This is a genomic window from Amycolatopsis alkalitolerans (assembly GCF_006152065.1).
In the GTDB taxonomy this organism is placed as follows: domain Bacteria; phylum Actinomycetota; class Actinomycetes; order Mycobacteriales; family Pseudonocardiaceae; genus Amycolatopsis_E; species Amycolatopsis_E alkalitolerans.
This window is the reverse complement of record NZ_VDFW01000022.1, coordinates 1-57033: the sequence shown is the minus strand read 5'-3', so window position 1 is coordinate 57033 and position 57033 is coordinate 1. Positions and strand designations below refer to the sequence as shown.

Annotated in this window: 53 protein-coding genes and 2 pseudogenes (1 of these 55 only partly in view); 30 read left to right on the top strand and 25 right to left on the bottom strand. The window is 70.3% G+C overall.

The window, feature by feature from the left end:
* Positions 1–1287: the 3' portion of a 4-hydroxy-3-methylbut-2-enyl diphosphate reductase gene (gene ispH, locus FG385_RS23095; RefSeq protein WP_139098865.1), read on the top strand. 183 nt of this gene lie to the left of the window's left edge; 1287 of the gene's 1470 nt are visible here — the last part of the coding sequence; the start codon falls outside the window, past its left edge; its stop codon occupies positions 1285–1287.
* Positions 1288–1290: 3 nt separating this feature from the next.
* Positions 1291–2295: an adenosyl-hopene transferase HpnH gene (gene hpnH / locus FG385_RS23090; protein WP_139098864.1), complete on the top strand. Its 1005-nt coding sequence runs from the start codon at positions 1291–1293 to the stop codon at positions 2293–2295.
* A 71-nt stretch (positions 2296–2366) separates the two neighbouring features.
* Here the strand turns inward: hpnH and FG385_RS23085 are convergent, their stop codons facing one another.
* A complete protein-coding gene (locus FG385_RS23085; protein WP_139098863.1) occupies positions 2367–3338 on the bottom strand; it encodes a quinone oxidoreductase family protein in 972 nt (323 codons plus the stop codon).
* A 49-nt stretch (positions 3339–3387) separates the two neighbouring features.
* On the opposite strand from FG385_RS23085, the gene FG385_RS23080 reads away from it, so the two are divergent.
* Complete coding sequence (locus FG385_RS23080) at positions 3388–3687, top strand: hypothetical protein (RefSeq protein WP_235022743.1); 300 nt, start codon at positions 3388–3390, stop codon at positions 3685–3687.
* Positions 3688–3816: 129 nt separating this feature from the next.
* On the opposite strand, the gene FG385_RS23075 is transcribed toward FG385_RS23080, so the two are convergent.
* From FG385_RS23075 to mptB, 5 genes are all read right to left on the bottom strand, one after another.
* Entirely contained in the window at positions 3817–4749 is a 933-nt protein-coding gene (locus FG385_RS23075; RefSeq protein ID WP_139098861.1) for an acyl-CoA desaturase, read from the bottom strand.
* Between the two features lie 140 nt (positions 4750–4889).
* Positions 4890–5864 (bottom strand): COX15/CtaA family protein, encoded by a 975-nt coding sequence (locus FG385_RS23070; protein ID WP_139098860.1) that lies wholly within the window; start codon positions 5862–5864, stop codon positions 4890–4892.
* 55 nt (positions 5865–5919) lie between these two features.
* Entirely contained in the window at positions 5920–6705 is a 786-nt protein-coding gene (locus FG385_RS23065; protein WP_139098859.1) for an ABC transporter permease, read from the bottom strand.
* Positions 6702–7628 (bottom strand): ABC transporter ATP-binding protein, encoded by a 927-nt coding sequence (locus tag FG385_RS23060; RefSeq protein ID WP_139098858.1) that lies wholly within the window; start codon positions 7626–7628, stop codon positions 6702–6704. The genes FG385_RS23065 and FG385_RS23060 overlap by 4 nt, the downstream gene beginning before the upstream one ends.
* 24 nt (positions 7629–7652) lie before the next feature.
* Positions 7653–9260 (bottom strand): polyprenol phosphomannose-dependent alpha 1,6 mannosyltransferase MptB, encoded by a 1608-nt coding sequence (gene mptB, locus FG385_RS23055; protein ID WP_200834617.1) that lies wholly within the window; start codon positions 9258–9260, stop codon positions 7653–7655.
* Between the two features lie 219 nt (positions 9261–9479).
* On the opposite strand from mptB, the gene FG385_RS23050 reads away from it, so the two are divergent.
* The 8 genes from FG385_RS23050 (at position 9480) to FG385_RS23015 (ending at position 16384) form a co-directional block, all read left to right on the top strand.
* A complete protein-coding gene (locus tag FG385_RS23050; RefSeq protein ID WP_235022748.1) occupies positions 9480–10184 on the top strand; it encodes a helix-turn-helix transcriptional regulator in 705 nt (234 codons plus the stop codon).
* The gene (sufB, locus tag FG385_RS23045) at positions 10181–11629 is read left to right on the top strand and encodes a Fe-S cluster assembly protein SufB (protein ID WP_139098856.1); all 1449 of its coding nucleotides are present in this window, start codon (positions 10181–10183) and stop codon (positions 11627–11629) included. The genes FG385_RS23050 and sufB overlap by 4 nt, the downstream gene beginning before the upstream one ends.
* Positions 11629–12795 (top strand): Fe-S cluster assembly protein SufD, encoded by a 1167-nt coding sequence (sufD, locus tag FG385_RS23040; RefSeq protein WP_139098855.1) that lies wholly within the window; start codon positions 11629–11631, stop codon positions 12793–12795. Before sufB ends, sufD begins: the two co-directional genes overlap by 1 nt.
* Positions 12796–12823: 28 nt before the next feature.
* On the top strand, positions 12824–13594 hold the full coding sequence (gene sufC, locus FG385_RS23035; RefSeq protein WP_139098854.1) for a Fe-S cluster assembly ATPase SufC: 771 nt from the start codon (positions 12824–12826) through the stop codon (positions 13592–13594).
* Between the two features lie 37 nt (positions 13595–13631).
* Positions 13632–14915, top strand: a complete 1284-nt coding sequence (locus FG385_RS23030) for a cysteine desulfurase (RefSeq protein ID WP_139098853.1) — start codon at positions 13632–13634, stop codon at positions 14913–14915.
* Entirely contained in the window at positions 14915–15355 is a 441-nt protein-coding gene (sufU, locus tag FG385_RS23025; protein ID WP_139098852.1) for a Fe-S cluster assembly sulfur transfer protein SufU, read from the top strand. Before FG385_RS23030 ends, sufU begins: the two co-directional genes overlap by 1 nt.
* On the top strand, positions 15352–15735 hold the full coding sequence (locus FG385_RS23020) for a metal-sulfur cluster assembly factor (RefSeq protein WP_139098851.1): 384 nt from the start codon (positions 15352–15354) through the stop codon (positions 15733–15735). Before sufU ends, FG385_RS23020 begins: the two co-directional genes overlap by 4 nt.
* Positions 15736–15877: 142 nt before the next feature.
* Entirely contained in the window at positions 15878–16384 is a 507-nt protein-coding gene (locus FG385_RS23015; RefSeq protein WP_139098916.1) for a snapalysin family zinc-dependent metalloprotease, read from the top strand.
* Positions 16385–16464: 80 nt separating this feature from the next.
* Here FG385_RS23015 and FG385_RS23010 read toward each other — a convergent pair whose 3' ends face one another.
* Positions 16465–18177 (bottom strand): GGDEF domain-containing protein, encoded by a 1713-nt coding sequence (locus FG385_RS23010; RefSeq protein WP_139098850.1) that lies wholly within the window; start codon positions 18175–18177, stop codon positions 16465–16467.
* Positions 18178–18312: 135 nt separating this feature from the next.
* Between FG385_RS23010 and FG385_RS23005 the strand changes: the two genes are divergently transcribed.
* The 4 genes and pseudogenes from FG385_RS23005 to FG385_RS22995 all read left to right on the top strand — a co-directional run bounded on the left by FG385_RS23005 (position 18313) and on the right by FG385_RS22995 (position 22085).
* A complete protein-coding gene (locus FG385_RS23005; protein ID WP_139098849.1) occupies positions 18313–19869 on the top strand; it encodes a deoxyguanosinetriphosphate triphosphohydrolase family protein in 1557 nt (518 codons plus the stop codon).
* 157 nt (positions 19870–20026) lie between these two features.
* Positions 20027–20575, top strand: a pseudogene (locus tag FG385_RS35680) (ATP-binding cassette domain-containing protein); the annotation flags it as partial.
* 75 nt (positions 20576–20650) lie between these two features.
* Positions 20651–21625 (top strand): ABC-F family ATP-binding cassette domain-containing protein, encoded by a 975-nt coding sequence (locus tag FG385_RS35675; RefSeq protein ID WP_407645533.1) that lies wholly within the window; start codon positions 20651–20653, stop codon positions 21623–21625.
* A gap of 250 nt (positions 21626–21875) precedes the next feature.
* A complete protein-coding gene (locus tag FG385_RS22995; RefSeq protein WP_005437638.1) occupies positions 21876–22085 on the top strand; it encodes a helix-turn-helix domain-containing protein in 210 nt (69 codons plus the stop codon).
* Here FG385_RS22995 and FG385_RS22990 read toward each other — a convergent pair.
* Positions 22063–23361 (bottom strand): hypothetical protein, encoded by a 1299-nt coding sequence (locus tag FG385_RS22990; protein WP_139098847.1) that lies wholly within the window; start codon positions 23359–23361, stop codon positions 22063–22065. The two genes, FG385_RS22995 and FG385_RS22990, sit on opposite strands and share 23 nt — an antisense overlap.
* Positions 23362–23601: 240 nt before the next feature.
* Here FG385_RS22990 and FG385_RS22985 point away from each other — a divergent pair, with 240 nt between their 5' ends.
* Positions 23602–25467 carry an ABC transporter ATP-binding protein gene (locus FG385_RS22985; RefSeq protein ID WP_139098846.1) on the top strand — a complete coding sequence of 622 codons (1866 nt, stop codon included), beginning with the start codon at positions 23602–23604 and terminating at the stop codon, positions 25465–25467.
* Here FG385_RS22985 and FG385_RS22980 read toward each other — a convergent pair.
* From FG385_RS22980 to FG385_RS22970, 3 genes are read right to left on the bottom strand one after another with little or no spacing between them, the layout of a single operon-like run.
* Positions 25442–25936, bottom strand: coding sequence for a nitroreductase family deazaflavin-dependent oxidoreductase (locus tag FG385_RS22980; protein WP_139098845.1), 495 nt, complete (start codon positions 25934–25936; stop codon positions 25442–25444). The genes FG385_RS22985 and FG385_RS22980 overlap by 26 nt on opposite strands.
* Positions 25933–26514: a TetR/AcrR family transcriptional regulator gene (locus FG385_RS22975; protein WP_139098844.1), complete on the bottom strand. Its 582-nt coding sequence runs from the start codon at positions 26512–26514 to the stop codon at positions 25933–25935. The genes FG385_RS22980 and FG385_RS22975 overlap by 4 nt, the downstream gene beginning before the upstream one ends.
* Positions 26515–26568: 54 nt before the next feature.
* On the bottom strand, positions 26569–27270 hold the full coding sequence (locus FG385_RS22970; protein WP_139098843.1) for a sugar isomerase domain-containing protein: 702 nt from the start codon (positions 27268–27270) through the stop codon (positions 26569–26571).
* Positions 27271–27289: 19 nt separating this feature from the next.
* Between FG385_RS22970 and FG385_RS22965 the strand changes: the two genes are divergently transcribed.
* From FG385_RS22965 to FG385_RS22955, 3 genes are all read left to right on the top strand, one after another.
* On the top strand, positions 27290–27979 hold the full coding sequence (locus FG385_RS22965) for an alpha/beta hydrolase (RefSeq protein WP_139098842.1): 690 nt from the start codon (positions 27290–27292) through the stop codon (positions 27977–27979).
* Between the two features lie 99 nt (positions 27980–28078).
* A complete protein-coding gene (locus FG385_RS22960; RefSeq protein WP_139098841.1) occupies positions 28079–29242 on the top strand; it encodes an LCP family protein in 1164 nt (387 codons plus the stop codon).
* 48 nt (positions 29243–29290) lie between these two features.
* A complete protein-coding gene (locus FG385_RS22955) occupies positions 29291–29830 on the top strand; it encodes a GNAT family N-acetyltransferase (protein WP_139098840.1) in 540 nt (179 codons plus the stop codon).
* A 39-nt stretch (positions 29831–29869) separates the two neighbouring features.
* Here the strand turns inward: FG385_RS22955 and FG385_RS22950 are convergent, their stop codons facing one another.
* From FG385_RS22950 to FG385_RS22935, 4 genes are all read right to left on the bottom strand, one after another.
* Positions 29870–31717: an EAL domain-containing protein gene (locus FG385_RS22950; RefSeq protein ID WP_235022742.1), complete on the bottom strand. Its 1848-nt coding sequence runs from the start codon at positions 31715–31717 to the stop codon at positions 29870–29872.
* Positions 31718–31915: 198 nt separating this feature from the next.
* Complete coding sequence (locus FG385_RS22945) at positions 31916–33367, bottom strand: cytochrome P450 (protein WP_200834621.1); 1452 nt, start codon at positions 33365–33367, stop codon at positions 31916–31918.
* Positions 33368–33534: 167 nt separating this feature from the next.
* Entirely contained in the window at positions 33535–34572 is a 1038-nt protein-coding gene (locus tag FG385_RS22940; RefSeq protein WP_139098839.1) for a ribonucleotide-diphosphate reductase subunit beta, read from the bottom strand.
* Positions 34554–37298, bottom strand: coding sequence for a ribonucleoside-diphosphate reductase subunit alpha (locus FG385_RS22935; RefSeq protein WP_139098838.1), 2745 nt, complete (start codon positions 37296–37298; stop codon positions 34554–34556). The genes FG385_RS22940 and FG385_RS22935 overlap by 19 nt, the downstream gene beginning before the upstream one ends.
* Positions 37299–37513: 215 nt before the next feature.
* Between FG385_RS22935 and FG385_RS22930 the strand changes: the two genes are divergently transcribed.
* The 8 genes from FG385_RS22930 (at position 37514) to FG385_RS22895 (ending at position 46703) form a co-directional block, all read left to right on the top strand.
* Positions 37514–38296 carry a TIGR03084 family metal-binding protein gene (locus tag FG385_RS22930; protein ID WP_139098837.1) on the top strand — a complete coding sequence of 261 codons (783 nt, stop codon included), beginning with the start codon at positions 37514–37516 and terminating at the stop codon, positions 38294–38296.
* Positions 38293–39963 (top strand): acyclic terpene utilization AtuA family protein, encoded by a 1671-nt coding sequence (locus tag FG385_RS22925; RefSeq protein ID WP_139098836.1) that lies wholly within the window; start codon positions 38293–38295, stop codon positions 39961–39963. The genes FG385_RS22930 and FG385_RS22925 overlap by 4 nt, the downstream gene beginning before the upstream one ends.
* Positions 39960–41081, top strand: coding sequence for an acyl-CoA dehydrogenase family protein (locus tag FG385_RS22920; protein WP_235022741.1), 1122 nt, complete (start codon positions 39960–39962; stop codon positions 41079–41081). Before FG385_RS22925 ends, FG385_RS22920 begins: the two co-directional genes overlap by 4 nt.
* On the top strand, positions 41078–42676 hold the full coding sequence (locus FG385_RS22915) for an acyl-CoA carboxylase subunit beta (protein WP_200834613.1): 1599 nt from the start codon (positions 41078–41080) through the stop codon (positions 42674–42676). The genes FG385_RS22920 and FG385_RS22915 overlap by 4 nt, the downstream gene beginning before the upstream one ends.
* Before the next feature lie 5 nt (positions 42677–42681).
* A complete protein-coding gene (locus FG385_RS22910; RefSeq protein WP_139098835.1) occupies positions 42682–44553 on the top strand; it encodes an ATP-binding protein in 1872 nt (623 codons plus the stop codon).
* Between the two features lie 64 nt (positions 44554–44617).
* The gene (locus FG385_RS22905) at positions 44618–45775 is read left to right on the top strand and encodes an acyl-CoA dehydrogenase family protein (protein ID WP_139098834.1); all 1158 of its coding nucleotides are present in this window, start codon (positions 44618–44620) and stop codon (positions 45773–45775) included.
* A 1-nt stretch (position 45776) separates the two neighbouring features.
* Positions 45777–46397 carry a TetR/AcrR family transcriptional regulator gene (locus tag FG385_RS22900; protein ID WP_139098833.1) on the top strand — a complete coding sequence of 207 codons (621 nt, stop codon included), beginning with the start codon at positions 45777–45779 and terminating at the stop codon, positions 46395–46397.
* A 105-nt stretch (positions 46398–46502) separates the two neighbouring features.
* Positions 46503–46703, top strand: a complete 201-nt coding sequence (locus FG385_RS22895; RefSeq protein WP_139098911.1) for a hypothetical protein — start codon at positions 46503–46505, stop codon at positions 46701–46703.
* Here FG385_RS22895 and FG385_RS35005 read toward each other — a convergent pair.
* From FG385_RS35005 to FG385_RS22870, 6 genes are all read right to left on the bottom strand, one after another.
* Positions 46687–47298: a hypothetical protein gene (locus FG385_RS35005; RefSeq protein WP_235022740.1), complete on the bottom strand. Its 612-nt coding sequence runs from the start codon at positions 47296–47298 to the stop codon at positions 46687–46689. The genes FG385_RS22895 and FG385_RS35005 overlap by 17 nt on opposite strands.
* On the bottom strand, positions 47298–48071 hold the full coding sequence (locus tag FG385_RS35000; RefSeq protein WP_235022739.1) for a purine-cytosine permease family protein: 774 nt from the start codon (positions 48069–48071) through the stop codon (positions 47298–47300). Before FG385_RS35000 ends, FG385_RS35005 begins: the two co-directional genes overlap by 1 nt.
* A 34-nt stretch (positions 48072–48105) precedes the next feature.
* On the bottom strand, positions 48106–49050 hold the full coding sequence (locus tag FG385_RS22885; RefSeq protein ID WP_139098832.1) for an isopenicillin N synthase family dioxygenase: 945 nt from the start codon (positions 49048–49050) through the stop codon (positions 48106–48108).
* Between the two features lie 10 nt (positions 49051–49060).
* On the bottom strand, positions 49061–49513 hold the full coding sequence (locus FG385_RS22880) for a nucleoside deaminase (RefSeq protein WP_139098831.1): 453 nt from the start codon (positions 49511–49513) through the stop codon (positions 49061–49063).
* Positions 49514–49522: 9 nt separating this feature from the next.
* Positions 49523–50608 carry an epoxide hydrolase family protein gene (locus FG385_RS22875; protein ID WP_139098830.1) on the bottom strand — a complete coding sequence of 362 codons (1086 nt, stop codon included), beginning with the start codon at positions 50606–50608 and terminating at the stop codon, positions 49523–49525.
* A gap of 101 nt (positions 50609–50709) precedes the next feature.
* Positions 50710–51321, bottom strand: a complete 612-nt coding sequence (locus FG385_RS22870; protein WP_139098829.1) for a TetR/AcrR family transcriptional regulator — start codon at positions 51319–51321, stop codon at positions 50710–50712.
* A 77-nt stretch (positions 51322–51398) separates the two neighbouring features.
* On the opposite strand from FG385_RS22870, the gene FG385_RS22865 reads away from it, so the two are divergent.
* Positions 51399–52151: an SDR family oxidoreductase gene (locus tag FG385_RS22865; protein ID WP_139098828.1), complete on the top strand. Its 753-nt coding sequence runs from the start codon at positions 51399–51401 to the stop codon at positions 52149–52151.
* Positions 52148–52723 (top strand): annotated as a pseudogene (locus FG385_RS22860) (SDR family oxidoreductase); the annotation flags it as partial. The gene FG385_RS22865 and the pseudogene FG385_RS22860, both read left to right, overlap by 4 nt.
* Before the next feature lie 55 nt (positions 52724–52778).
* Here the strand turns inward: FG385_RS22860 and FG385_RS22855 are convergent.
* From FG385_RS22855 to FG385_RS22840, 4 genes are read right to left on the bottom strand one after another with little or no spacing between them, the layout of a single operon-like run.
* The gene (locus tag FG385_RS22855; protein ID WP_235022738.1) at positions 52779–54590 is read right to left on the bottom strand and encodes a sodium/solute symporter; all 1812 of its coding nucleotides are present in this window, start codon (positions 54588–54590) and stop codon (positions 52779–52781) included.
* Entirely contained in the window at positions 54587–54937 is a 351-nt protein-coding gene (locus tag FG385_RS22850) for a hypothetical protein (RefSeq protein WP_139098826.1), read from the bottom strand. Before FG385_RS22850 ends, FG385_RS22855 begins: the two co-directional genes overlap by 4 nt.
* Complete coding sequence (locus FG385_RS22845) at positions 54934–55683, bottom strand: LytR/AlgR family response regulator transcription factor (protein ID WP_139098825.1); 750 nt, start codon at positions 55681–55683, stop codon at positions 54934–54936. The genes FG385_RS22850 and FG385_RS22845 overlap by 4 nt, the downstream gene beginning before the upstream one ends.
* A complete protein-coding gene (locus FG385_RS22840; RefSeq protein WP_139098824.1) occupies positions 55680–56708 on the bottom strand; it encodes a sensor histidine kinase in 1029 nt (342 codons plus the stop codon). The genes FG385_RS22845 and FG385_RS22840 overlap by 4 nt, the downstream gene beginning before the upstream one ends.
* A 151-nt stretch (positions 56709–56859) precedes the next feature.
* Between FG385_RS22840 and FG385_RS35465 the strand changes: the two genes are divergently transcribed.
* On the top strand, positions 56860–57033 hold a 174-nt coding region (locus tag FG385_RS35465; protein WP_139098823.1), incomplete at its 3' end, for an acetyl-coenzyme A synthetase N-terminal domain-containing protein.

Below are 57033 nucleotides of genomic sequence, written 5' to 3'. Positions count from 1 at the left end.
GACCTGGTGGTGGCCACCGAGATCGACGGGCCGGACGGCCCGGTGCCGCTGAAGTCCGCGCCGCTGCTCGCGGCGGCACTGCGGCGGCTCGGCCTGACCGTCCACACCGGACCGGTGGCCTCGTCGGACGCGCTAGTGGACGGGGCCGAGCGGAACCGGTTCGCCGCGCGGGGCGCCCTCGCGGTGGACATGGAGTCCGCCCAGTTCGCCGCTGTGCCAGGGCCGCTTGCCGTGGTCCGGGCCATTGTGGACACTCGGGACCATCCGCTGTGGCGGCCGGGTACCCTGCGCCGGGGGATCACCGGGCTGCGGTCACTGCGGGCGGCCGCGCCGGCCCTGCGGGAATGGTGCTCGGCGGTGGACCAGGGTGAGATTCTGCTCGCCAGCCCGCGCTCGTTCTGCGCCGGGGTGGACAGGGCGATCGAGATCGTCGAACGTGCGCTGGAGCGCTACGGCGCGCCGGTGTACGTGCGGCGTCAGATCGTCCACAATGCCCACGTCGTGCGCCGTCTCGAACGGATGGGCGCGGTGTTCGTGCGGGAGGTCGACGAGGTGCCGGCCGGGGCCACCACGGTGCTCGCCGCGCACGGGGTCGCGCCCGCCGTGCGACAGGAAGCGGCGGCGAAGGACCTGCGGGTGATCGACGCGACCTGCCCGCTGGTCACCAAGGTGCACAACGAGGTCCGCCGGTACTCCTCGCGCGGGGACACGGTGCTGCTCATCGGGCATGCCGACCACGAAGAGGTCGAGGGCACCGTCGGCGAGGCGCCGGGGCAGGTGCTCGTCGTGGAGGACGCCTCGGCGGCCGCGCACGTGCAGGTGGCCGACCCGGAGAAGGTCGCGTACGCGATGCAGACGACGCTCGCGGTCGACGAGGCCGACGAGATCGCTTCCGTGCTGCGCGGGCGGTTCCCGGCGATGGCCGCGCCGCGCCGGGACGACATCTGTTACGCGACGACGAACCGCCAGCGGGCCGTGCGGGCGGTCGCCGAAAAGGCCGACGTGGTGCTGGTGGTCGGCTCGGCGAACTCGTCGAACTCGAAGCGGCTGGTGGAGGTGTCGCGGCGGCACGGGGCCCCCGCGCACCTGATCGATGACGTGTCCGAAGTGGACATGCGCTGGCTCGCCGGCGCGCGGCGGATCGGGATCACCGCGGGTGCTTCCGCGCCGCCGCATCTGGTGGAGGAACTGACTCAGTGCCTGGCCGGGCTCGGCCGTACCTCGGTGCGGGACAGCCAGGTCGCCGATGAAGACGTCCGTTTCACGTTACCTCGGGAGGTTGGGTAGATCATGGCAATGCCGTTGCGCCAGTCGATCCGGCTCGGCGCGTACCTGGCGAAGCAGAAGCTGAAGCGCCAGGACAAGTACGCGATCCTGGTCGAGCTGGAGCCACTGTTCGCGTGCAACCTCAAATGCGGTGGCTGCGGCAAGATCCAGCAGCCGGCGCACCTGCTCAAGCAGCGGATGCCGGTGCAGCAGGCCGTCGGCGCCGTCGAGGAGAGCGGCGCGCCGATGGTGTCCATCGCCGGTGGCGAGCCGCTGATGCACCCGCAGATGGACGAGATCACGCGGATCCTGCTGGACCGGGGCAAGATCGTGTTCCTGTGCACGAACGCGTTGCTGCTGCCGAAGCACATCCACAAGTTCAAGCCGCACCGCAACTTCGCGTGGATGGTGCACATCGACGGCCTCGAGGAGAAACACGACGCCTCGGTGCGCAAGGAGGGTGGGTTCTCCGCCGCCGTCGACGCGATCAAGATGGCGAAGGACGCCGGTTTCCGGGTGATGACGAACACCACGTTCTTCAACACCGACACCCCGCAGGACGTCATCGACGTGCTCGACTACCTCAACGACGTGGTCAAGGTCGACAACATGCAGCTCTCGCCGGGCTACGCGTACGAGAAGGCGCCCGACCAGGAACACTTCCTCGGCGTGCAGCAGACCCGTGAGCTGTTCTCGAAGGCGTTCGGGGACGGGCGCCGCAAGAAGTGGCGGCTGAACCACTCGCCGCTGTTCCTCGACTTCATCGAGGGCAAGCGGGACTTCGAGTGCACCCCGTGGGGCATCCCGTCGTACTCGCTGCTGGGCTGGCAGCGGCCGTGCTACCTGCTCGACGACGGCTACGCCAAGACGTGGCGCGAGCTGATCGAGGAAACCGACTGGGACAAGTTCGGCCGGGGCAAGGACCCGCGCTGCGCCAACTGCATGGCGCACTGCGGTTACGAGCCCACCGCGGTCATCGCCACGACCAGTTCGCTGTCGCAGACCATCCGGGCCGCCGTCGGCGCCTGACCCGGCTTGCCCGATGCCGTGAGGGACCCCCTCATGCCCTTTTCGGCCGTGAAGGGGTCCCTCACGGCACTTCACGGCACCAGCAGCAGCTTGCCGGTGGTGCGCCTGCCCTGCAGGTCCTCGTGGGCCTGGCGGGCCTCGGCGAGCGGGTACCGGTGCCCGATCCGGACGGTCAGCGCACCGTCCACAACGGACTGGAACAGCTCGCCGGCGCGCCAGATCAGCTCGTCGCGGGTGCGGACATAGTGGACACTCGTCGGCCGGGTCAGGAACAGCGAGCCACCCGCGTTGAGCCGCTGCGGGTCGACCGGCGGCACCGGGCCGCTGGCGGCGCCGAACAGCACCAGCATGCCGCGTATCCGCAGGCTGGCGAGGCTGCCGTCGAAGGTGTTCTTCCCGACGCCGTCGTACACCACGGCGACGCCTTCGCCGCCGGTCAGCCGCCGGGTCTCCTCGGCGAAGTCCACCTGGTCGTAGCGGATCACCTCGTCCGCCCCGGCCTCGCGGGCGAGCTTCTCCTTCTCTCCGGTCGACACCGTCGCGATGACGCGGCCGCCGCGGGACTTCACCAGCTGCGTCAGCAGGAGCCCGGTCCCTCCGGCCGCGGCGTGCACGAGAACGTCGTCGCCTTCTTTGACTTCGTAGGTCGAGCGACTCAGGTAATGCGCGGTGACTCCCTGCAGCAGCAAGGCGGCCGCGACCTCGTCGGGGACTCCGTCCGGGACCGGCACCGCGATCCGTTCCGGCACCCGCACTCGCACGGCGTAACTGCCCAGCTGGCCCTGCCAGGCGACGCGGTCGCCCGGCTTGAATTCGGTCACGCCCTCGCCGACCGCGGCGACCGTGCCCGCACCCTCCAGGCCAGGCGTCAGCGGCAGGTCCATCGGGTAGAGCCCGCTGCGATGATAGGTGTCGATGTAGTTCACGCCCGCGGCCGCGACGTCCACGAGCAGTTCACCCGGACCCGGATCGCCGACCTCGAGCTCGGTGAGTTCCAGTACCTCGGGGCCGCCGGTTCGCCGGATCTGTACTGCCGTGGGCATTTTTCCTCCTGCCGCTCGTGTCCTGCCCTCTCACTCTAGGATGGCCGGCGTGACTGAAGAGACCGACCGGACCCAGGAACCGACCGCCCGCCAGCTCGCGGCGGCGCGCGGGTTCGTCGCCGGGCACGGCAAGCCAGCCAAGGCCGTGGTGGAGAGCATCGGGCGGGCCGGGGCGCGGGTCGTCCTCGTCGGCGCGGACGGCGCGCTGGGCGACGTGATCGTGCCCAGCGCCGCCACCGGCGCCGCCCTCGTCGAGGCGGTCGAGCACCTCGAACCGGCCGAGTGGGACGCCGCGACCGTGGCCGCCGTCAAGATCGGCGCGGAGCACCGCCGCCGCATGGCCTGCTGACCCACCCACGCCGAGTTCGACGTTCGGGACGCCGAGTTCGACATTCCGGGTGCGCCAGCCGGTCAGCGGGGTCCTGCGCCAACCGGGCCGCGCCGACAGCTCATCGTTCCGCCATCGGCCATACGGCGCTCAGGCGCTGACGCGCTTGGCCGCGAGACGGTCCGGCTTGGGCCAGCGGACGTCCCGCGCCCAGCGCACCTTCTCGAAGAACCAGATCACCCGCGCCGACACGTCGAGCTGACCGCGCAGCACCCCGTGCCGGGCGCAGGTCGGGTCGGCGTGGTGCGAGTTGTGCCAGGACTCGCCCATCGACAAGATGGCCAGCGGCCAGAAGTTTGCCGCCTTGTCGCGGCTGGCGAAGGGCCGGTCGCCGATCATGTGGCAGATCGAGTTCACCGACCAGGTCACGTGGTGCAGGAACGCGATGCGCACCAGCCCGGCCCAGAAGAACGCCGTCACCGCGCCCCACCACGACCAGCTGAGCAGCCCGCCGAGCACCGCGGGCAGGGTCAGGCTGAGGGTGATCCACAGCCAGAAGTACCGGTTGACCACGCGCAGGTCGGCGTCGGCGACCAGATCCGGGGCGAACCGGTCGTAGTTGGTGACCTCCCGCCGGAACATCCAGCCCATATGCGCATGCCAGAACCCGCGCAGCAGCGCGACCGGCGAGGTGCCGAACAGCCACGGCGAATGCGGATCGCCCTCACGGTCGGCGAACGCGTGGTGGCGGCGGTGGCTCGCGACCCAGAAGATCACCGAGCCCTGCACGGCCATGCTGCCGGCGATCGCGAGCGCCACCCGCAGCGGCCGGGCCGCCTTGAACGCGCCGTGCGTGAAGTAGCGGTGGTACCCGACGGTCACCCCGAGCGTGCCCAGCACGTAGAACACCGCGGCCAGCGTCAGGTCGATCCAGTTCAGCCCCCAGCCCCACGCGATCGGCAGCGCGGCGACCAGCGCGACGAAGGGGACCAGCAGGAACGTCTTGAGCACGATCATCTGGCCGGTGGACCGGCTGTGGGAGACCAGGGGCTTCGCGCCGGGGCGGATGTCGGTGGCACTCATCGCGGGCTAAAGACCTCACTCCGGTTCCGGGGGCGGAAAACGGACAATCCGTCCTCTGGTGGTGCCGAGCCTAGTGCCCGGTTCTGGCGGGCGGGCCGCCGCGGCGTTACGCAGGGATGACCTCTCGTGGTCGAGTGGCCTCAACCCGCAGCCGTGAGTTCTCCCGCCTGTTCCTGGGAGTTCTCGTGCGAGACGAAAGCGCCCCGGTCACGCGCCTCGCACCATAGCGCGGCGGTGGAGATGATCACCAGCGCTGAGCCGAGGACGTGCAGCGAAACGAGCGCCTCGGGAACGCCCAGCGCGTACTGCACGACGCCGAGGATGCCCTGCGCGACCGCGACCAGCCACACCAGGCCGTACCGGCGCCACAGCCGTTTCGGCGCGCCCGCGCGCAGCAGTGTCAGCCCGATGACGGCGAGCACCAGCAGGTACACCACGAGAATCCCGCTGTGGACGCGGGCGAGCATCTCGATCGGGGCGTCGAGGCGGTGGGTGTTCGGGTCGCCGCCGTGGGGGCCCGCGCCGGTGACGGTCGTGCCGGCGATGAGGATCCCCCACATAGCGACGATGAGCACGACCAGCAAGGTGCGGGCGATCGGCGGCACGCGCCAGCGCGGCTGCCCGTCACCTTCGAGGAACCCGTGCAGCAGCAGGACCGCCAGCCAGATCAGCGGGGTGGACACGAGGAAGTGGATCGCGACGGTCCACCACTCCAGCTTCGCGAGCACGGTCATCCCGCCGACGACCGCCTGCAGCACGACGCCGCTGGGCAGCGTCCAGGCCAGCGCGAGAAGCCGCTTGCCGGGACGGTCGAGGTGCACGCGCCAGGCCGTGATCAGCGCGATCACGGAGACGAGGATGACGAGCCCGATCAGCATCCGGTTGCTGAACTCGACCCACTGGTGCAGCCCGTGCAGTTCGTCGTGCGCGACGGGCACCATGCTGCCGGGCTGGCACTCCGGCCAGGTGGCGCAGCCGAGGCCGGAGCCGGTGACCCGCACGACCGAACCGGTGACGCCGATCCCGGCCTGCGCGACGATGGCGGCGATCCCTACGGCCTTCTGCACGCTGCGCGAAGGATAGGGCAACCGGGCGACGAGCGAGTTCAGAACCACGGACCGAGGATAGGCCCGGGACTTTGGTCCTTTGACTACCGGGGCCCGCCGGTCCTCAGACCAACCGGGTGGTGCGCGTCGCGACGCCGCCCGCGGCCAGGCCCCATACGACCAGCACGACGACCGGTTCCCAGGCCAGGGTGCCGTGCACCAGCGCCTGGCGCAGGCCTTCGGCGAGCGCGCCGGACGGCAGCAGTTCGACGATCGCGGCGGCCCCGGCGGGCAGCGTGGACGGGGCGAGCAGGATGCCGCCCGCGAGCAGGAGCACGAACCACACGATGTTGGCCAGCGCCAGTACCACCTCGGCCCGCAGCGAACCGCCGAGCAGCACGCCCAGCGCGCCGAAACTCAGCGTGCCCAGTACGAGCAGGCCCACGGCCTCGGCGATGCCGGCGCCGGAGGGGGACCAGCCCATGATCGCGGCGACGACGCCGAGGATGACGACCTGCACCACCACCACGACGAACGCCGCGACGATCCGGCCCGCGACCAGCAGCCAGCGCGGGAGCGCGGTCGCGGACAGGCGCTTGAGCACGCCGTAACGCCGGTCGAACCCGAGCGCGATCGCCTGCCCGGTGAACGCCGAGGACATCACCGCCAGCGCGAAGATCCGCGGCGTGATCCAATCCACTTTGGACACCGAGCCGAGATCGCCGGTCGGCAGGATGTCCAGCAGGGTCAGCCCGATCAGCAGGACGAGCGGGATCAGCAGGGTCAGCAGGATCTGCTCGCCGTTGCGCAGCGTCAGGTTCGTCTCGAGCTTCGCGTGCGTCAGCAGCATCCGGCCCTTGCGCCCGGCACCTGGTTTGGGGGCGAAGGTTCCCGGGGCGAAGGCCGTCATGAGCGCAGCTCCCGTCCGGTCAGCTCGAGGAAGACCTCTTCCAGGTCCCGCTTGCCGACGTGCAGTTCCTCGGCGAGCACGCCCTGCTGCGCGCACCACGACGTCACGGTGGACACCACCTGCGGATCGACGCGGCCGAGCACGTGGTAGCTGCCCGGGCGGGGCTCGTGCACCTTGTAGCCCTCCGGCAGCGCGGCCGACAGCAGTTCGGTGTCGAGGCCGGGCCGCGCCTTGAACCGCAGTTGCGCGGCTTCGCCGTCCTCGGCGGTGAGCGCGGCCGGGGTGCCCTCCGCGATGATCTTGCCGTGGTCGACGATCACCACGTCGTCGGCGAGCACCTCGGCCTCCTCCATCAGATGTGTGGTCAGCAGGACGCTCACGCCGTCGGCGCGCAGCGCACCGAGCAGGTCCCACACCAGCCGCCTCGCCTGCGGGTCCATACCCGCGGTCGGTTCGTCGAGGAACACCAGTTCCGGCCGGGCGACGAGCGCGCACGCGAGCGAGAGGCGTTGCTGCTGCCCGCCGGAGAGCCGTTTGAACGGGGTGCGCAGCACGCCGGAGAGCCCGAGGACGTCCAGCAACCAGGCCGGATCCAGCGGTTCGGCGGCGCACGCGGCAACCAGCCCGAGCATTTCCCCGGCCCGCACGGCCGGGTACGCCCCGCCGCCCTGCGGCATCACGCCGATCCGGGGCCGCAGGGCGGCGCCGTCACGAGCGGGATCGAGACCGAGCACGCGGACGCTTCCGGCGTCCGGGCGCAGGAAGCCCTCGCAGATCTCGACGGTGGTGGTCTTGCCGGCGCCGTTGGGCCCGAGGAGCGCGAGGAGGCGGCCGCGGTCCATCTTCAGGTCCAGGCCGTCGACGGCGGTCTTCGCACCGTAGCGTTTGACCAGCCCGGTGATCTCGACCGCAGGTGTGCTCACGACGTTAAACCCTACGACTCTCCGCTAGGCCGCCGGCGCCGTGTCCCGTTTCAGCAGCATCGGTGCGCTGCGCCGGACCACCAGGAGGGCAACGAGAATCACCACGATCCCGGCCGCATAGGCCTGAAGCGGGACGAATGTCCGCCCGTCGAAGGTGCTGCCCGGCGGTGGGGCGAGAAACGCCAGCACCGCGCTGACGATCGTGGCCGCGACCCGGAACCGGGAGGTGCCCGCGGCGGCGGCGAGCGGGATGACCGCCCACAGCAGCCACCACGGTTGCATCGCCACGTGCAGCATCATGAACGCGCCGAGGGACACGCCGAGCCCGATGATCGGCCGGTAGCGCCAGCGGAAGCTGTCCCACAGGAACTTCATCGTGATCAGCCCGGCCACGATCGTGCCCGCCGTCTGCACGATCGACACGAGCGCGTCGGTGTGGTTGCCCAGCCCCAGCGCGATGCCGAGCACCCCGCCGAGGTTCGCCAGCTCCGCGGTGGGGGAGATCCAGCTGCGCACCAGGCCCGGCGTGCCGAGCGCGCCGACCCAGCCGAAGCCGAGCCCGGTGCCGTAGCACAGCGCGACCATGACGACGGCGAACACGCCGGTCAGCAGCCCGGCGGCCTTGAGCAGGTCGGAGAGGCGGCCATACCACCGCCGCGCGATCATCACCCCGAAGAACCCGAGCGCGATCATGGCGTTGATCTTGATCGCGGCGCCGAGCGTGATCACCACCGTGCCGAGCACGATGAACGGCAGTTCACCGCGGGCCAGCGGGGGCGGGCTGTCGCCGGCGACGCGGACCGGCAGCCGGCGGATGCCCAGTTCCAGCCCGGCCACCATGAGCCCGATGCCGAGCGCCTCGTTGTGCACGCCCGCGACCAGGTGGAACAGCACCAGCGGGTTGGCCGCGCCGAGCCACAGTGCGGTCGCGGGCTCGACCCCGAACCGCCGGGCCAGCCGCGGCAGCGCCCAGATGATCAGCACCACGCCCACCAGTTCCAGCGCGCGCTGCAGCATCACCCCGGCGACCACGTTCTCGCCGACCAGCGACGAGATGACGCTGCCGAGCTTGAGGAACAGCGGCCCGTAGGGCGCCGGCGTCTCGCGCCACATGTTCGACACGCCGCTGGTCAGCGGGTCGCCGACGCCGAGTGCCTGCGCCGGGCCGAGCGAGTACGGGTCCATCCCGCGGTGCACGATCTCGCTCTGGGCGAGGTAGCTGTAGACGTCGCGGGAGAACAGCGGCGGGATGAACATCAGCGGCGTCACCCACATGATGAGCGTGCGGGTGAGCTGGGCGCGGGACACCAGCCGGGCGCGGCCGGGCCGCGCGAAGCGCCCGAGCATGAGCCAGGCGATGACCAGCATGCCCATCCCGATGAAGGCGATGGCGAGCGAGACGGTCGGGATGCGGGCGAACAGCCGCAGCACCGCGATGTCCTGCACCGGGTTGAGCACGGGGGCCGCGCCGGCGCCGAGCGAGCCGAGCGCGAGGAAGAGCGCGCCGACGGTGCCGAACCGGCGGGTCACGTGCAGTGCCCGCAGTTCGTCGGCTTCCAGGGGCGCGGTCTCCGGCTGCCGGATCGGGGACGCGGCAGACCGCTGCCCGGTGTCCGGCTCGCCAACTACCACGTTCAGAGAATATCCGCGCCGCGAAGCGGCACCGTTGAGGGTGGTGGTGGGTGAGGGGCTGGCGGTACTGGCGCTGGGAAATGCCACTTGTGAAAGGCGGCGGACGTGACGCAGGTCACGGCGCGGCGCGGCGCCTTTGCCTCCTGGCGGGAAATACGACACACTAATGTTGTGAAAAACAGCGACGCGCCTCAGGAGCCCACCGCTCCGGGTGGCGTCGTGCCCGTCCAGGGGCTGACCGCCTTGTCTCCGGAGGGCCGGACCAGGCATGAGCTGGCCCGGTTGCTGCTGGAGGAGGGTCCGGTGACCGCGGTGGTGGTCGCCGACCGGCTGGGCATCAGCCCGACGGCGGTGCGGCGTCACCTCGACGCCATGCTGGCCGACGGCGAGGCCGAGACGAGGGACGCGCCAAGGCGGGGCCCGCGAGGGCGCGGCCGGCCGGCCAAGCTCTTCCTGCTCACCGAAGCGGGACGGGCCCGGTTCGGGCACGCCTACGACGACCTCGCCGTGTCCGCGATCCGGTTCCTCGCCGAGCACGCGGGCGAGGACGCGGTTCGCGCGTTCGCGCAGCGCCGGGTCGCGTCGCTGGTCGGTCCGCACGAGGCCGCGGTGACCGCATCGGGCGAGCCCGCCCAGCGTGCCGAGGCCCTGGCTGCGGCGCTGACCAGGGAGGGTTACGCTGCGTCGACCCGCCAGGTCGGCAGCGGCGAGCAACTGTGCCAGCACCACTGCCCGGTCGCCCATGTCGCAGCTGAGTTCCCGCAGCTGTGCGAAGCGGAGACCGAAGCGTTCGCCAAGCTGCTGGGCACCCACGTGCAGCGGCTGGCGACCATCGCACACGGTGACTCCGTGTGCACGACACACGTCCCCGTGGAGGATCCGCGGGGATACCGAGCACGAACTCCGGATGGAGGAAGCGCATGACTGCCGCTGCCGAGCAGCGCAATCCCGCCACCGCGCCACTGAGCCAGGAAGAGACGATCGAGTCGCTGGGCAAGTACGCCTTCGGCTGGTCGGACTCCGACGAAGCCGGCGCGAGCGCCCGGCGCGGGCTGAACGAGGACGTCGTCACCGACATCTCCGCGAAGAAGTCCGAGCCGGAGTGGATGCGCGACGCGCGACTGAAGGCGCTGAAGCTCTTCGAGCGCAAGCCGATGCCGAGCTGGGGCGCCGATCTGTCGGGCATCGACTTCGACAACATCAAGTACTTCGTCCGCTCGACCGAGAAGCAGGCCGAGAGCTGGGACGACCTGCCGGAGGACATCAAGACCACCTACGACAGGCTCGGCATCCCGGAGGCGGAGAAGCAGCGCCTCATCGCCGGCGTCGCGGCCCAGTACGAGTCCGAGGTCGTGTACCACAAGATCCGCGACGACCTCGAGGCACAGGGCGTGCTGTTCCTGGACACCGACACCGGCCTGCGGGAGCACCCGGAGCTCTTCCGCGAGCACTTCGGCTCGGTGATCCCCGCCGGGGACAACAAGTTCTCCGCGCTCAACACCTCGGTCTGGTCGGGCGGTTCGTTCATCTACGTGCCGCCGGGCGTGCACGTGGACATCCCGCTGCAGGCCTACTTCCGGATCAACACCGAGAACATGGGCCAGTTCGAGCGGACGCTGATCATCGTCGACGAGGGCGCGTACGTGCACTACGTCGAGGGCTGCACCGCGCCGATCTACAAATCCGACTCGCTGCACTCGGCGGTCGTCGAGATCATCGTGAAGAAGGGCGGCCGCTGCCGCTACACGACGATCCAGAACTGGTCGAACAACGTCTACAACCTGGTCACCAAGCGCGCCAAGTGCGAAGAGGGCGCGACGATGGAATGGGTCGACGGCAACATCGGCTCCAAGGTGACGATGAAGTACCCGTCGGTCTTCCTGATGGGCGAGCACGCCAAGGGCGAGGTGCTCTCGGTCGCGTTCGCGGGTGAGGGCCAGCACCAGGACGCCGGCGCGAAGATGGAGCACCTCGCGCCGCACACGTCCTCGACGATCGTGTCGAAGTCGGTGGCGCGCGGCGGCGGCCGCACCTCCTACCGCGGCCTGGTCAAGGTCGCCAAGCGGGCGCACCACTCGCGTTCGACGGTGAAGTGCGACGCGCTGCTGGTGGACAACATCTCGCGCTCGGACACGTACCCGTACGTCGACATCCGCAACGACGACGTGTCGATGGGACACGAGGCGACGGTGTCGAAGGTGAGCGAGGACCAGCTGTTCTACCTGATGTCGCGCGGCCTCACCGAGGACGAGGCGATGGCGATGGTGGTGCGCGGGTTCGTCGAGCCGATCGCGCGTGAGCTGCCGATGGAGTACGCGCTCGAGCTCAACCGCCTGATCGAACTGCAGATGGAAGGAGCCGTCGGCTGATGACGGTGGCGCAGAACAACGTCGCTGAGGCCGCGGAGGTGGTCGTCCCGGCTACCTCCCGGGCCGAGCGTTTCACCGGGTACGACGTCGAGGCCTTCGAGGTCCCCGGCGGCCGCGAGGAGAACTGGCGGTTCACCCCGATGAAGCGGCTGCGCGGCCTGCACGACGGCACCGCCGTGGCCAGTGGCGAGATCAAGGTCGACGCCGACGCCGCGCCCGAGGTGCGCGTCGAGACCGTCGGCCGCGAGGACGCCCGCCTCGGGCAGGCCGGCGAGCCCAGCGACCGGATCGCCGCGCAGGCGTACTCGTCGTTCACGTCCGCCACGGTCCTGACGGTGCCGAAGGAAGCGCGCGCGTCGAAGCCGTCGGTCGTCCGGCTGACCGGCCCCGGCGAAGGCAACGTCGCGTACGGGCACGTGCAGGTGCGCGCGGAGGCGTACGCCGAGGCGGCGATCGTGCTGGACCACGTCGGTTCCGGCGCGTACGCGGACAACGTCGAGTTCGTCATCGGCGAGGGCGCGAAGCTCACCGTGGTCAGCGTCCAGGACTGGGCCGACGACGCGGTGCACGTGTCCGAGCAGCATCTCAAGCTGGGCAAGGACGCGACGCTCAAGCACATCGTGGTCACCCTCGGCGGCGATCTCGTGCGCATCTCGCCGACCGCGACCTTCGCGGACAGGGGCGGGGACGTGGAGATGCTGGGCCTGTACTTCGCCGACGCGGGGCAGCACCAGGAGCACCGGCTGTTCGTCGATCACGCGGTGCCCAACTGCAAGTCCCGCGTGATGTACAAGGGCGCGCTGCAGGGCGACGGGGCGCACGCGGTGTGGATCGGCGACGTGCTGATCCGCGCCGAGGCCGAGGGCACCGACACCTACGAGCTCAACCGGAACCTGGTACTCACCGGGGGCGCCCGGGCCGATTCGGTGCCGAACCTGGAGATCGAAACCGGCGAGATCCTCGGCGCGGGGCACGCGAGCGCCACGGGAAGATTCGACGACGAACAGTTGTTCTACCTGCAGTCGCGCGGGATCGAGGAGGAGTCCGCGCGCCGGCTGGTGGTCCGCGGGTTCTTCCACGAGATCCTGATGAAGATCGACATCCCGGAGGTGCGCGAGCGCCTCCAGGGAGCGATCGAGACCGAACTCCAGGCCGTCGGCGCCTGACTTTTCCGAGAAGGACGAAAGAAACCTCATGGCCACACTGGAAATCAAGGATCTGCGCGCCGGCGTCACGACCGACGAAGGTGCGAAGGAGATCCTCAAGGGCGTCAACCTGACGATTCGCTCCGGCGAGACCCACGCGATCATGGGCCCCAACGGTTCGGGCAAATCGACGCTGTCGTACGCGATCGCCGGGCACCCCAAGTACGAGGTGACCTCGGGTGAGGTGCTGCTGGACGGCGAGAGCGTGCTCGACATGACCGTCGACGAGCGCGCGCGGGCCGGGCTGTTCCTGGCGATGCAGTACCCGGTCGAGGTGCCCGGCGTGTCCATGTCGAACTTCCTGCGTACCGCGGCGACCGCGGTACGCGGTGAGGCGCCGAAGGTGCGGCACTGGGTCAAGGAAGTCAAGGACGAGATGGCCAAGCTGGAGATCTCGGCCGAGTTCGCCGAGCGCAGCGTGAACGAGGGCTTCTCCGGCGGCGAGAAGAAGCGTCACGAGATCCTGCAGCTGGCGCTGCTCAAGCCGAAGATCGCGATCCTGGACGAGACCGACTCGGGCCTCGACGTCGACGCGCTGCGCGTCGTGTCGGAAGGCGTCAACGACTACAAGGCCTCGGGCGAGGTCGGCGTCATGCTGATCACCCACTACACCCGGATCCTGCGCCACATCACCCCGGACTTCGTGCACGTCTTCGCCGACGGCCGGATCGTGGAGTCCGGCGGCAAGGAACTGGCTGACGAGCTGGAGGAGAACGGCTACGTCAAGTACGCGGGCAAGGCCGAGCCCGCCTCCGTCTGACCTTCGCCCGAACTGACACCGAGAAAGGAGTTGGCGCGTGACCACCACAACGGCCAACACGCCTTTGGACGTCGCCGCCGTGCGCGCCGACTTCCCCATCCTGTCGCGCACAGTGCGCGACGGGAAACCCTTGGTGTACCTGGACTCCGGCGCCACTTCGCAACGGCCGAGGCAGGTCCTCGACGCGGAGCGGAAGTTCCTGGAGACCTCCAACGCGGCCGTTCACCGCGGGGCGCACCAGCTGGCCGAGGAGGCCACCGACGCCTACGAGTACGCCAGGGCGCGCACGGCCGAGTTCGTCGGCGCCGACCCGGCGGAGCTGGTGTTCACCAAGAACGCCACCGAGGGCATCAACCTAGTCGCGTACGCGATGAGCAACGCGGCCACCTCGGGCCCGGAGGCCTCGCGGTTCGTCGTGGGCCCGGGCGACGAGATCGTCATCACCGCGATGGAGCACCACGCGAACCTCGTGCCGTGGCAGCAGCTGTGCCAGCGCACCGGGGCGACGCTGCGGTGGTTCGAGCTGACCGACGACTTCCGCCTCGATCTGTCCGATCTGGACGAACTGGTGAACGAGCGCACCAAGGTGGTCGCGGTCGTGCACCAGTCGAACGTGCTCGGCACTATCAACCCGGTCGAGCCGATCGTGCGGCGGGCCAAGGAGGTCGGCGCGCTGACCGTGCTGGACGCGTGCCAGTCGGTGCCGCATTTCCCGGTGAACTTCCACGCCCTCGGGGTGGACTTCGCGGTGTTCTCCGGGCACAAGATGCTGGCCCCGTCCGGCATCGGTGTCCTTTATGGACGCCGGGAGCTCCTGGAAGCCATGCCGCCGTTCCTGACCGGCGGGTCGATGATCGAGCTGGTCACGCTCGAGCGCACCACGTTCGCGCCGCCGCCGCAGAAGTTCGAGGCCGGGGTACCGATGACCTCGCAGGCGGTGGGCCTGGGCGCGGCGGTGGACTACCTCACCGCGATCGGCATGGACAAGATCGCCGAGCACGAGCACATGCTCGCCGGGGCCGCGATCGCCGGGCTGTCGAAGATCGAGGGTGTGCGCCTGATCGGCCCGTCCGACACGAAGGACCGCGGTGCCACCATCGCGTTCGTCATCGACGGGGTGCACCCGCACGACGCGGGCCAGGTGCTCGACAGCCTGGGCATCGCGGTGCGCGTCGGGCACCACTGCGCGTGGCCGCTGCACCGGCTGTGCAAGGTGCCGGCGACCGTGCGCGCCACGTTCTACCTGTACAACGATCTGTCCGAAGTGGACGCACTCGTCGAGGGCGTGCGTGAGGCGCAGCGCTTCTTTGGAGTCGCCTGATGAACCTGGAGTCGATGTACCAGGACATCATCCTGGACCACTACAAGCACCCGCACGGCCGCGGCCTGCGGGAGCCGTTCGACGCCGAGTCGTTCCAGGTCAACCCGACCTGCGGTGACGAGGTGACGCTGAGGGTCAAGCTCGACGGCGAGACCGTCGAGGACGTCTCCTACGAGGGGCAGGGCTGTTCGATCAGCCAGGCCTCGGTCTCGGTGCTGACCGACCTGGTCGTCGGGCGGCCGGTGGGGGAGGCGCTCAAGACGATGGACACCTTCGTCGAGTTGATGCAGGGGCGTGGCCAGGTCGAGCCGGACGAGGACGTGCTGGAGGACGGCATCGCGTTCGCGGGGGTGGCCAAGTACCCGGCGCGCGTGAAGTGTGCTCTGCTGGGATGGATGGCTTTCAAGGAGGCGCTCGTCAAGACGGAGGGAACGGTATGACCGAGGACACCCGCGAGGGTCGCGCCGCCGCCGACCTGCCGGAGCAAGAGGTGCCCGCCGACGTGGCGAAGGTCGAGGACATCGAAGAAGCCATGCGTGACGTGGTCGACCCGGAACTCGGCATCAACGTGGTCGACCTCGGGCTTGTCTACGACATCCGCGTCGAGCCGGACAACACCGCGACGCTGGACATGACCCTGACGTCGGCGGCCTGCCCGCTGACCGACGTGATCGAGGACCAGACGGCCTCGGTGCTCGTCGGGAACGCCAACGTGGTCAAGGACTTCCACATCAACTGGGTGTGGATGCCGCCGTGGGGCCCGGACAAGATCACCGACGACGGCCGCGAGCAACTTCGCGCCCTGGGCTTCACCCTCTGAACGCCCGCCCCGAGGGCGGGTGTATAATGACCTATACGTGGGCTCAGTACTTTCGTGGGTACTGAAGGTAGGCCGCCACGTCTAGCGTTCTTGCTGGTTAATAACTGACCGCAAGGAGGCGGAGGTCGTGCTTAGCAGGCGAATGGTCGGTGGGGCACTGGGAGTGGCGCTTCTGGCCGGTGTCCAGCTCGCGCCGAACGCGAGCGCGGCCGGGGTCACGACGCTGTACTACAGCTCGGCCGGGGCACCGGACTACGTCACGCAGATCGACCAGGCGGCGGCGAACTGGAACGCCGCGGTGACCGACATCCGGCTGGTCGAAGGCGGCTCGGCGACGATCGTGTTCCACGAGACCGACGACGGCCAGGGTTCCTACACCAGCACCGACGGTCACGGGCACGGGCAGATCTACCTCGACCGGCAACAGGTCGCCGAAGGGTTCGCGCCGACCAGGATCGCGGCGCACGAGCTGGGGCACAACCTCGGGCTGTCCGACGACTACTCGGGCCCGTGCTCGGAGATCATGTCCGGCCACGGCCCCGGAACGTCCTGCACCAACGCGGTCCCGGACGCCGCGGAGGCGGCGCAGGTCCAGCAGAACTGGGCGAACGGCTTCACACCGGCGAAACCGGAAAAGGTGGTGGGCTAAAGCCGATCTCACCGTCGCGAACGTCGAACTCGGCGTCCTGAACGTCGAACTCGGCGTCGCGAACGTCGAACTCGGCGCGGTTAGGCGGGTTGGTCCAGGGGGTGGGGGGCGGGGCGCTGTTCCGGGACGGGGCGGCGGCCGCGGAGGATCTCGATGCGGTCGGTGTCCGGGCGGCCCAGCACCCAGCTGGACCCGGGCACCGCCTTCGCCCGCTTCTTCAACGGCGCCAGGCGGTGCGAGGCCTCACGGTACGACGAGATCGTGGACGTGGCGCAGACGAGCGTCGCGAGGGACACGGTGACCGGCATGCCGTCGGCCGACCACGGGGTGTCCAGCAGCGCCCCGGCGACCGTGCCGATCTCGTCGACGTCGCAGGTGATGAGGAAATCGTCGCCGCCGACGTGGCTGACCGTCATCCGGCGCAGCCGCGCCGCGAGATCGGTGAGCGTGCGGCCGAGCGCGCGGATCAGGTCGTCGCCCGCCGCGAACCCGGCGTTGTCGTTGACCGCCTTGAACGAGTCCACGTCGAGCCAGGCCGTCACGAACGGCTCGCGGCAGGCGATCCGGCGGTCGATGTCGCGGGCCACGGTCTCGCTGCCCGGCAGCCGGGTGAGCGGGTTGAGCGCCGCCGCCGCTTCGACCTTCGCCTCGGCGACCCCGCGTACGACCTCGGTCACCAGCACCACGCCAAGGCACCGCCCACGCGCGTCGACCACCACGACGTCGTCACCCGTGCGGCTCCAGTCGGCGTCGGTGACCAGTTCGAGCAGTTCCAGCGCGCCGGCGTCGGCACTGATCACATGCGGGGTGTCCGCCAGCCGGGCGGCCGGGCGCCTGGCGTGCAGCGCGTGCCCGTACGGGCCGGTGACCGTGACCAGGAACCGCGACCGGTCGACCGACCACTGTGGACGGCCGAGCTCGTCGATGCCGATGACGCCGGTCGGCTCGTCGGCCGCCGCGAGCGCGGTGCGCACGTCGTCGCACGTGGCCATGTCAGGCAGGGTGCACGCCGGGCGCATGAACTCGCGCACGCGTGGCGCGCTCAGCGGCCCCGGCCCGACTCGCGGATCCGGTTCCGGGGTGGCAGGGGTGAGCAGATGAGACCAGTTGACGCCATCGGCGGCCGGAGCGAACAGGTTGCCCTGCGCGATCCGAACCCCCAGTGTGCGGACGGCGGTCAGCTGGGCCTCGGTCTCGACGCCGGTCGCGACGAGCCGCGTGCTGGTGCGGGAGGTGTAGTGCAGCAGCGACTCCACGACGGCGACCGACGCCGCGTCCTGCGGCAGGCCGCGCAGCACGCTGCGGTCGAGCTTGAGCACGTCGACCGGCGCGGCGGCCAGCAGCGCGAACGGCAGGTCGGCCCGGCCGAGCCCGTCGAGGGCGAGGCGGAAGCCGAGTTCGCCGAGCCGGTGCAGCCCGGCGAGCAACTGTTCGGGCCAGACCTGGGCGAAGGGCGGGCCGATCTCGAGGATCACCTCGCGCGGGCGGCGCCGGACCTGGGCGAGTGCGTCGAGCAGCGGGTCGAACGCCGCCTCGGGGGCGGCCGCGGTGGGCGCGGTGAGGTTGAGATGCAGCGGGAGGAGGGTCTCCTGCTCGGCTTCGGCGCGCACGGCCTCGGCGGCGAGCGCGATGTCGACCTCGGCGAGCCGGTGCTCGCGATGGGCGCGGTCGAGCAACTCGTGCACCGAGCCCTTCCCGGGGCGAGCCAGGGCTTCGAGCGCGACGATGCCGCCGGTGTGGAGGCTGTACAACGGCTGGAAGGCGAACCGGACCGCATTCGGGGATGCGCGCACGGACCTGATACTCGCCGGTCAGAGGGTATATCTCCAGAGTTGTCGGCTGATGTTCACCCAGGTGCCCCGAGAGTTATCCGGGCTCGGCCGGTTTGCCCGATCCGGTCTCACGATGCGGAACAGTACGGTGGGGCGATGCATGCTGATCTCCGCAGGCGGCGCCGGGACGACGCGGCCGAAGCGGGCTGGCCGGACCTGGCGGACAGCCCGTTCCGCGCGGACCGGGACCGGATCGTGGCGTCCCCGTTCTTCGCGCGGCTCGGCGGGGTCACCCAGGTGGTCAGCGCCGCCGGATCGGGGCTGCTGCACAACCGGCTGACCCACAGCCTCAAGGTCGCCCAGGTCGCGCGGGCGATCAGCGACCGGCTGCTGGCCGAGCCCGGCGCCGCCGAGCTGATCGGCAAGCTCGGCGGGCTCGACCCGGACGTCGCCGAGGCCGCGGCGTTCGCGCATGATCTCGGGCACCCGCCGTTCGGGCATCTCGGCGAGCAGGTGCTTGACCGCGTCGCGCGGCACCGGTTCGGCCTGGCGGACGGGTTCGAGGGCAACGCCCAGACCTTCCGCATCCTCACCACCACCGACGTGCGCGGCCCGTCCGCCGTCGGCCTCGACCTGACCGCGGCGATGCGCGCCGCCGTCCTGAAGTACCCGTGGACGCGGCTGCACTGGCCCGAGCCGCACCCCCGCACGATGCCGAACCCGCCGCGCGGCGCCGCCGAACCGGCCGACGCGCCGGGCACCGGTTCGGCGAAGTTCGCCGCGTACAGCACCGAGCTCGACGACGTGCTGCAGGCGCGGGCACCGTACGCCGGGGTGCTCGAGCCGTGGCAGCAGACGATCGAAGCCTCGGTGATGGACACCGCGGACGACATCGCCTACGCCATCCACGACATCACGGACTTCCACCGGATCGGGGTGCTGCAGTACGCGGCGGTCGCGACCGAGCTGGGGCAGTGGCTCGCGCACGCCCTCGAACTGGCCGAACTGGACAGTGCGGAGCTGGCCGGGCAGACCCGCCGTCCCGGCCGGTCGCTCGAACGGCTGCGCCGCCGTCTCCACGCCCGCGACTCCTGGATCGTCGACGACGACGCGTTCGCCGACGCGGTCGCGCGCGTGCGCACCGAGCTGGTCGACGGGCTGCTGGCGGGCGGCTTCGACGGTTCGATCGAAGCCGAACAGGCCACGGCCGCGTTCTCGGCGCGCTGGACCTCACGGCTGGTCGGCGGCATGGTCGTACTGGAATCGCCGACGACGCGGTCCGGGCATGTCTCCCTGCGCGCGGCGCAATGGCACGAGGTGGCCGTGCTCAAGTTCGTGCACCGGCGGTTCGTGCTGCTGCGCCCCGAGCTCGCGCTGCACCAGCGCGGACAGGCGAGCCTGGTGACCACGCTGGTCGACGCGCTCGACGCGTGGCTCGGCGACCGGGACGAGCAGTCGCGGCTGCCGCGGCGCCTGCACGATCTGGTCGAGCTCGCGCACGCCGAGTACGGCGAGCTCGCGGTGAGCGCGCCGGAGCTGCTCGTCGGCGCGACCGGCGAGCGGATCGAGGGGGAGGACGCGGTGCGCCGGCTCGCGCGCGGGCGCGCGGTGATCGACTTCGTGTCCTCGCTGACCGACCGGCAGGCGGCGTCCCTGCTGGAGGCGCTGTCGGGCCGGTCCTCCCAGCCGTGGTCGGATTCGTTCGTGCTGTGAGCAAGGCCGGGAAAATCGCTGGCACCTGATCGCTACACTGGAGGCATGGGGTACCGGGAAATTCTGCTGGAGTAGCGGCGCGCTTGTTCGTGCTGCCCTTTGCCCACCCCCATACCCGGGAGTTCCCTTGATCACGGCCACCGGCCTCGAGCTGCGCGCCGGCTCGCGCATCCTGCTCGCCGGCACCACCCTCCGCATCCAGCCCGGCGACCGCGTCGGCCTCGTGGGCCGTAACGGCGCGGGCAAGACCACCACGCTCAAGGTCCTGGCCGGCGAAGGCCAGCCCTACGCCGGCGACGTCCGCTACGGCAGTGAAATCGGTTACCTGCCGCAGGATCCGCGCGAAGGCAACCTGTCGGTGTCCGCGAAGGACCGGGTGCTGTCCGCGCGCGGGCTCGACGCCCTCCTGCGGGAGATGGAAAAGGCGCAGACGGCCATGTCCGAACTGGTCGACGAGTCCGCGCGGGACCGGGCGATCCGCAAGTACGGGCGCCTGGAGGAACGGTTCGCCTCGCTCGGCGGGTACGCCGCGGAAAGCGAGGCCGCGCGAATCTGCTCGAATCTCGGCCTCGCCGAACGGGTTCTCGCACAGCCGCTGAGCACGCTGTCCGGTGGGCAGCGCCGCCGGGTCGAACTCGCCCGCATCCTGTTCGCGGCTTCGGACGCCGGTGCCTCGGGCCGCTCGGACACGATCCTGCTGCTGGACGAGCCGACGAACCACCTCGACGCCGACTCGATCAACTGGCTGCGCGGCTTCCTCAAGACGCACGAAGGCGGTCTCGTGGTGATCAGCCACGACGTCGAGCTGCTCGGCGAGGTGGTCAACAAGGTGTGGTTCCTCGACGCGACGCGCGGCGAACTCGATCACTACAACATGGACTGGAAGCGTTATCTCGACGCGCGGGCGACCGACGAGAAGCGCCGCCGCCGCGAGCGGGCGAACGCTGAGAAGAAGGCTTCGGCCCTGCAGCAGCAGGCGGCGAAGCTCGGGGCCAAGGCCACGAAGGCCGTCGCGGCCAAGAACATGGCCCGCCGCGCGGAGCAGATGCTCGCGAACCTCGACGAGACGCGCCACGCGGACAAGGTCGCGCATATCAAGTTCCCCGCGCCGGCCTCCTGCGGCCGGACCCCGCTCACCGCGGCGAATCTGTCCAAATCGTACGGTTCGCTGGAGATCTTCACCGGGGTCGACCTGGCGATCGACCGCGGTTCGAAGGTCGTCGTGCTGGGCCTCAACGGTGCCGGGAAGACCACGCTGCTGCGGTTGCTCGGGCAGATGGAGACGCCCGACACGGGAAACGTCGAGCCGGGGCACGGGCTGCGCCTCGGCTACTACGCCCAGGAACACGAAACGCTCGATCACGAAGCGTCGGTCTGGGAGAACATCCGGCATCTGGCCCCGGACACCGGCGCGCAGGAGCTGCGGAACCTGCTGGGCTCGTTCCTGTTCACCGGGGAACAGCTCGAGCAGCCGGCCGGCACCCTTTCCGGCGGCGAGAAGACGCGGCTCGCGCTCGCCGGCCTGGTTTCGAGCGCGGCGAACGTGCTGCTGCTCGACGAGCCCACGAACAACCTGGATCCGGCGAGCCGCCAGCAGGTGCTCCAGGCGCTGCGCACCTACGCCGGCGCGGTCGTGCTGGTGACGCATGATCCGGGCGCGGTCGAGGCGCTCGAACCGGAGCGCGTGATCCTGCTGCCCGACGGCACCGAGGATCACTGGTCGGCCGATTACCTGGAACTCGTGCAGCTTGCCTGATCTTCGCCGCCCGTCGCGGCTCGATAGTCGAGCGCGACGGGCGGTGACCGGTCGCCAACAATAAGACGATCCGGTGAATGGTGCCCCCAGGGTGTTTAGTTGTTGAAGGCAACCACACTGAAATGGCCCAATATCTGCCGGTTCCGAGGATTTTTTCGCCCGCCGCCTGGCATTCCGCCTCCCGGTGTTCGATCATTGCGAGTGCAGGCCCGTCAGGGCCCCGGACACTGTCGTAGGAAGGCGGAAAGACGTGGCTGACCTGAAGAAGGGCGCGCGGATCACCGGCAACACGCGCGACAAGCTGGCCGCTGACCTGAAGAAGAAATACGAGAAGGGCGCCAGTATTCGTGCCCTCGCGGAGTCCACCGGACGCTCGTACGGTTTTGTGCACCGCGTGCTTTCCGAATCGGGTGTGCAGTTGCGCGGTCGCGGTGGTGCTACCCGCGTGAAGAAGAAGTAGTAGTACTACCAATAGTGTCCCGGCCTTCCGCGCGGCGGAAACACAGCATCGCGCCCAGCAGGACGAGCGGGTACACCAGATATCCGTAGCGCGTGGCCGGAGTGAGCAGGGTGAACGCCCCGAGCCCCACCGCGGTCCGCAACATCGCGTCCGAACCGGTCACCGGCGGGCGGCGCACCAGCCAGCCCATGATCGCGACCGCCGCCGAGCCCAGGAGCACGAACGACACGGCCTTCCCCACGGCACCGGCACTCGCGATGAGATGGCCGGGCAGCGGGCTGGCGGCCGGCGAGGTCACCACCCCGAGGCCCGCCGGGAACCGGATCACGTGCTCGACGAAGGCTCCCGGGTCGACCAGCAGCACGGGCATGGTCAGCACCACACCCGCCACGAGGAGGGTGCCGGCGAACCGCGCGAGCGCCCGGCCCCCGAGCCGGGTGAACGTGAGCACGGCCAGCACCACGGCGGCCGGTGCCACGATGAGCTTGGCGCTGACCACCGCGGCGAGCACGATCGCGGAGGCCACCGGACGATCCCGTGCGGCCAGCGCGCCGGCGACCAGCAGCAGCCCGACGATCGCGAGATCCGGTCCGGCGACCGACCAGGTGAGCGCGGTCAGCGGGCAGGCGACGGCGAGCTGGAGCGCGCGCACGGGCACCCGCGGGCGGCCCATCAGCCGCAGCGTCACGCAGGCGCACACGCACGCGGTGAGCGCGAAGACGAGCCGGGCGTCGGTCAGCGCGTCGGCCACCGGGCTGCCGCCGAACAGAGCGCGCGGCAGGCCGAACAGCGCCATCACCGGGCCGTAGGGCGTGTAGTCGTTGACCACGGGCGGGCGGCCGAGCGACAGGACGTCCACATAGGGCGTTCCGTGCCGCAGCAGCAGGCGCGCGGAGCGTTCGATCACCCAGACCTCGGGCTGCGCGCTCCACGAATACGGGGTGATCAGCCAGTCGACCCCGGTCAGGCGCCGCACGACGAGCACCGCGAGCGGCACGAGCATCGCGAACACGAAGATCGCGGCCAGGCCCAGCCGGCGCGAGTGCCGGAAACCCGGTCGGCGGGGTTGGGTCCACAGCCAGACCGTATGCGCCGCGGCGAGCCCGTAGCCGATCGCCGCGAACCCGCCCCAGACCCGGAACCCGTAGAACTCCGACGAGACCGCGCTCACCACGGCGTAGACCAGGCAGCCGACGTAGAAGAGCAGGTCCAGCGCCAGTGGCGGGATCGCGAGCCGGCTGCGGGCGCGCGGCTGTGGCACCGCTTCGACACCCATGACCAGCTAGGCTACCGGTCTGCGCGCGTCGCCTCGCGATGTGTCAGCCGTGCCGGTACGCGAACGTGTCATCACCGACTATCGGTCCCCGCAGGCGGACGCGGGGATCGTCGTCAGCTCTCGCCGGCGCCCCGGTCTCCGAAATTCAGCAGCCGACTCGGGAAGTTTGTGGTGGGATAGCGCGTTGTCCAGGTCATCTGTGACGAAAAACTGAAGTAATGTAGAGATTTGGGGTGCGGCGTGGACAACACCTGGTCATTGCTCAGCTCGGCGATGCGGCGCGCCGACGCCCCACGTGGGCTGACGCCCGGCACGGTCGCCCGGGTCGCGCGTTTCGCGCGCCCCTACTGGCGGAGCCTCGCGATCTTCCTGGTGCTGACGGTGGTCTCCGCGGTCATCGCGGTGAGCACCCCGCTGGTGGCGGGCAAGGTCGTGGACACGATCGTCGGCGGGCGCCAAGCCAGTCTGGTGATCATGCTCGCTGTGCTGGTGGCGGTGCTCGCGGTCGCCGACGCCGGGTTCGGGCTCATCGAGCGCTGGCAGTCCGCGCGGATCGGGGAAGGGCTGATCCTGGACCTGCGACGCGCGGTGTTCGAGCACGTGCAGCGGATGCCGATCGCGTTCTTCACCCGCACCCGCACCGGCGCGCTCGTCAGCCGGCTCAACAACGACGTGATCGGCGCGCAGCGGACCTTCACGGCGACGCTGTCGGGCCTGGTCACGAACTCGATCCAGCTCATCCTCTCGCTCGCGGTGATGCTGACGCTGTCGTGGCAGGTCACCGTGCTCGCCCTGGTGCTGCTGCCGGTGTTCGTGCTGCCCGCGCGCCGGATGGGCCGCCGGATGGCCGATCTGCAGCGCGAGTCGGCGCAGCTGAACGCCGGGATGACCACACAGATGACCGAACGGTTCTCCGCGCCGGGCGCGACCCTGGTGAAGCTGTTCGGCCGCCCGCGCGAGGAAGCCCAGGAGTTCGGCGCGCGCGCCGGGCGCGTGCGCGACATCGGGGTGCGCACCGCGATGCTGACCCGCTGGTTCATGACGAGCCTCACCCTCGTTTCCGCGCTCGCGCAGGCGCTGGTCTACGGCCTCGGCGGGTGGCTGGCGATCCGCGGGCAACTGCAGCCCGGCACGGTCGTCGCGCTGGCGCTGCTGCTGACCAGGCTGTACAGCCCGCTGACGGCCCTCGCGAACGTGCGCGTGGACGTGATGACGGCGCTGGTTTCGTTCGAGCGGGTCTTCGAGGTGCTCGACCTCGAACCGATGATCACGGAGAAGCCGGGGGCTCGCACCGTGCCGCCGGGCGGGGTGAGCGTGGAGTTCGACGACGTGCGGTTCGGCTATCCGGCCGCGGAGCGCTACTCGCTCGCCTCACTGGAGGACGTGTCGACTTTGGACAACCGGGGCGGCGAGGAGGTCCTGCACGGGATCGGCTTCCGCGCCGAGCCCGGGCAGATGGTCGCGCTGGTCGGCTCGTCCGGTGCCGGGAAGTCGACCATCGCGGCGCTCCTGCCGCGCCTGTACGACGTCGAGTCCGGTTCGGTCCGGCTGTCCGATGTGGACGTCAAGGACCTCGGCTTCGCGTCACTCCGCGAGACCGTCGGGGTGGTCACGCAGGACGGGCACCTGTTCCACGACACCATCCGCGCGAACCTCGAGTACGCGCGGCCCGGCGCCTCCGACGACGAGATCTGGGACGCGCTCGGGCGGGCCCGGCTGGGCGACTTGGTGGGCACGTTGCCCGACGGGCTCGACACGGTTGTGGGGGAGCGCGGCTACCGGCTTTCCGGCGGGGAACGGCAGCGGCTCACGATCGCGCGCCTGCTGCTCGCCCAGCCGCGGGTGATCGTGCTCGACGAGGCGACCGCCCATCTGGACTCGGAATCCGAGGCCGCGGTCGGCGAAGCGCTGACGCACGCGCTCGCCGGGCGGACCGCACTCGTGATCGCGCACCGGCTTTCCACCGTTCGCGCCGCGGACCAGATCCTGGTCGTGGAGCATGGCGAGATCGTGGAGCGGGGCACGCACGAGGAGCTGCTGGCGGCGGCGGGCCGGTACGCCGAGCTGTATCACACCCAGTTCACCGAGGAGCCTGCGGCGGCTTAGGGCGGAACCCGACGAGCGGGAGCTGGGCGGCCAGTTTCCGCCGGGCGGCCTCGCTGCCGTCGTAGCGCCAGCCGAGCAGCTTGCTCAGTCCGAAGTGCACCACCGGACGGATCCAGCGGTTGCGGTACTCGAAGGCCGCCATGACGGCCGCCGCCTCGTCCTCGTCGAGCACGCGAAAGGCCGGTTCGAAGCGGCGGCGGCCGACGACGATCTCGATCGGCGGGTTCGCGAGGATGTTGCGGTACCAGTCCGAGGACGGCCCGAACCCCGCGCAGGCGAAGACCTCACCGGTGGTCTTGTCACTGCCGACCACCTCGAGCGCCGTGCGGTAGCGACGCCCGGACCGGCGGCCGGTATGGGTCAGGCACAGCACACGGCTGGTCAGCAGCCAGCCGAGATCGTGCTTGTAGAGCCGAATCGGCGCGCGGAAGACCACGCCCAGAAGGCGTCCGACGGGTTTTCCGTTCATTTCCCCTCCTGTGTCGGATCGGTGACGAGCTTGCGCAGCACGGCGGCCGCGGCGCCGGTGTCCACCCCGGCGCCCAGGCCGCGGTGCAGGACCAGACCGTCGATGACAGCCGCCAGTACGGCGGCGGTGGCCTCCGGCGCGGGCTCCCCGCGCTCGTCCAGCCACCGGCTCAACCGCTGCCGGAACCCGTCGACGAGCCCGGCGATCTCCTCGCGCAGCCGCTCGTCGCGGGTCGAGGCCAGGTACGCCTCGATGAACAGCAGCGACATCGGATCCGCGCCGCTGTACTGGTCCACCGAAGCGAGCATCCCGCCGATCGCGTCCGCCGGTGTCCGCGCCGTCTCGAAGAACGTTCCCGACTCGGCCAGCACCTGCCGCATCGCGCCGGTCACGGCCTCGATCAGCAGGGCTTGCAGGGAGGGGAAGTGATAGTGCACGACGCTGGGCGTGACGCCGGCGCGGTCGGCCAGGATCCGGGTGCTCACCGCTGTCCAGCCGCGCTCGGGGATCAGTTCGACCGCGGCGGCCAGCAGCTTCTGGCGTACCTCTCGCCCGCGGACCGCGGCCGGCGACGTCATGGGATCCTCCCGGCAGGGCAACCGTCCTGTACGACTGCCCTGATCGTACACCCGTTACCCGAGAGGGGGGATCCGGGGCTGGTAGCGCGCGAAGAGCGAGGCGTTGGCCTCGTCCCCGCCCTCGACGTTGGAACTGCGCCACAGCGGCGTGTCTCCGGCGAGTGTGACCACCTTGGCCAGGACGGAGTTCCACAGGTGCGCGTTGAGGATCGTGGAGAGCGCGGCGGTACGCGGTTCCTCGACGGGGAAGCTCGCGTCGCCGGGCCGCACGCCGGTGTCGAGCACCACGTCGGCCTCCTCGATCAGCGTGGTGCCGGCCCGCCTCGGCGCGGCGGCCACCGACTGCCGTGAACTGACGGCGATCACCGGCGCCCCGGCGGCACGGGCGGCACGGGCGAGTTCGACCGGGTACGGGTTGACGCCGGAAGTGGAGAACACGACGAGCACGTCGTCGGGTCCCGGGGCCTTCGCGGCGAGGACCTCGGCCGCGAGACCGCTGCGCCGCTCCGCCCTCGTGCTCGACCGCGCGCCGTGCAGGGGCAGCAGTTCCGGGTGGTACAGCGGGTACACGCAGGCGAGCCCGCCCGCGCGGTAGAACGTCTCCGCCACCGCGGCCAGCGAATGTCCCGCGCCCGCGGTGAAGACGAGACCGTCGGCACGCAGGCTCTTCACCACGAGCCCGGCCGCCCGCGCGACCTCGTCGGTGTTGTTCTTCTCCGCGGTACTGACGGCGTCGACAACCAGGTCTTGGATCACGCGGGGCACACTAGCGGGAATGGACGGTGTGCTCGATCCCTTGCCAGGGCTACGAACCTGGCCGGCCAGTGGTCCGGTCCGGGCGGTCGCGCTGGTCCTGCACGGCGGCGCGGAGCACGGGCCGGCGCGGGTGCGGCCGTGGGGCGCGGCGTATCTGCGCATGGTGCCGCTGGCGCGCGCGATCGCGTCGGCCGCGGGCCGGCACGGGACCGAGGTTCGCCTGCTGCGCAACCGGGTTCGCGGCTGGAACGACCCGGACCTGCCTCCGGTCGCCGACGCGCGCTGGGCATTGGAGCGCATCCACGCGGAACGTCCCGGTCTGCCTGTCTTCCTCATCGGGCATTCGATGGGCGGCCGGGTCGCGCTGCGCGTCGCCGGCGATCCGGCGGTGACCGCGGTGTGCGCGCTCGCGCCGTGGACCCCGCGTGGCGAACCGGTCGAACCGGTCAGCGGCCGCAGCGTCCTCATCGCGCACGGCACGCTCGACCACATCACCAGCCCCGCGGAGTCCTACGCCTACGCGGAGCGAGCACGCGCGGTCGCCGCCCGGCTGGTGAGGTTCGAACTGATGTCCGAGGAGCACGCGATGCTGCTGCGCCCGTTCGCGTGGAACCGCCTGGTCCGTGAGTTCGTCCTCGACGCGCTGGGCGTGACCCCGTTGCCGGCCTGGTCGCACGCGCCTGGCCAGCGGTTACGGGTGCCGCGGTAGGGCCGGCACAACCCTTTCGGGGAGTCGGGCGTCCCTTGTGGGGAGGTTTGCTGTTCACTAGGACACCGCAAGCCGAGATCGGGGACGGGTGAGACGGACATGACCTACGGCGGTGACTACGGCGGCGGCGGCTACTCGCGGCCACGAGGCCAGCGGCAGCATCAGCGGGCGCAGATGCTGCCGCTGCCGGGACGGGAGCAAGGCCCGACGCGGGCGATGCCGCGGCGCCCGGCCGGCCCACCGCCGGTGCCGCCCGAGCAGTCGGCGTTCGACGAGCAGCCGCGGCCAAGGCCCCCGCGGCGCAAACGCCGGTTCGGCCCCGGCAAGATCCTGCTGACGCTGGTCGTCCTGTTCGTGGTGTTCCTCGCCGGCGTGTGGATCTACCTCGACTCGTCGATCAACCGCGTCAACGCGCTCGCGGACTACAGCGGCCGCCCGGCGGCGGCGTCGGGCACGAACTGGCTGGTCGTCGGCTCGGACAGCCGGGACGGGCTGACCCAGCAGCAGGAGCAGCAGCTGTCCACGGGCGACACCGCCGCGGCCGGCGGCGGTTCCCGCACCGACACGATCATGATCGCGCACCTGCCCGACAACAGCACGAAGCCGACGTTGCTGAGCCTTCCGCGCGACTCGGAGGTCGCGATCCCGGGCCACGGCACCAGCAAGATCAACGCGGCGTTCTCGATCGGCGGGCCGCAGCTGCTCGTCAAGACCGTCGAGCAGGCGACCGGGCTGCGCATCGACCACTACGCCGAGATCGGGTTCGGCGGGTTCGCGAACATCGTGGACGCGATCGGCGGCGTGGACATGTGCGTGCCGACCGAAATGCACGACACCTACACCAACGTCACGATCCCGGCGGGCTGCCAGACCCTCGACGGCGCGCACGCACTCGGTTTCGTGCGCATGCGGCACAGCAGCGCGACCCCGCGCTCCGACCTGGACCGGGTGGAGAACCAGCGGAAGTTCATCGGCGCGCTCGCGAGCCAGATCGCGACGCCGGGCACGCTGCTCAACCCGTTCCACCTCTTCCCGCTGCTCGCGTCCGCGCCGGACGCGCTGACCATGGACTCGGGCGATCACCTGCAGAACCTGCTCGGCCTGGCGTGGGCGATGCGGGGGATCTCCGACGGTGGCGTGGTCACCACGACCATGCCGGTGACCTCGAGCTCGGCCGAGCACTGGGACAAGACCAAGTCCAAGCAGCTGTTCGACGCGTTGCGCGGGGACACCCCGCTCCCGGACTCGGTGATCTCGAACTGACGGGGAAAATCCGGTGCGCCCGGCGGTGCCGCCGGGCAGCATTGGGGCATGGAACCCGCAGTCGAACTGTCCGACGGTGAGATCCGGCTGCGCCGCTGGCGCACCGACGAGGCGGCGGCGCTCTACAGCGTCGTGCACGACTCGCTCGATCACCTCGCGCGGTTCATGCCCTGGGCGGCGGACAGGTACAGCGAGGCCGATGCCGTCGAGTTCCTCGCCACGACCGAACGGGAGTGGCAGGACGGCGAGGCCTTCAGCTACGCGATCGTCACGGATGACGACGAGATCATCGGTGCGTGCGGCCTGATGACCCGGATCGGCGACGGCGGTCTTGAGATCGGCTACTGGCTCGGAAAACCGCATACCGGGCGCGGCGTCGCGACGCGCGCGACGGCGCTGCTGGTCACGGAGGCCTTCCGGATCGGCGCGAACCGGGTGGAGATCCGGCACGACCAGGCCAACGAGCGCAGTGGCCTGATCCCCGCCCGACTCGGTTTCACCCGCGTCGGCAGCGCGCCCGCCGACCTCGCCGGCGGCACCGGCATCCACGTGCACTGGCGCCTGCCAGCCCCCGATCTACTGCCGTGAGGGGGTCCCTCACAGCAGATATGGGCATGAGGGGGTCCCTCACGGCACCGCCGGTGCGATGAGGGTGTCGACCTCGTCGTCGGTGGCGGAGGTGGCGGCGAACGGGCCGCGGGCGGCGACCACGCCGTGGGCGCGCAGCCGCTCGGCCTGCTCCGGGTTCACCACTCCTTCGGCGCCGACGCACAGCCGCAGCTCAAGGGCCCGCGCGATGAGCTGGTCGAGATGCCGCGCGGCGGCTTCGTCCTCGCCGTCGGCCATCGCGTCCACCACCGCCCCGCTGAGGACGACGTACTGCACGTTCAGCCCGTGCCGGGAGATCAGCTCCAGATCCGCCGAGCCGCTCACCGTCAGCACGAGCTTCGCGCCCAGTTCCGAAAGCACCGCGAGCGATTCGAGCACCTCGCCGCGCGGATCGAGCACCGACTCGGCGTCGGTGCACAGGCGCAGCGCCTTCGCGGGCAGCTCCTGCCTGTCGAGCTGATCCTTGACCAGCCGCACCAGGTCGGCGTCGATCGCGAGCCGCCGCGGTAGTCGCACGCACACTTCGGGTGCCGCGTCGCCGTACTCGCTGCGCCAGCGGGCGGCGGTCGCGAGCGAGCGGGTGAGCAGCCATTTGCCGAGCGGGATCGTCATCCCGGTCGTATCGGCGAGCGGGAAGAACTCGGCCGAGTCCAGCTCGCCCTGCTCGCGGTGGTGCCAGCGGAGCCCGGCGTTGACCGCCGCCACCTCGCCGCTGCCGTCGAGCTTCACCGTCGGCTGGTACATCAGCGAGAACTCGCCGTTCTCCAGCGCGCCGGCGATTTCGGCACCCAGCCGGTAGCGGGCGCGGTCGCGCGCGTCGAGTTCCGGGTCGAACAGCATCCACTGCGCCTTGCCGGCCTCCTTGGCCCGGTGCAAGGCGATCTCCGCGGCGCGCTGCAGGTCCCCGGGACCGCCGTCGGCGACGTCCCGGACCACGATGCCGGCGCTCGCGCTGACCCCGACGCCCAGATCGCCGAGGTAGATCGGCTCTCCCAGATCCTCCAGCGCGCGTTCGACGAGCGCGATGACCTCGCGCGCGTTCAGCCTGCCGCGCAGCAGGATGCCGAACCCGTCACCGGAGAGCCGGGCCACGAGCGTGTCCGGTCCGGCGAAGACGTCCTTGAGCTTGCGGGCGATCCCGCGCAGCACCTTGTCCCCGGCACCGGCGCCGAGCCCGTCGTTGATGACCTTGAACCCGTCGATGTCCAGGTACACCAGGGCGATCTGGTCTCGCGCGGAGGGGCCGAGCGCCGCTTCGAGCATCGTGTCGAAGCGGGAGGAGTTGGACAGGCCGGTCAGCGGGTCGTGCACGCTCTGGTGCCGCAGGGTCTCCTGCAGCGAGTGGACTTCGTTCGCGTCGAGCGCCATCAGCACCGGGTACATCGAGCCCGGGCGGTCGCCCGGCAGCATCGTGAGCGTCACGTCGGCCCACGTGCCGGCGTCGTCGGCGTGGGCCAGCCGGACGCGCTGGCGGTGGTGCTCGACGTCGGTCTCTTCGAGTTCGTCGAGCCCGGCCCGCAGGCGTTCCGCGTCGCGGCGCGAGAAGCCCAGCTCCGCGATGTGGCGGCCACGCAGGTCCTCCGGCTTGTGACCGAGGAACGCGCCGAGCGCCGCGTTGGCCTCGACGATCTCTCCGGCCTTGTCTGCCAGCGCGATACCCATCGGCGAGGCCGAGTAGAGCGCGCTGAATCGCCGGATGGCGGCTTCACGCCCGGCCTCGACCGTCGCCAGGGCGTCGCGGACGACGCCCTGCACGAGAGCCTCCAGCCGGTCGGCGGAAAGTCCTACCCCATCCGTGTCGGCCAGTCGTACCGCCCATCGCTGGACGACCTCGGCCAATCCTGGCGCCCCACCAGGTTCCGGCACGCTTCACCCCTTGCTGGATGGACAAAGGCCAGGTCAGCCGCAGTGCGAGCGCCCGGGCGCCCCCGCTGGTCCGGTGCCTGCCCGGAGTGATGTCACGCCATCATCTCGAACTGACACTGTCTACCGGCTGAACGAGTGATGATCAGTGTAAACGTGGTCACTTTTGGTGAGGATTCAGGCTACCGCGGCCGGACGCGGTCAGGCCTTGTTCGCCCGGTTCCGTGACGGTTCGAGCCGGACTGGGAGCCCGTCGACGGGCACCGGGAGCGACACGTAGTCCCACCGCATCCGGTAGCCGTCCGGTACCGACCACCGGCGGGCGCGCAGCATCTCGTGCAGCAGCGCCTTGACCTCGAACATCCCGAAGTGCAGCCCGATGCACTTGTGCGCGCCGCCGCCGAAGGGCATCCACGCGTACCGGTGCGACTTGTCCTCGCGCCGCGGCTCGGCGAAGCGCTCGGGGTCGAAGGAGCGTGGATCGGACCAGTGCTCGGGGGAGTAGTGGTTGGTGTTCGGCGCGATCGTCACGAACGTGCCGGCCGGTATGTGGTGGCCGAGCACCGCGACGTCCTTGACGGCCTTGCGCGGGAGCGACGGGACCGGGGCGGTCAGCCGCAGCGACTCCTTGATCACCAGGTCCAGGGTTTCGAGGCGATCGAGCGCCGCCAGATCCGGGAGGTCGTCGCCGAGGGCGAGGGACTCCTCGCGGGCCCGCTCCTGCCACTCGGGGTGCTTGGCCAGGTGGTAGGCCACCGCGGTGCTGGTGATCGTGGTGGTGTCGTGCGCGGCCATCATCAGGAAGATCATGTGGTTGACGACGTCGGCGTCGCTGAACCGTTCACCGTCCTCGCCGGTCGCGTGGCACAGCACGGAGAACAGGTCGTCGCCCCGCGATTCCCGCTTGGCGGGCAGGTTTTCCGTGAAATAGCGCTCGAGGGTGCGGCGTCCGGCGAGACCGGCGGCCCAGCGCCCGCCGGGCACGGGGATCCGCACGAGGGACGTCGGCGCGCGGACGGAATCGACGAACGCGCGGTTGATCCGGGCCGCGCCGGCGCCGCTGGGCGTGGCCATGAACACCCGCGTCGCGACGTCGAGCGTGAGCTGTTTGAGCGCCCAGTACAACCGCGGCCGCTCCGGCCAGCGCGCGACCCCGTCGCGCAGGACGGGGCCGAACTGCCGGGCGTAACCGGCGAGCCGGTCGCGGGTGAACGCCTCCTGCATGATCCGCCGGTGCACGTGGTGCTCTTCGAAGTCGAGCAGCATCAGGCCGCGGTGGAAGAACCGCTCGATGAAGAACTTCCAGCCCTCCTGCGAGAATGCCTTGTCCTTGTTCACCAGCGCGGCCTGGGTGGCCTCCGGGCCCGAGAGGACGACGAACCGCTGGCCGAAGCTGCCCATCCACGACACCGGGCCGTAGGTCTCGTACTGGCGCAGCGCGAAGTCGACGCCGAACCGCATCGAGTCCAGCGCGTGCCCGATGACCGGCAGGCCCGCGTCGCCGAGCACCGGTTTCAGGCCGCTGCCCGGCGGCGGGGCGGCCAGTTCGCGGACCGGCCAGCGTTTCCCGAGCCAGCGCCGGTCCACCGCCTTCGGCAGCGGAATCGAGGTAAGGGGCGGAACCCGGTCCCGAATGGCCACAATGCCTCCCACCGCGAGTTCGACGTTCACGACGCCGAGTTCGACGTTCACGACGCCGAGTTCGACGTTCACGACGCCGAGTTCGGCGTTCACGACGCCGAGATCTGCGTTCGCGACGGTGAGTTCGACGTTCGCGGGTCCAGGTTCCCGCCCCCGGCCTCAACTGGCAAGCCCCGTTGTCAGTCCCAGTCGAGCGAACCACCCGTCTGGTACTCGGTCACGCGCGTCTCGAAGAAGTTCTTCTCCTTCTTCAGATCGATCGCCTCCGACAGCCACGGGAACGGGTTGCCGGTCTCGCCGAAGATCGGCGCGAGACCGATCTGCCGGGCGCGCCGGTCGGTGATGAAGCGCATGTACTGCTCGCAGAGCGCCGCCGAGAGGCCGAGCATCCCGCGCGGCATCGTGTCGCGCGCGTACGCCACCTCGAGCTCGCAGGCCTCGACCAGCATCTCGCGGACCTCGGCCTGGAACGCGGGCGTCCACAGCCGCGGGTTCTCGATCTTGATCTGGTTGATGCAGTCGATGCCGAAGTTCAGGTGGATCGACTCGTCGCGCAGGATGTACTGGTACTGCTCGGCGATGCCGACCATCTTGTTGCGCCGGCCGAGCGAGAGGATCTGCGCGAACCCGGTGTAGAACCACATCCCCTCGAAGACCACGTAGAACGCGACGAGATTTCGCAGGAACTCCTGGTCGCCGGTGTCCCCGTCGAGGCTCTGGGTGTACTTGAGCGCCCACGCGTCCTTCGCGGTGATCGACGGCACCTCGCGGTAGGAGTTGAACAGCTCGCCCTCGTCGAAGCCGAGGCTTTCGCAGATGTACTGGAAGGTGTGCGTGTGCACGGCCTCCTCGAAGGCCTGGCGCAGCAGGTACTGGCGGCATTCGGGGTTGGTGATCCGCCGGTAGACCGCCAGCACGAGGTTGTTGGCCACCAGGGATTCCGCGGTCGCGAAGAAGCCGAGGTTCCGCTTGAGCATCAGGCGCTCGTCCTCGGTGAGACCCCCGGGCGACTTCCACAGCGCGAGGTCGGCCTGCATGGACACCTCGGTGGGCATCCAGTGGTTGCTGCAGGCGGCGAGGTACTTTTCCCACGCCCAGTGGTACTTCAGCGGCAGGAGCTGGTTCACGTCGGCGCGCGCGCCCAGCATCGCCTTGTCCTCGACGTCGACCCGGCCGGCGTCCTGGTCGATCAGGGTGGTCACTGGCAGGCCTCGCATTCGGGGTCGTCGATCCGGCAGGCAACGGGTTCCGGCACGGCGGCGGGCACGGCGTTGAGCTTGCCGTCGGTGCCGCGCAGGGTGCTCTTCTCGACGCCGGTCGCGGCACGCGCGCGCAGGTAGTAGGTGGTCTTGAGGCCCCTGTGCCAGCCGTAGCGGTACAGCTCGTCGAGCTTGCGGCCGCTCGGCGCGTCCACGTAGAGGTTGAGCGACTGGGCCTGGTCGATCCACTTCTGCCGGCGCGAGGCGGCGTCCACCAGCCAGCGGCTGTCGATCTCGAACGCGGTGGCGTACAGCCGCTTGAGCTCCCCCGGCACCCGGTCGATCTCGGCGAGACTGCCATCGAAGTACTTCAGGTCGCTCACCATGACCTCGTCCCACAGCCCGCGTTCCTTGAGGGCGCGCACGAGATGCGGGTTGGCGACGGTGAAGTCACCGGACATGTTCGACTTCACGAACAGGTTCTGGAACTGCGGCTCGATCGACTGACCGACACCGCAGATGTTGGAGATCGTCGCGGTCGGCGCGATCGCCATCACGTTGGAGTTGCGCATCCCGCTGGTGCGCACCCGTTCCCGCAGGCCGTCCCAGTCCAGAGTGGACGAATAGTCGACGTCGAGCGCGTCGCCCTCGCGCGCTTCGGCGAGCAGGCGCAGCGAGTCGATCGGCAGGATTCCCTTACTCCACAACGAACCTTCGAACGACTCGTACCGCCCTCGCTGTTCCGCCAGCTCCACCGAAGCCGAGATCGCGTAGTAGCTGAGGTGCTCCATGCTGCGGTCGGCGAAGTCGACGGCGGCCTGCGAGGCGACGGGCAGGCCGAGTACGAAAAGCGCGTCCTGGAAGCCCATCAGCCCGAGCCCGACGGGCCGGTGGCGCAGGTTCGAGCGGCGCGCCTCTGCGATCGTGTAGAAGTTGATGTCGATGACGTTGTCGAGCATCCGCACGGCCGTCCGGACGGTTCGCGCCAGCCGCTCGGTGTCCAAACCGGACGGTGTGACGTGCTCGAGCAGGTTGACCGAGCCGAGGTTGCACACGGCGACCTCGTCGAGACTGGTGTTGAGCGCGATCTCGGTGCACAGGTTCGAGGAGTGCACCACCCCCGCGTGCTGCTGCGGTGAGCGCAGGTTTGCCGGGTCCTTGAAGGTGATCCACGGATGCCCGGTCTCGAACAGCATGGTCAGCATGCGCCGCCACAGCTCGACCGCGCGCACCCGGCGGAACACGGTGACCTCCCCGCGGTCGGCCGCCGCTTCGTACTCCCGATACCGTGCGGCGAAGGCGTTTCCGTAGAGATCGTGCAGGTCCGGTGTCTCGTCGGGGGAGAAGAGCGTCCACTCGGCGTCGGCCTCGACCCGGCGCAGGAACTCGTCGGGCACCCAGTTGGCGGTGTTCATGTCGTGCGTGCGGCGGCGCTCGTCGCCGGTGTTCTTGCGCAGGTCGAGGAACTCCTCGACGTCGACATGCCAGGTCTCGAGGTACGCGCAGGCCGCGCCCTTGCGGCGGCCGCCCTGGTTGACCGCGACCGCGGTGTCGTTGGCCACCTTCAGGAACGGCACCACGCCCTGGGATTTCCCGTTGGTGCCCTTGATATGCGCACCGAGACCGCGGACCGGGGTCCAGTCGTTGCCGAGGCCGCCGGAGTATTTCGCCAGTAGCGCGTTGTTCTTGTACGCCTGGAAGATCGACTCGAGTTCATCGTCCACTGTGGTCAGGAAGCACGACGACAGCTGTGGGCGGGTGGTACCGGCGTTGAACAGCGTCGGGGTCGAGGCCATGAAGCGGAAGCTTGACAGCAGTTCGTAGAACTCGATCGCCCGTACTTCGCGCTCGGACTCGCGTAGCGCCAGCCCCATCGCGACACGCATGAAGAACGCCTGCGGCAGCTCGAACCGCACGCCGTCGTCGTGCAGGAAATACCGGTCGTACAGTGTTTGCAGGCCGAGGAACGAGAAGTCCAGATCGCGCTCGGGCCGGATCGCCGCGGTGATCTTCTTGAGGTTGAACGTCGCGAGCCGGGGATCGGCCAGTTCCAGGTCGATGGCGCGGGCGAGGTAGTCGCGGAAGTAGCCGGGGTAGTTGAGCTCGTCGTGGCCGGCCAGCCGCGGTGCGCCCGCGAGATGACTCAGCGCCTCGCCGCGGAGCTTGTCCAGCAGCAGCCGAGCGGTGACGAACGAGTAGTTCGGCTCCTGCTCGACAAGCGTGCGCGCGGCCATGATCAGCGCGGCCGCCAGCTCCTGCGGGCCGATCCCGTCGTAGACATTGCGTTTGGTCTCCGCCAGCACGGGTTCGGCCGTCACATCGGCGATGCCCGCGACGGCCTCGGCGACGACGTGCTCGACGCGTGTCCAGTCGAGGTTCGCGGACGTGTCCGGCTCCACGGCCTCGCCCCTGGCCTTGGCGTGCTCCTCGCGGTAGAGCACGTACGCGCGGGCCACCTTGTGGTGCCCGCCGCGCATCAGCGCGAGTTCCACCAGGTCCTGGATCTGCTCGATGTGCAGGGCGGATTCGTGGTTCGCGTGCCGCAGCAGGGAAGACCGGACCTGCGCGGTCAACTCGGCCACGACGTGATGGATACGCGACGACACGGCCGCGCCGTCGCCTTCGACGGCGAGGAAGGCCTTGGTCAGCGCGACCGAGATCTTCGTCGCGTCGAACGGCGAGACGCTGCCGTCCCGCCGGATGACCCGTACGGCCACGGTGGCCGCCACGGTGTCCACAGACATATGTCTCCTTCATCAGGGCGCGTTGGATCGGCGCGCCGCCCTCGGCGGCGCGGGGAGTCATCGGTGCTCCAGAGACTACATCTGGTGGTGGCGGCACACATGTACCCCAATATGCGGGCGTGTCGGAGGTGATCCGCGAGAAAAACAATCAAGCGCGCTTGATTTTTCCGGGCGCCGGTGCCACGCTCGCTGGCAGGCGCGAGGAGGCGAGTGCGGTGGTGGATCTGCGACCGATCCTGGATGACCTGGCGGCGGAAAGCCGGTCGCTGGACGAAGTCGTGGTCGGTGCGGACTGGGCGGCGCCGACCCCGGCGGCGGGCTGGACGATCGGCCATCAGATCGCCCACCTGGCGTGGACCGACGCGAAGGCCCTGATCGCGGTGCGCACGCCCGGCGAGTTCCCGGAAGAGATCAAACGGGCGCTCACCGCCGGTGAGGGATACGTCGACGCCGGAGCGGCCGAAGAGGTGAAGAAGCCGCGAGAAGAGTTGCTCGCCGAGTGGCGCGACGGCCGGGAAGCGCTGGCCGGGGCCTTGCTCGCGGCGCCGGAGGGCACGAAGTTCCCGTGGTACGGGCCGCCGATGAGCGCGGCGTCGCTGGCGACCGCGCGCATGATGGAGACCTGGGCGCACTCACAGGACGTGCACGACGCGCTCGGCTTGCCACGGGAGCCGGCCGGCAGTATCCGCCACATCGCGCGGTTCGGCGTGCGCACAAGGGATTTCTCCTTCGCGGTGCACTCGCTCGCCCCACCCGCGGCGGAGTTCCGCGTCGAGTTGCGGGCGCCCGGCGGTGAGCTGTGGACGTATGGCCCCGAGGACGCCCAGCAGCGGGTCACCGGCAGCGCGCTGGACTTCTGCCTCGTGGTCACGCAGCGGCGGCACCCCGCGGACACCGATTTGCGTGCGTCCGGCGCGGAAGCGGTGAAATGGCTCGAAATCGCGCAGGCCTTCGCCGGGCCACCTGGCAACGGGCGGAAGGCGGGGCAGTTCACGTGACCCTGCGCATCGGCAACGCCTCGGGCTTCTACGGCGACCGCTTCTCGGCCGTGCGCGAGATGCTGACCGGTGGCCCGCTCGACTATCTCACCGGGGACTACCTCGCCGAACTGACCATGCTCATCCTCGGCCGCGACCGGCTGAAGGATCCGGACCGGGGCTATGCCAAGACGTTTCTGCGTCAGCTCGAAGAGAACCTCGTGCTGGCGCGCGAAAAGGGCGTCAAGATCGTCACGAACGCGGGCGGCCTGAACCCGGCCGGGCTCGCGGCCGCCATCCGGGAACTGGCGGGCAAACTCGGTGTTGACGTCGCCGTGGCGCACGTCGAAGGTGACGACCTGGCAGCGCGCGGCGAAGAGTTCGGAAATCCCTTGACCGCCAACGCCTATCTCGGGGCGTGGGGCATCGTCGAATGCCTGAACTCCGGTGCCGAAGTGGTGGTGACGGGCCGGGTCACCGACGCGTCCCTGGTCGTCGGGCCGGCGGCGGCACACTACGGCTGGGGCCGAGAGGACTACGACGCGCTCGCGGGAGCCGTCGTGGCCGGGCACGTCATCGAGTGCGGTGCGCAGGCCACCGGCGGGAACTATGCGTTCTTCACCGAGCATCACCTTGGCACGCCGGGTTTCCCGATCGCGGAGATCGAGGCCGACGGATCCAGTGTGATCACCAAGCACCCGGGCACCGGGGGCGCGGTCACGGTCGGCACGGTCACCGCGCAACTGCTCTACGAGATCACCGGCGCGCGCTACGCCGGACCAGACGTGACCACTCGCTTCGACACCCTGTCCCTCGCTCCGGCCGGTCCGGATCGCGTCCGGATCACCGGCGCGAAGGGGGAACCGCCGCCACCCACGCTGAAGGTGGCGCTCAACCGGCTCGGCGGGTTCCGCAACGAGACCACGTTCGTGCTGACCGGGCTGGACATCGAGGCGAAGGCGGCGCTCGTCCGCGAGCAGCTGGAGGCTTCCCTCAAGGACCACCCACCGGCCGAGATCCGGTGGACCCTGGCCCGGACCGAGCACGAGGACGCCGACACCGAACAGCGGGCGAGCGCCTTGCTGCACTGTGCGGTGAAGGACGCGGATCCGAAGGTCGCCGGGCGCGCGTTCAGCGGGGCGGGAATCGAGCTCGCACTGGCCAGCTATCCCGGCTTCCACGTCACCGCGCCGCCTTCCGACGCGTCCCCGTACGGCGTATACACCGCGTCCTTTGTGGACTCATCCTCGGTTCCGCATGTCGCGGTACTACCGGACGGGTCCCGGGTGGACGTCCCGCCCGCTCGCGAAACGCGGGAACTGTCCGATGTGGAGGAACCACCATTGCCAGAGTCCTTCTCTGGCCGGCTGAAGCGGGCGCCGCTCGGGTCGGTCTTGGGTGCGCGAAGCGGCGACAAGGGTGGTGACGCGAACCTCGGCGTATGGGCGCGATCCGAGGACACCTGGCGGTGGCTCGCCACCACGCTCACCGTCGAGGAGTTCCAGCGGCTGCTGCCGGAGACCGCGTCGTTGCCGGTGCGCCGGTACGTGCTGCCGAACCTGTGGGCGCTCAACTTCGTCGTCACCGGTCTGCTCGGCGAGGGCGTCGCGTCGCAGGCACGGTTCGACCCGCAGGCCAAGGCGCTGGGTGAGTGGCTGCGTTCGCGATACCTGGAGGTTCCGGCGTGAGCGAACTGCGCAAGCTGGTACGCACATTCGTCGAGAAGGAGGTCCTGCCGCACCTCGACGAATGGGAGCGCGCCGGTGAACTGCCCCGAGAACTGCACCGCAAGGCCGGGGAGACCGGGCTGCTCGGCGTGTCCTTCCCGGAGGCCGCCGGCGGTGGCGGCGGCACGTTCCTCGACGCGATCGCGGTCACCGAGGAGATCCTCTACGCGGGCGGCTCCGGCGGTCTGATCGCCTCATTGCTGACCAACGGGATCGCGCTACCGCACATCGTGGCGGCCGGTGACGAGCGGCAGATCGACCGGTGGGTACGGCCGACGCTCGAGGGGGAGTTGATCGGGGCACTGGCCATCACCGAACCGGACGGCGGCTCCGACGTGGCCGGCATCCGCACCACCGCCCGTCGCGAAGGCGACCACTACGTCGTCAACGGGGCGAAGACCTATATCACCTCGGGTTGCCGCGCCGACTTCGTCACCACGGCCGTGCGCACCGGTGGACCGGGCGCGCACGGGATCTCGCTGCTCGTCGTCGAGCGCGGCACGCCAGGCTTCACCGTGAGCCGCAAGCTGGAGAAGATGGGCTGGCACTGTTCGGACACCGCCGAACTGTCCTATGTGGAGGTGCGTGTTCCGGCGGAGAACCTGGTCGGCCAGGAGAACAGCGGCTTCCTCCAGATCGCGACCCAGTTCGTGACCGAGCGGGTCTCGCTCGCGGTGCAGGGCTACGCGACCGCGCAACGAGCGCTCGACCTGACGCTCGGCTGGTGCCGCCTGCGCGAGACCTTCGGGCGGCCGCTCATCTCGCGGCAGGCCGTGCAGCACAAGCTCACCGACATGGCAAGGCGGATCGACCTCTCCCGCGTCTACACGCGACACGTCGCCGAACGATACGTCGCGGGGGAGGACGTGATCGCCGAAGCCTGCTTCGCGAAGAACAGCGCCGTCGAAACGGCTGAATGGGTGGTCAACGAGGCGGTACAGCTGCACGGCGGGCTCGGCTATATGCGGGAGTCCGAAGTGGAGCGGCATTACCGCGATGTGCGCATCCTCGGTATCGGCGGCGGCACGAACGAGATCCTCACCGGACTGGCCGCGAAACGATTGGGGTACACGGCTTGAGCGTCATCCGATCCACAGTGGACTCCGGAGGCCCGGAGTTCGCCGCCAACCGCGACGCGATGCTGGAAAAGCTCGGCGAGCTGGAGGCTGAGCAGGCCAAGGCGATCGCGGGTGGCGGCCAGAAGTACGTCGAACGGCACCGCAAACGGGGCAAGCTGCTCGCCCGGGAACGGATCGAGTTCCTGCTGGACGAGGACTCGCCGTTCCTGGAGCTCTCGCCGCTCGCCGCCTGGGGCACCGGCTACCACGTCGGCGGCAGCGTGATCACGGGTGTCGGCACCGTCGAGGGCGTCGAATGCATGATCGTCGCCAATGATCCCACGGTGAAGGGCGGCGCGAGCAACCCGTCCAGCCTCAAGAAGGGCTTGCGGGCGGCGGAGATCGCGCACGAGAACCGGCTGCCGACGATCAACCTCGTCGAGTCCGGCGGCGCGGATCTGCCCACCCAGAAGGAGATCTTCATCCCCGGCGGGCGCACGTTCCGCAACCTCACCAACGCCTCCGCCGACCGGATCCCCACGATCGCGCTCGTCTTCGGGAACTCGACCGCGGGCGGCGCCTATCTGCCGGGAATGTCCGACTACGTGGTGATGGTCAAGGAACGGGCGAAGGTGTTCCTCGGCGGCCCGCCGCTGGTCAAGATGGCCACCGGCGAGGAGTCGGACGACGAATCGCTGGGCGGCGCCGAAATGCACGCGCGGACCTCGGGGCTCGCGGACTACCTCGCGCTCGACGAGCCGGACGCGATCCGGCTGGGCCGCGGCATCGTCAAACGGCTCAACTGGCGCAAACTCGGCCCGTCGCCCAAACCCGACTACGAAGAGCCGCGCTACGACGCCGAAGACCTCGTCGGTATCGTGCCGGGAGACCTCAAGGTGCCGTTCGACCCGCGCGAAGTGATCGCCCGGATCGTCGACGGCTCCGATTTCGACGAGTTCAAACCCCTTTACGGCACGAGCCTCGTCACCGGCTGGGCCGATCTGCACGGCTACCCGGTCGGCGTGCTCGCCAACGCCCAGGGTGTGCTGTTCAGCGAGGAGTCGCAGAAGGCCACGCAGTTCATCCAGCTGGCGAACCAGACCGACACGCCGCTGATCTTCCTGCACAACACCACCGGCTACATGGTGGGCCGCGAGTACGAGCAGGGCGGCATCATCAAGCACGGCGCGATGATGATCAACGCGGTGTCCAACTCGAAGGTCCCGCATCTGTCGGTGCTGATGGGCGCCTCCTACGGGGCCGGGCACTACGGGATGTGCGGGCGGGCGTACGGGCCGCGATTCCTCTACGCCTGGCCGAGCGCGAAGTCGGCGGTGATGGGCCCGCAACAGCTGGCCGGGGTGCTCTCGATCGTCGCGCGCGCGGCGGCCGGAAACCGGGGCCAGGCCTACGACGAGGACGGCGACAAGGCCATGCGAGCGATGGTGGAGCAGCAGATCGAGGCCGAGTCGATGCCGATGTTCCTGTCCGGCATGCTCTACGACGACGGCATCATCGACCCGCGCGACACCAGGACCGTGCTCGGGCTGAGCCTGTCCGCGATCCACAACGGACCGATCAAGGGCGCCGAGGGCTTCGGCGTCTTCCGGATGTGAGCGCGATGATCCACACGATTCTGGCCGCCAACCGGGGCGAGATCGCCCGCCGGGTGTTCCGCACCTGCGCCGAGCTGGGGATCGGCCGCGCGGCGGTGTTCTCCGATGCCGACGCGCACGCGCCGCACGTGGCCGAGTCCGACGCCGCCGTCCGGCTGCCCGGCGACACGCCATCGGACACCTACCTGCGCGCGGACCTGCTGGTCGCCGCGGCGAAGGCGACCGGGGCGGACGCGGTCCACCCGGGCTACGGCTTCCTGTCGGAGAACGCCGGGTTCGCCCGTGCCGTGCTCGACGCCGGGCTCACCTGGATCGGTCCGCCGCCGGCGGCGATCGAGACCATGGGGTCCAAAGTGGAGGCAAAGCGGATCACGGGCTCCGCCGGGGTTCCCGTGCTGTCCGAACTGGACCCGGCGACGGTGACCGAGGCCGATCTTCCCGTGCTGGTCAAGGCTTCCGCCGGAGGTGGTGGCCGCGGGATGCGGATCGTGCGGGAGCTCGGCGAGCTGGCGGACGCGGTGGAGAGCGCCCGCGCCGAGGCGGCCTCGGCCTTCGGTGACCCGACGGTGTTCTGCGAGCGGTACCTGGAGACCGGTCGGCATATCGAGGTTCAGGTGCTCGCCGACACGCACGGTACGGTGTGGGCGGTGGGGGAGCGTGAATGCTCGATCCAGCGGCGGCACCAGAAGGTCATCGAGGAAGCGCCGTCCCCGCTGGTCGACGAGGAGATGCGGGCCCGCCTGTTCGAGGCCGCCCGCAAGGCCGCCGAGGCGATCGACTACGTCGGCGCGGGCACGGTCGAGTTCCTCGCCACGCAGGACGGCAGCTTCTACTTCCTGGAGATGAACACGCGCTTGCAGGTCGAGCATCCGGTGACCGAACTGGTCACCGGCCTCGACCTGGTGGCGCTGCAGATCCGCGTCGCCGAAGGGCATCGCCTGGCGCCCGAGCCTCCACAGTGGACCGGCAGCGCGATCGAGGTCCGGCTCTACGCCGAGGATCCCGCGGCGGACTGGCAACCGCAGACCGGGACCCTGCACCACTTCTCGGTGGCCGGGGACGTGCGGGTGGACAGCGGAGTCGCCGACGGTTCGGTCATCGGGGTGCACTACGACCCGATGCTCGCCAAGGTCATCGCCTGGGCACCCAGCCGCGACGAGGCCGTGCGCAAGCTCGCGACGGCGCTGGAGAGCGCGAAGATCCACGGCGTGCGCACGAACCGCGACCTGCTCGTCAACGTCCTGCGGCATCCCGAGTTCCTCGCCGGGAACATCGATACGGCGTTCTTCGACCGGCACGGACTCGACCTGCTCGCGCGCCCGCTGGGTGACGAGCGGCTCGCCGCTGTCGCCGCCGCCTTCGCCGACGCCGCCACGAACAGGACCCGGTTCCCCAGCGGCTGGCGCAATGTGCCCTGCGCGCCCCAGCGGAAGCGGTACGCGGCCGGCGATCGTGAGTACACAGTGGAGTACCGGAACGGCAAGGCCGAAGACGTCACGCTGGTCTCCGCCACCCCGGACCGGGTCGTCCTCGACGTCGCGGGTGTGCGCCGCGGGTTCGATGTGGCGCGGTATCCCGGTCTCGTCTGCGTCGGCCCGGTCTCGCTCACCCGCGTGCCGCGGTTCACCGAACCCGGTTCGGCGCTGGCCGCGGGCTCGCTGGTCGCGCCGATGCCCGGCACGGTGCTGCGGGTCGCGGTCACGGCGGGGGACACCGTCGCCGCCGGGGATCCGTTGCTATGGCTGGAAGCGATGAAGATGGAACACAAGATCACCGCACCGGCCGCCGGGGTCGTCGCGGAACTGCCCGTTTCCGTGGGGCAGCAGGTCGAGGTCGGCGCCGTGCTGGCTGTCGTGAAGGGGAGCGCGGATGACTGACAATCACGAAGCCGGGTCATCGGCGCGACCGGGTGCGGGTGGCCCGCATGAGCAAGGAGCAACCATGAGCTTCACCGAATCCGACGAGCGGCAGTCGCTGCGCAAGGCGGTCGCCGAACTGGGCCGCGGCTACGGGCACGAGTACTACACGAAGCTCGCCCGCAGCGGGGGCCACACCAGTGACCTGTGGAACGAAGCCGGGCGGCTCGGGTACCTCGGGGTCGCGGTGCCGGAGGAGTACGGCGGCGGGGGTGCCGGGATCGGGGATCTCGCCGCGGTGTGCGAGGAGTTCTGCGCCGCGGGCACGCCGATGCTGCTGATGGTGGTGTCCCCGGCGATCTGCGCGACCGTGCTTGCCCGTTACGGCACCGGCGAGCAGAAGGCGAAGTGGCTCCCGCGGTTCGCCACCGGTGAGGTGCGGATGTCGTTCGCCATCACCGAACCCGACGCCGGTTCGAACTCCCATCGTCTCACCACCACGGCGCGCCGCGACGGCGGAGACTGGGTCCTGAATGGACGGAAGGTGTTCATCTCCGGCGTCGACGAGGCCGAGGCGGTGCTCGTCGTCGGCCGCACCGAGGACGCGAAGACCGGCAAGCTCAAGCCCGCGCTGTTCATCGTGCCCACGAACACCCCGGGCTTCGAATACAGGCAGATCGAGATGGACCTCGTCTCGGCCGACAAGCAGTTCGGCCTGTTCCTCGACGACGTGCGGCTGCCCTACGACGCGCTCGTCGGGTCCGAGGACGCCGCGCTCGCGCAACTGTTCGCGGGGCTCAACCCGGAGCGGATCATGGCCGCCTCCTTCTCGGTCGGCATCGCGCGGTACGCGCTGGAGAAGGGTGTCGAGTACGCGAAGCAGCGCAACGTCTGGGGCGCGCCGATCGGCAGCCACCAGGGGCTCGCGCACCCGCTGGCGCAGGCCAAGATCGAGCTGGAGCTGGCGAAGCTGATGACGCAGAAGGCCGCCGCGCTCTACGACTCGGGTGACGACTTCGGCGCGGGCGAGGCGGCCAACATGGCGAAGTACGCCGGGGCGGAGGTCGCGATCAAGGCCGTCGACACCGCGGTCCAGGTCCACGGCGGCAACGGCCTGGCCACCGAGTACGGGCTGGGCGCGCTGCTCGGCGCGGTGCGGGTCGGCCGGATCGCGCCGGTCAGCCGCGAGATGGTGCTCAACTTCGTCGCGCAGCACTCGCTCGGCCTGCCCAAGTCGTACTGACGTGAGCACCCCCGCGCGCCAACCGCGACAGGAGCGCAGCCGGACCACCCGGCGGCGGCTGATCGACGCCGCCGTCGAATGCCTCGGTGAGCTGGGCTGGAGCGGTACCACGGTCGCCGTCATCGCCCAGCGTGCCGGGGTGTCGCGTGGCGCCGCGCAGCACCATTTCCGCACCCGCGAGGATCTGGTGACGGCGGCCGTCGAGTACCTGGGCGAGGTGCAGGTCGAGCAGTTGCGCGCACGTGCCGGTGACCTGCCGCCGGGGGAGTCGCGGATCGAAGCGAGCGTCGACATGCTGCTCAACCTCTACACCGGGCCGATGTTCCGCGCCGCGCTGCACCTGTGGGTCGCGGCGTCGACCGACGAGTCGCTGCGGGCCGTCCTGGCCCCGCTCGAGGCCAGGGTGGGCCGCGAGGCGCACCGGGTGGCGCTGGAACTTCTGGGTGTGGACGAGACCCATCCGGGTGTGCGGGAGCTGGTCCAGGGCACCCTCGATCTCGCCCGCGGGCTGGGCCTGGCGAACCTGCTCACCGACGACGGGCGGCGCCGCGCGAAGATCGTCCACCAATGGGCGAAGGTGCTCAGTGTGTCATTGCCACAGGTTTCTGGGGTGACGCGCTAACACTAATGGAGCAGTGTGCGATAACCCAGTGCACACAGTTTCGACAGCGGTGTTGAGTAGGGGTTGAGTTCTGTGGACGAAGATCTGTCCCATCGCGCGGTGGCCATGCTGCGTGCGGTGGCCGAACGGCGCGCGAGGATGTCCAGCAGTTGCGAGCCGGACCTGTTCATCGACGGGGTGCCGTGCTGCGACCAGATGACCGCGCACGCACTCGCGCACGGTGGTTACATCCGTGCGGCCGGTGACGGCGCCGCCGAGCTGACCCCGGCCGGCCGCGCCGCGCTCGCGATCACGCTGGCCGCCTGAACTCCTTCGTGCGCGGGGCCAGGAGCGCGTACAGGCCGCCGGCCAGCACGAACCCCACGAAGAACGTGACGTCGCCGATGGCGGGTATCGCCTTCGGCACCGGCGCGGTGTAGATCGACTGGTTCGCGAAGAACACGATCGACACCACCGCGCCCACGAGGAACGACACCAGCCCGGCCCAGCCCTTGCGCGACCGGTCGGCCAGCAGCGCGCCGGCCTCCTGCCCGCGCCGCAGGTACTGATCCACGAAGCTGACCGCGAGCCACGGCGCGATCCAGTACGAGATGACCAGCAGGAAGTTCTCGTACGCCTCGCCCGCGTCCGACAGGCCCGCCCACGCGAGCGCGAACCCGATGATCCCGAAGCCCAGCGCGACGATCGCGCGGCGCCACGCCAGGGGCAGCGTCACGCCCAGCGCGAGGAACGCGAGCGCCCCCGAGTACACGTTGAGCGCGTTCGCCGCGACCGCGCCCAGCGCGATCGCCAGCAGCGTGACGGCCGAGAGCCAGCCCGGCAGGTGGCCGGTGAACGCCGTGGTCGGGCTCGCCGATTGGTCCGAACCGCCGATCGTGGCCGAGGCCGCGCCCGCCGCCATCAGCACCGTGCACGAGACGAACAGGCCCAGCGCCGCCGCCCAGCCGGCGGCCCGGGGCGCACATTCGCCGGGAGGTAGCGTGTGTAGTCGGCGGCATACGGGTTCCAGCCCGCTGCGTAGCCGAAGGCCGCGCCCATGGTGAGCAGGAACCCGCCGGTACCGCCCCCGCCGCCGGGCGCGCTCGGATGCGCTTCGGCGAACGTGACCACGGTGGCGATCAGGAAGATCACCGCGAGCACGCCGAAGATGTACTTCTCGTAGGCCTGCACCAGGTTGTGCCCGAAGAACGCGATCCCGATCTGCGCCGCGACGACGATGACCAGGCACGGCAGCACCGGCAGCCCGGTGAGCGTGTTGAGCGCGAACGCGCCGCTCACGCTGTTGACCGCGAACCAGCCGATGCCGGCCGTGACCGACATCAGGGCCGCGGGCACGAGGTTGCCCCAGTAGCCGAAGCCCAGGCGGCTGAGCACCATCTGCGGCACCCCGTGCTTCGGGCCGCGCGCGGACAGGACGCCGTGCGAGAGCGCGCCGAGCGCGTTGCCGAGCACGGCCGCCAGCAGCGCCTGCCAGAAGCTGAGCCCGAACGCGGAGACCCCGAGCACCCCGACGAAGATCGTGGCGAACTCGAGGTTCGGCGAGGACCAGGTCCAGAGCAGCTGGCTCGCCTTGCCGTGCTTGCTGGCTTCGGCGACCGGCTCGATCCCGCCCGGTTCGACCGCGACGACCTTTTCGCCGTATTCGCCGGAATGCACGCCCGCTTCGACCGTCATCCGGGCAACCTACGGCGGCTTTGTTTCATTCGGGTTACCCGACGGTGATGGCGTCCAGCTTCTCGCGCAGGTACTCCGACGCGACCACCGGCGGGTACGCGGCGCGGCCGAGCGGCGGGGCGAGCGAGTCGATGCGGGCGCCGTGATCGGTCTCGTAGAAGAAGATCAGCGACACCAGGTCCTCGTCGGGCGCGCTGGTGTGCGGCGGCAGCACCCGGTGGCGGGTCGAGCGCCAGCGGTCGCCGGTCCAGCGGGCCATCAGGTCGCCGATGTTGATCGTGAACGCGGCCGGGTCGAACGGCGCGTCCTCCCAGCCTTCGCCGGTGTGGACCTGCAGGCCGCCCACGCCCGCTTCGCGGTCGAGCACGGTGACGGTGCCGAAGTCGGTATGCGGGCCGATGCGGAACTGGCCGTCTTCCGGCGTGCCGACGCGCGTCATCGGCGGGTACCAGTTGATGTTGAAGGTGTACGTGGGATGGCGCGTGTGCCGGGTGAAGTGCGCGGGCTCGAGGCCGAGCGCCGCGGCGAAGATCGTGAGCAGCTCGTCGGACAGCGCCCGCATGCGCGCCATGTACTCGCGGGCGGTGGCGGCCAGTTCCGGGATCTCGGCGGGGAAGACGTTGGGCTGGAACCAGAACGAGTCGACCTCGGGTACGCCGACGCGGTCGTCGGCGCCGGCCGAATAGGACTCCTTGAGATCCGGCGGGGTTTCGGTGCCCTCGGCGTACCCGTTGGCCTCCACGCCCGGGGGCAGCCAGCCGCGGCCGCCGACCGCGACCGCGTACCGGGCCTTGGTCTCCTCGGGCAGCGCGAAGAACGCACGCGAGGACTCGCGGGTCCGCGCGCGCAGCCCGTCCGGTACGCCATGGCCGGTGATCAGCAGGAAGCCGGATTCCTGCAGCGCCGCGTCGACGCGTTGCGCGACGCCGGCCCGGTCGGTGCCGTCGAACCAGGGAGCCAGATCGATGAGCGGGACCACGGGCCGCCTCCTACGACGAAGTTCCGATGTCTTCGAACCACAGCTCGGGGTGTTCGGCGATGAACTCCGTCATGAGCTTGACGCATTCCGGGTCGTCGAGCAGCGTCACCGTGACGCCGTGCTCGGCGAGCCATTCGTGGCCGCCGGTGAAGGTCCGGGATTCGCCGATGACCACGTGGGGAATGGCGAACTGCCGCACCAGCCCGCTGCAATACCAGCACGGCGAGAGCGTGGTCACCATGATCGTGTCGCGGTAGTGCGGCCTTCGCCCGGCGTTGCGGAAGGCGGCGGTCTCGGCGTGCATCGACGGGTCGCCGTCCTGCACCCGCCGGTTGTGCCCGCGGCCGAGCAGCTCACCGTCCACAGTGAACAGCGCGGCGCCGATCGGGACGCCGCCCTCGGATTTGCCGAGCAGCGCCTCCTCGCGGGCGACGGTGAGCAGCTGAGCCGGGTCCAGGTCCATGGGCGCAGCTTAGAGCAGGAACTCGCGCAGGTCGGAGATCAGCAGGTCCGGCTCCTCCATCGCGGCGAAATGACCGCCGCGGTCGAATTCGGACCAATGGACGATGGTGTTGGTCCGTTCGACGGCGCGGCGGACCGGCGGCGCGATCTCGGCCGGGAAGACCGCGACCCCGGTCGGCGTGGACGACGGCGCCTGCGGGGGCGACCAGATGCCGATCGCGTCCTTGTAGATCCGCGCGGACGAGGCGGCGGTGCCGGTCAGCCAGTACAGCATCACGTTCGTCAGCAGCTGGTCGCGGTCGACGGCGTCCTCGGGCGCGTTCACCGAGTCGGTCCAGTCGAAGAACTTCTCGGCGATCCACGCCAGCTGCCCGACGGGGGAGTCGTGCAACGCGTAGCTCACCGTATGCGGGCGCTGCGACTGGAGCGTCGCGTAGCCGGACAGCTCCCGCTGGTACCGCTCCCGGCCGGCCATCTTCCGCTGCTCGTCCTCGCTCGGGTTTTCGACGGTGCCGACGGCGCGCCCGAACATGGTCACGTGCACGGCGGTCACGTGCCCGGCGTCGAGCCGCCCCAGTTCGCGCGAGATCAGCGCGCCCCAGTCGCCGCCGTGCGCCGAATACCGCTGGTAGCCCAGCCGGCTCATCAGCTCCGCCCACCCGCGCGCGATGCGGGGGACGTCCCAGCCGGTTTCCGTCGTGGGACCGGAGAACCCGAAACCGGGGATCGACGGCACGACGAGATGGAAATCCGCCGAGAGCGGTTCGATGATCTTCAGGAATTCGGCCACCGAACCGGGCCAGCCGTGCGTGATGATCAGCGGCTGCGCGTTCGCCTGTGCCGAGCGGACGTGCAGGAAGTGCACCCGCTGGCCGTCGATCTCCGTGGTGAACTGCGGGAACTCGTTGAGCCGCCGCTCCTGGGCCCGCCAGTCGTAGTCGTGGCGCCAGTACCGGGCGAGGTCCTTGAGGTAGCCGAGCGGCACGCCGTAGGACCAGCCGGCGCCGGGCAGTTCCTCCGGCCAGCGGGTCAGGTCGAGCCGGGTGTGCAGATCGTCCAGCTGCGCCTGCGGGATCTCGATGCGGAAGGGGTCCATGGCGCTCAGACTAGGCGCGGGGCACGACACTCCCGCAGGTGACCGACCGCTTAGTATGGTGAGGTACCGTGACGCTCATGGCGAGGAAGCTCGATGGGTGCTCAGATTCCGGCGCCGAGCATGCGCAGCACGAGTTCGCCGTACTCGCGGCCGAGCGCCTTCGGGGTCTTGCCGATGCGGTCGCTGTACCAGCGCGCCACGTCCACGCCGAGGGACAGCACGGCACGCGCGGCGGTCCGCAGGTCGCCCACGGTGAACTCGCCCTTCTCGACGCCCTCGGCGATGACCTCCCGCACCAGGTTCTCGATCCGGCGCCGCAGGTCGGCGACCACGGCGTACTCCTGCTCGGGCAGCGCCTGCAGTTCGTACTGCACGACCCGCGCGACCGTATGCCGCCGCGCGTGCCAGGCCACGAAGTCCTCGATGATCTTCCGCATCCGCTCCCGGGGAGGTTCGTCCCCGCCGGCGACGCTCTCCACGAGCGTGAGGGTCTGCTCGTGGCCGTTGCGGCTGATCGCGAACAGGAGCGCGGCCTTCGACGGGAAGTGCACGTACAGCGCCGCCGGGCTCATCCCGGCCGCCGCGGCGATGTCGCGTGTGGTGGTCGCGTGGTAGCCGCGGGCGGCGAAGGACTCGACGGCGGCGAGCATGAGCCGGCGCGCGGCATCGGGCTGTACGTCCGGCCACAGCTCGGCCGACAGCGACACGGTCATCCCCGGTTTCCTCTCGACTCGGACCCTCAGTGTAAGCGGGCGCTTAGCCGTGCCCAGGATCGGACAGGAGAACACGAGTGAACTCCCTCAAGGACCGCGTCGCGATCGTAACGGGGGCGAGCCGCGGCATCGGCCTCGGTATCGCCCGCGAGCTCGTCCAGCGTGGCGCGAAGGTCTGCGTCACGGCCCGCAAACCGGAGCCGCTGGCCGAGGCGGTCGCCGAACTGGGCGGCCCGGACTTCGCGATCGGCGTCCCCGGCAAGGCCGACGACGCCGGGCACCAGCAGGAGGCGGTGGCCAAGACGGTCGAGACGTTCGGCCGCCTCGACATGCTCGTCAACAACACCGGCATCAACCCGGTGTTCGGCCCGCTCGTGGACATCGACCAGGCCGCCGCCGCCAAGATCCTCGGCGTGAACGTGCTGGCGCCGCTGGCGTGGATCCGGCTCGCGCGCGACGCGTGGATGGGCGAGCACGGCGGTTCGGTCGTCAACGTCGCCTCGATCGCGGGCCTGCGCGCCTCACCGGGGATCGGCATGTACGGCATCAGCAAGGCCGCGGTGATCCGCCTGACCATGGAGCTCGGCGCCGAGCTGGGCCCGGAGATCCGGGTCAACGCCGTCGCCCCGGCGGTGGTCAAGACCAGGTTCGCCACCGCGCTGTACGAGGGCCACGAGGAGGAGGTGGCGTCGCATTACCCGCTCAAGCGCCTCGGGGTGCCCGAGGACATCGCCGGGGCCGTCGCGTTCCTGCTCTCCGACGACGCCGGCTGGATGACCGGCCAGACGATCGTGCTCGACGGCGGCGTGACCCTGGGCGGTGGCCTGTGAACCTCGACGGCGCGGGTGTCGTGATCACCGGGGGCGGCGGCGGGATCGGTGGGGCGCTGGCGCGGCGGTTCGCCGCGGCGGGCGCCCGGATCGTCGTCGCCGACCTGGACGGCGACGCGGCCGCGCGGGTCGCCGAAGAGGTCGGCGGGACTCACATCGCGGTGGACGCCGCCTCGGATGAGGGGGCCGGGCACCTCATCGCGACGGCGAAGGCCGAGCTTGGCGCGATCGATCTGTTCTGTGCCAACGCGGGGGTCGCCCCGCACGGCACGGAAGCCGCGCCAGAGGACGTGTGGGCGCAGGCGTGGGACGTGAACGTGATGGCCCATGTCCGCGCCGCGAAGCTGCTGCTGCCGGACTGGCTCGAGCGCGGCGAGGGGCATTTTCTCGCCACCGTGTCCGCGGCCGGGTTGCTCACCATGCTCGGCTCGGCACCGTACTCGGTCACCAAGCACGGCGCGCTCGCGTTCGCCGAATGGCTCAGCGCGACCTACCGCCACCGCGGGATCACGGTGCAGGCGATCTGCCCGCAGGGTGTGCACACGAACATGCTCGCCGGCACCGGTCCGGCCGGCGAGCTGCTCATGGGCGCTTCCGCGATCGAGCCGGGGCAGGTCGCGGACACGGTCATGGAAGCGCTTTCGGACGGCCGGTTCCTGGTGCTGCCGCATCCCGAGGTCGCGGACTACTACGCGGCACGAGCCACCGCGACCGACCGCTGGCTGGGCGGGATGAACAAGCTGCAACGGAAGGTCGAGCAGGAGCTGGGGCAGTAGCACCGTCGTCGAGGTGCAGCCGCAGCATCGCCGCGCGCGCCCATGACGGCGGGCGGCCCCGGAGCGAGACCGTCACCATCACCGCGAACGCGAGCGGCACCGCCCACAGCGCGGGACGCTCGACGAGCACGGCGAGCCAGCCGGGCATCGCCGGATCCGACAGCGCGGCCAGGATCGACAGCGACACCGTGCCCAGTCCGGTCACGACCCCCGCGATCGCGCCGGGCGCGGTCAGCCGCGGCCACCAGATGCCCAGGACCAGCAGCGGGCAGAACGTGGCCGCGGCGACGGTGAACGCCCAGGTGACCAGCACGTCGACGTCGATGGGCGCGGACGGCAGCGCGAGCAGCACCACCCCGGCCGCGGTCACCAGCACCGTGGTGCGCATCGTCCGCAGGCCACCGGCCATCAGATCGTGCGCCGTCGCACCCGACACCACGAGCAGCAGGCCGAGCGACGTGGCGAGGAAGGCGGCGAAGGCACCGGCGGTCAGCAGGGCGGTGAACGTGGTGCCGGCCCAGCCGGTGTCGACCTGGCTGGGTAGCGCGACCACCGCGGTGTCGGTCGCGCCGGTCAGGTACAGCTGTGGCACCAGCACGCGCCCGAGCGTGCCGTACACGCCCGGCACGAGGTAGAACATGCTCAACAGGCCGATCGTGATCGCGGCGGTGCGCCGCGCCGCGCGGCCGTCGGGGCTGGTGTGGAACCGCATGATCACGTGCGGCAGGCCCATCGTGCCGAGCACGGTCGCGGCGAGCACGGCGAGGGTGCCCAGCAGCGGATGGCCGTCGCCGCCGACGGCGAGCAGCGGCCGTGCCCAGCCCGGCGCGCCCGGCAGCCGCCCGGCGCCCGCGTGCGGAACCGGTGCCCCGGCGGGAAAGACGACCTTGTCGCCCGACCCCATCGACAGCTCGCCCGGCGGGTACACGCGCAAGGTCCCGGCGGCGTCCCGGATCGGGGTGGGCTCGTCGAGCCGCAGGGTCACGTCGACCTCGAAGGTGACCGCGGTGTCGTGGGTGAAATGCGTGAACTCCACCGGGTGCACGGCTTCACCGCGCACCACGGGGCCGACTGTGAGCACCAGCCACAGCGCGGGGACCACGAGCAGCACGAGCTTGAGCACGAACTGGAACGCCTGCACGTAGGTCGCCGCGCGCATCCCGCCGAGCGCCAGCGTCACGCTCACCGCGGCACCCGCGATCACCACGCCGACCCAGTACGGCGTCCCGCTGACCGTGCTGAGCACCAGGCCGGCCGTGCGGAACTGGGGGATCAGGTACAGCACACCGATCACCAGCACCGTGATCGCGGTGAGCTTCCGCAGCGCCGGGGACGCCAGTCGTGCCTCGGCGAAGTCGGGCACGGTGAGCGCGCCGGAGCGGCGCATCGGCGCGGCGACGAGGGCGAGCATCGCGATGTAGCCCGCGGTGAAACCCACCGTGTACCACAGCGAACCGATGCCGTCCTTGACCACCAGCCCCGCGACGCCGAGGAACGAGGCCGCCGACAGGTATTCTCCCGACACGGCCGCGGAGTTGAGCACGGGTGAGATCCGCCGCGACGCCACCAGGAAATCCGACGTCGTGCGCAGCGTCGCGACGCCGCGCACGCCGATGAGCACGGTGACGAGCACGACCGGGACGACGGTGAGCGCGGCGATCACCGGTCGTCCTCGATCTTCTCCGCGCGGCGCAGTTGCCACACCGCGAGCAGCACCATCACCGGGAACGGCAGCACCCCGAGCATCAGCCACGACAGCGGGATCCCGCCGACGCGCACCTGGTCGAGCCCCGGCCACAGGGCGAACACGACCGGAAGTCCACAAAGGAGGATCAGCAGCGCGGTGAGGGTGAGCACCGCGGGCGCCTGCTGGCGCCGGTACAGCGAAAGGGCCCTGGCCGATTCGGCGGGGTCGAGGCGCGGCGTGCGCCACGGACCGCTGGCCCGCCGGTGGGCGTGCGCGAGCCGGGTCTGCGGGCTCGTGACCGCGACGCGCCTGGCCCGGCTCACCGGCCCAGCTCGCCGTGCCGCGCCGAGTTCAGCAAGCGCTCTCTCAGCTCGCGGGAGTGCCGGCGGCTCACCGGCACGTCCCCGGCGCCGGTATGCGCCAGCAGCCCGCCCACCGAGTCGCTGCGCAGCTCGCGCACCGCGCGCAGCGCGACGAGGAAACCGCGGTGGACCCGGACGAAACCGTTGGCCTCCCAGGACTCTTCCAGTCGCGCCATCGGCATCCGCACCTCGTGCGAACCGTCCCCCGTGTGCAGGCGCACGTAATCGCCGCGGGCTTCGACGAATTGGACCTCGTCACGATGGATGTACCGCGTCCGGCCGTCCGTCTCGACCGCGAGCGCGGACATCGTGTCCGGCACGACCGGCGCCCGCTGCCCCCGCACCATCCGGTTGACCTTTGTCAGCGCGGCCGCGAGCCGTTCGGCGCGGATCGGTTTGAGCACGTAGTCCACCGCGCCGAGGCCGAACGCCGTCAGCGCGTGGTTTTCGTACGCCGTCACGAAAACGAGCACCGGGGGCGTGTTCAGCCGGGACAGCAGCGAAGCGAGTTCGAGCCCGTCGAGACCCGGCATCGCGATGTCCAGGAAGGCCGCGTCGAACCGGCCGGCCTGGATGCTCTTGACCGCGCTCAGCGGGTCTCCGACCGCGGTCACGTCCCCGACCTCCGGGCATTCGCGCAGCATCCGGCTCAGTTCCTCAAGCGCGGGACGCAGATCGTCGACCGCGAGCACGCGCAACCCGGTCACGGGAGGACTCCAGGCGCGAACCTGGGCACCCGCACGAGCACCTTCGTGCCCGCACCGGGCGCGGTCTCCACGACCAGCCCGAACCACGGCCCGTACACCGTCCGCAAGCGACGGTCCACATTGGCCAGTCCCACGTTGCCCGAACCTCCTTTGCCGGCCAGGATCGCGCGCGCGAGTTCAGGGTCCATCCCGACGCCGTCGTCCTCGACGCTGATCACGCAGTCGTTCCCCGAGGCCTCACCGCGGACCAGCACCGTACCGGTGCCCCCGCTGGGCTCGATGCCGTGCCTGATCGCGTTCTCCACCAGCGGTTCCAGTACCAGGTAGGGGATCGCGACCGCGAGCACCTCGGGCGCGACCCGCACCTGGACCTGCAGCCGCTCGGCGAGCACGGCCTTCTGCAACGCGAGGTAGGTCTCGATCGCGCGGAACTCCTCGGCGACGACCGTGTACTCGTTGTGCTTCGCGAGGCTGTAGCGGGTGTAGTCGGCGAAGTCGAGCATCAGTTCCCGCGCCCGGTCCGGTTCGGACCTCACCAGCGACGCGATCACCGTGAGCGCGTTGTAGACGAAATGCGGCGAGATCTCCGCGGCCAGCGCGCGAAGTTCCGCTTGGGCCGCCTGATCAGCCGACGCCTCGAGCTTCCCGCGCTCCAGGGCGTATTCCACGAGTGCGGCGACCTCGCGGACGCAGTCGGACCGGACCGGGCCCGCCACCAGCAGCACGCCACCCGGCTCACCGTGCACCTGTAACGGGACCGCGACGAGTGGCGCTTTCCCTTGCGGGGCTTCGCGATGCAGTGCCTCACGGACGAGTGGTTCGGTCCTTCCGGACTCCGGTACTATTCCGGACCAGATGGTGATACCGGACAAATCCGCCAGACCAACGGCATGTGCTCCCGTCAGGCGGCGGAGTCGCCGCAATGCCTTACGTGCCCTCGGTGCGGCGGTCCCGCCCTGGATCTCGCGGCTGATCCGCCGGGCGGCCGCGAGGGTGACCGCCGGGTCCGGCCTCGCCTGAAGCATCGCACCACCTCGTCGTCGCGCCGGTCGGTCATCGATTGTAGGCCGACGCTCGTCAACCGTTCGTCCCGGGCTGGCTACCGTCTGTCGTGGGCCGGGTGACGGCAGGCACACCGTGCTCCTATCGTCGCGTGCCGCGACGATAGGAGCGGAGATGAGCAACGAGGCGTTGTCGAACCTGCTGACCGAGAACCGGACCTTTCCCCCCAGCGAGGACTTTGCCGCCAACGCCAACGAGAAGGCCGACGCCTATCAGCGGGCCGAGTTGGATCGTGAGGGGTTTTGGGCGGAGCAGGCGGAGCGGTTGTCGTGGGATACGAAATGGTCG

Excerpts from the sequence above, each read along its gene's own strand:
- sufB (WP_139098856.1), top strand. The coding sequence starts at position 10,181 with ATGACTGCCGCTGCCGAGCAGCGCAATCCCGCCACCGCGCCACTGAGC.
- FG385_RS23085 (WP_139098863.1), bottom strand. The coding sequence starts at position 3,338 with ATGCCCACGGCAGTACAGATCCGGCGAACCGGCGGCCCCGAGGTACTG.
- FG385_RS22935 (WP_139098838.1), bottom strand. The coding sequence starts at position 37,298 with ATGTCTGTGGACACCGTGGCGGCCACCGTGGCCGTACGGGTCATCCGG.
- FG385_RS23005 (WP_139098849.1), top strand. The coding sequence starts at position 18,313 with ATGCATGCTGATCTCCGCAGGCGGCGCCGGGACGACGCGGCCGAAGCG.
- sufD (WP_139098855.1), top strand. The coding sequence starts at position 11,629 with ATGACGGTGGCGCAGAACAACGTCGCTGAGGCCGCGGAGGTGGTCGTC.
- FG385_RS22980 (WP_139098845.1), bottom strand. The coding sequence starts at position 25,936 with ATGAACGGAAAACCCGTCGGACGCCTTCTGGGCGTGGTCTTCCGCGCG.
- FG385_RS22910 (WP_139098835.1), top strand. The coding sequence starts at position 42,682 with ATGATCCACACGATTCTGGCCGCCAACCGGGGCGAGATCGCCCGCCGG.
- FG385_RS22840 (WP_139098824.1), bottom strand. The coding sequence starts at position 56,708 with ATGCTTCAGGCGAGGCCGGACCCGGCGGTCACCCTCGCGGCCGCCCGG.
- FG385_RS22880 (WP_139098831.1), bottom strand. The coding sequence starts at position 49,513 with ATGGACCTGGACCCGGCTCAGCTGCTCACCGTCGCCCGCGAGGAGGCG.
- FG385_RS22940 (WP_139098839.1), bottom strand. The coding sequence starts at position 34,572 with ATGCGAGGCCTGCCAGTGACCACCCTGATCGACCAGGACGCCGGCCGG.
- FG385_RS23015 (WP_139098916.1), top strand. The coding sequence starts at position 15,878 with ATGGTCGGTGGGGCACTGGGAGTGGCGCTTCTGGCCGGTGTCCAGCTC.
- sufC (WP_139098854.1), top strand. The coding sequence starts at position 12,824 with ATGGCCACACTGGAAATCAAGGATCTGCGCGCCGGCGTCACGACCGAC.
- FG385_RS22955 (WP_139098840.1), top strand. The coding sequence starts at position 29,291 with ATGGAACCCGCAGTCGAACTGTCCGACGGTGAGATCCGGCTGCGCCGC.
- FG385_RS35000 (WP_235022739.1), bottom strand. The coding sequence starts at position 48,071 with ATGACGGTCGAAGCGGGCGTGCATTCCGGCGAATACGGCGAAAAGGTC.
- FG385_RS23020 (WP_139098851.1), top strand. The coding sequence starts at position 15,352 with ATGACCGAGGACACCCGCGAGGGTCGCGCCGCCGCCGACCTGCCGGAG.
- FG385_RS35005 (WP_235022740.1), bottom strand. The coding sequence starts at position 47,298 with ATGGCGGCGGGCGCGGCCTCGGCCACGATCGGCGGTTCGGACCAATCG.
- FG385_RS22965 (WP_139098842.1), top strand. The coding sequence starts at position 27,290 with ATGGACGGTGTGCTCGATCCCTTGCCAGGGCTACGAACCTGGCCGGCC.
- hpnH (WP_139098864.1), top strand. The coding sequence starts at position 1,291 with ATGGCAATGCCGTTGCGCCAGTCGATCCGGCTCGGCGCGTACCTGGCG.
- FG385_RS22875 (WP_139098830.1), bottom strand. The coding sequence starts at position 50,608 with ATGGACCCCTTCCGCATCGAGATCCCGCAGGCGCAGCTGGACGATCTG.
- sufU (WP_139098852.1), top strand. The coding sequence starts at position 14,915 with ATGAACCTGGAGTCGATGTACCAGGACATCATCCTGGACCACTACAAG.
- FG385_RS23075 (WP_139098861.1), bottom strand. The coding sequence starts at position 4,749 with ATGAGTGCCACCGACATCCGCCCCGGCGCGAAGCCCCTGGTCTCCCAC.
- FG385_RS22895 (WP_139098911.1), top strand. The coding sequence starts at position 46,503 with ATGCTGCGTGCGGTGGCCGAACGGCGCGCGAGGATGTCCAGCAGTTGC.
- FG385_RS22975 (WP_139098844.1), bottom strand. The coding sequence starts at position 26,514 with ATGACGTCGCCGGCCGCGGTCCGCGGGCGAGAGGTACGCCAGAAGCTG.
- FG385_RS22990 (WP_139098847.1), bottom strand. The coding sequence starts at position 23,361 with ATGGGTGTCGAAGCGGTGCCACAGCCGCGCGCCCGCAGCCGGCTCGCG.
- FG385_RS22870 (WP_139098829.1), bottom strand. The coding sequence starts at position 51,321 with ATGACCGTGTCGCTGTCGGCCGAGCTGTGGCCGGACGTACAGCCCGAT.
- FG385_RS22905 (WP_139098834.1), top strand. The coding sequence starts at position 44,618 with ATGAGCTTCACCGAATCCGACGAGCGGCAGTCGCTGCGCAAGGCGGTC.
- FG385_RS23065 (WP_139098859.1), bottom strand. The coding sequence starts at position 6,705 with ATGACGGCCTTCGCCCCGGGAACCTTCGCCCCCAAACCAGGTGCCGGG.
- FG385_RS22960 (WP_139098841.1), top strand. The coding sequence starts at position 28,079 with ATGACCTACGGCGGTGACTACGGCGGCGGCGGCTACTCGCGGCCACGA.